Source organism: Ligilactobacillus equi DSM 15833 = JCM 10991, assembly GCF_001435735.1.
GTDB classification, from domain to species: domain Bacteria; phylum Bacillota; class Bacilli; order Lactobacillales; family Lactobacillaceae; genus Ligilactobacillus; species Ligilactobacillus equi.
Map to the genome: position 1 here is coordinate 1 of NZ_AZFH01000139.1, position 52312 is coordinate 52312.

Genomic DNA, 52312 nt, shown 5'->3' on the forward strand with positions numbered 1-52312 from the left:
CCCTGTTCGGACCCTCAAAGCCAAAGATAAAACGGTAATTGTGGATCAGATCAGGGTGGATCAAAAGGGCTTGCCTAAAAATAAACGGTATGGGATTGGTGAGCTTCTGAGAATGATTGGCTTAAAGCGCGCAACTTACTACGATGAACGTAAGCGCATTGCCAATAAAATTGATAAGTACGCAGATGTCAAGCTAATAATCAAGGAAATAGCGGAAAAAGGTAAGTGGATGGGAAATTACACATACGGCTACCGCCGTATACTGCCACTCCTTCAAGAGGCGGGTTACCATATGGCTGAAGCGACTTTACGTCGCTTAATGAGCGAATTAGGCGTCCAACCGGCAATGTATAATCGACGTAAGAATGACCACTATTCTTCTTACAAAGGTACAATTGGTAAGGTGGCTCAAAACCTACTGAATCAAACATTTGATGCCACTAATCCCTACACCGTCCTTCATACTGACGTTTCACAGATACGTTTAGGTAATTCTACTTGGGCCTATATGTCAATCATCTTGGACCAGGCTACTAAAGAGGTTTTAGCTGCTTCTATCAGCCAAAGTCCAAATAAATTGCTGATTACGGACACGTTAAAACAACTTGAAAATAAGCTTCCTGAAGGCGTTAATCCTATTATTCACTCTGACCAAGGTTGGCACTATCAATTGGACTACTATCGTGAAAAGATTGATTCATTGGGGTTAATCCAAAGTATGTCCCGCAAGGGAAATTGTCTAGATAATGCTCCAATGGAGAGTTTCTTCCACCTTTTCAAAATCGAATCGCTACCTGAAATCAAGAGCTGTAAGGACATAGCTGAGTTCACATGGTTCTTCAGAAAGTATATCAAGTGGTATAATAACGACCGAATTTCGAACAAAACAAAAAACATGAGTCCGGTTGATTACCGGACCCATGTCTTAGCTGCTTAAAATATATTTTGTTTTTGTCTAACTTTTTTGTTGCACTTCATTGCCTCTAAACATTTTGTATCTTTTTTTAATTTCCCTATTCACAATAATTTATCCTCCATATGTAAATATATCATTAACTTTAACAAAGTATATAGATGCTATCAAGAAAAAACGGGAGAAAATCTTTCTGAGATAAAATGAAAAAGCACTAGGAATCAACGTTCTAATATGTGACGTGATTTTTAGTGCTTTTTCCTTTATATTTTTCTCAAAATTAGCTAATTTATTAACGATTATTTTCAGGTTCTGGCTTACTTGCTAAGGTAATAACACCCACGGCATTAAGACCGGTGTGTGTCATAATAATTGGACTAGTAAGTTCGGCTAAATAGTTTTCATCTGCTACATCAGGATAGATAGTATCCTTAATCTTTTGTAAAAATTCAGGGTCAGTTCCCACATTTGAGAGGCTTAAAGCTTCGAGTGGGTTATCTTGATGTAGTTCGGCAACTTCTTTAGCGTGTTTTAAGAAAGTTTTCTTACTGCGTCCTTTCATATAGACGTCTAGGCTTTCATCTCGTAAACGAACAATGACCTTTAGGTTGATTAACTTAGTTAAAAGTCCGGCCATTTTACTTACACGACCCCCGGCGACTAGACAATCTAAATTATCAATGTAGACATCAATTGTGGTTCGAGAGTAGATGTCTAGGCAGTGTGCCTTGATTTCATCAACACTTTTACCAGCCTGTAAATCTTTAGCGGCGGCAAGAACCTGGAAAGCAAGTCCACGGTCGGTTGATTTACTGTTAATGACAGTGACGTTAGTGTCAACCATTTCCGCTGCTGAACAAGCTGATTGATAAGTTCCAGATAAGACGTCAGACATCATGATTGCTAAAACGTCATAGCCTTCATCCCCGAGTTTTTGGAAGGTATCAACGAACCGTCCCATAGCAGGTTGACTGGTCTTGGGAATATTACCTTTACGTAATTCATCAACTAATTCTTGACGCGTAATAGTTTCGCCATCCACGTGATTTTCTCCGTTAATTTCTACGGAAAGAGGGATGACGGTGATATCATAATTTTCAATTTCTTCCTGGGTAAGTTGCACCGAGGAATCTGTCACAATTTTCAATTTATTTGTCATATCGAACCTCGCATAATTTTTTCTCACCTTAAGTATAATACATTAATAGTTTACAAGTCCAAAGTAAATAGAATTAAATTTTAGATGGTAGGGCTTGCATTAGGTAAAAAGCTAGCGTATTCTGTAAGAAAAAGAATGTAAGGGGTTTTAGCATGTATAAATTAATCACTTGTGACATGGATGAAACATTATTAAATGAAAAACGGCAAATCGGTGCTAAGACAGTAGCTGCAATCAAGGCAGCGGTCGCTAAAGGAGTTTATTTTGTGCCTAATACGGGGCGGAGTTTTCACTCTATTCAAGATAATTTAGAGACACTAGGTTTACTTCAGAAAGCTGATAGCTACGTGATTTCCTATAATGGTGGGGTTGTGGTCGAAAATCAGGGGTTGAAGATTAAGTTGACTGCAGGAATGGATTTTTCAGTGGCTAAGGCGCTCTTGGAGCTAGGGTTAAGTCAAGGCTACTGTGTCCACGTGTATACCGTTAATGACCTCTATATTTGGAATCAGACACAAACAGATATTGACTATCTGACGGGTAGGGTAGATGACTGGACACAAATGTTAGCAGATGATAAAATGGATTTCCTAACTTCAGAAACGATTACCAAAGTGATTGTAGAAATTTTAACGGAAGAAGAAAGAATCGCTTTTCGTGACTTAGCGAAGGGTAAGTTTACAGATTTAAATATTACCTTTTCTTCTGACCGTTATGTAGAATTCAATTCCACGACAGCTGACAAAGGCCAAGCGACGTTAAAATTAGCGCAGAGTTTGGGTATTAAACCAGAAGAAATTATTGCAATAGGTGATAATGGTAATGATTTGTCGATGATTCGCATAGCTGGCTTAGGAGTCTGTATGGCGAATGGACGTGATTTTGTGAAGGCTGAGGCGCAGTATGTAACAATCAATGATTACAATCATAATGGGGTCGCCGAAGTAATTGAAAAATTTGTTTTGAATGATGAGAGAGGGGATTAAGATGGCAAAAGTCGCGAACCAAGATAATATTGCTGAAGTTACTAAGGAAGGTTTAACCTTGGTAGATTTTTGGGCGGATTGGTGTGGTCCATGTAAAATGATGGATCCAGTTTTAGAAGAGTTGGAAAAGAAGTATCAAGGTAAGATTAGTTTTGCTAAAGTTAACGTTGAAGAAAATCAAGAATTAGCCAAGCAATATAAAATTATGAGTATTCCGGCCCAAGTACTTTTTGTCGATGGGGTAGCTAAGGAAAAAGTTACTGGTTTTAAACCACAGGCGGCGATGGAAAAATACTTGGATGAAAAATTGGCATAGATAAAAGGCAAGTAATCCATAAAAGTAGGGTTACTTGCCTTTTCTGTTTTATAGTTTAAAGATTCTTGACCAGTAATCTGTCCGTGAACCCTCACCGTTTTTCTGGTTAGAATAACGAGCAACAACTTGAAGATTATGACCAGCTAAAGATTTAAGATTCAAATTCTTAAAAGTAAGGTCAAATCCACTATTAGCTGCATTGTAAATGTTAGGGTAAACACGGGCAACGTCAGTTCTTTTCGATGGTGTATAAGTTTGACGCGAGATTTCATGTCCCGTAGTAGCGTCATATAAAATAATGAAGGCGTTTTTCTGATTTATGCTAGCATCGGCTGCATGCCAACCAGTAACTGTTAAACTGTTCTTTTGATGGTTAGCTTTTACAGTATCTAAATGACCTGCATTAGCAGTAAATTTGTAGACATCTGACCATACATCTGTTCGATGACCTTCTCCATTGGTAGCATCAGAATAACGTGACACAATCTGATATTCATGACCAGCTACAAAGTTTAACTTAGTTAAGTCAAATTCAACATCAAATCCAGATTTGTCAGCATTATAGTAGTTCTTAAGTCTCTGCACATCAGAACGCATTACTAGTTTAGATGTAGCAACATTGTTCCTATCACCAACTTTAATTCGTGCAATTTCTCGGCCAGCAGTTTTATCGTAAAGAATAATGTACGGATTAGCTTGATTTCTAGAAGCATCGGCTGCATGCCAACCAGCCAAGTGTAACTTGGTTCCTTCAATTTTTGCAGTATCAATGATGGCTTCATTACCGTTGAAATTATAGATTCCAGACCAAACATCGGTTCTGTTTCCTTCTCCATTGGTAGCATCAGAGAAGCGAGAAACGATTTGATATTGGTGTCCAGCTACAAAATTAAGTTTACTAAAATCGAAATAAGCATCGAAGCCTGATAGTCCATCATTGTAGTAATTCTTAGCTTTAGCAACATCAGGACGATTGACAGCTTTGGCGCTAGCAACGGCATTGGAAGTCCCGATTTTGACACGGGCAACTTCGTGATTGGCAGTTTTATCAAATAAGATTAGGAAAGCATTTGGTTGGTTTCTAGAAGCATCAGCTGCATGCCAACCTGTGACGTGAAGTTTAGTTCCTTTAAACTTAGCGGTATCAATAACGGCCTCATTACCATTAAAGTTATATTTACCAGACCAAACATCAATCCTATCGCCTTCACCATCACTATTTGCGGCATAACGCATCACTACCTGTAAATTATGACCAGCTACAAAGTTAAGTTTACTTAGGTCAAAACTTACTGAAAACCCACTATTAACTGCATTGTACAGGTTAGGATAAGCTCGTTCTACATCAGGTCTACGAGTAGCAGTAACTTTCTTCCGACTAAGTTCTGTACCATCAGTAGCATCGTATAAGATAATGTAGTTATATGGATGTTTAACAGCGTCCGTGGCTGCATGCCAACCAGAAACTTTCAGCTCCGTACCATCAATATATGCAGAGTCAATATTGCCAAGACTTTGCTTGAAGATATAACCATCTGACCATAAATCAGTTACTGCACCTTCACCATTTGATTGGTTAGAAAAACGGGAAATAACTTTAATTTCTTTGTTAGTAAGATCGTAGTTTCCAAGGTTGATAGTAACGTTAAAGCCACTGTTACCGGAGTTGTAGACTCTAGGGTAGACTTTGTATACATCTCCACGGCTAGTAGGGCTGTAAGCTTGACGTGTAATCTCGTGGTTAGAAGTTACATCATAAACAATGATGTAACCGTGGTTTTGGGCTTTAGAGTTATCAGCTGCGTGCCAACCACTAACTTTTAAGGTATTACCAACTAAACTGATACTATCAATATGACCTACATTTTGATTGACATAGTCATATTGTTTTAGATTATAAGTATTGATTAAACCCATAATTTTTGACGCATAGCTAGGATCAGTAGCGTATGCTCCATAACGTCCATGATAGAGATTGTTAACAGCAGCTTCGACTGAGCCAGCAGCACGCGTGGAGTTAGGGTAATTTTGAGTGATTAATCGCGCATACCCTGCTAAAGAGTCATATAGTGAGTCATATCTTTGAAATCTTGCACTGACAGTATGGTATTGGCCACCATAAAACTCTAAAGTGTTCATAGTAACATAATTGCCAGTTCCACGGTACTTAATTCCAAAATAGTTATGAGCTTGGGTAGAGAGAGTACTTTGGCCATAAGCACTTTCAAGGCCTGCCTGGGCAAGTAACATAGATGCATAAATATTGTAATCGTTAGCGACTTGACGTGCTGTCTCACCTAAGTAATTGAAAAAGTTAGTAGCAGTATTAGAGGTAGCAGCTACTTTAGTTTGCGTTGTGGTTGTAGTATTAGTTGTAGTTGCGGGAACCGTAATAACAGGCTTTGTTTCTTGTGAAACATTTTGATTTTGTGCATTAGTTTTGGCAACTTCATCTTCATTATGTACTTTAGTAATTGATGGAACACTAGGGGTAGTATCTTGTGTTTCATCAATTACAGTTGACGGTACAGGAGCAGTTGCTGTTTTAGCTGTAGCCATGTCAGTTGTATCTGTTACTGTATTTACAGTTTTCGGGGTATTTACAGTAGCCGTTTGTACAGGGGCTTCAGCTGTTTTCGGTGTCTCGATTTGTGTCGTAGTAGTAGCTGTAGTTGTTTGTGTATTGGCTTGTGTAATGTTACCAGTCAAACTATTATCTTCTTGTTCAGAAGTAACCGTGACGGTTTCATCAGCCAGAACTTGACCGCTAAATAGTCCTATTCCCATCGAAAGAGCAATAGCACTAGAAGCTACTAATTTCTTATGTTTAAATTTTTTAAGAAGTCGTTGTTTCTTTTTTAATTTCATATATGTTTCCTTTTAATTATCTTCTAAAATCGTAATAGAACTATTATACACTGATATTAAAATATACATAAAAAATAGTCTTGTCAATGTATTTAACAAGACTGTAAATAAAATGTTGCTTTAGCGATTACTATAGGTGGAAACTTCAATAAGGTTACCATCATCATCGGTAATATTAACGGCTAAAATTTGTCCGTCAATACCTTGTTTAATTACAGGCTCACCTAGGATGTTTACAAAGTAACTTTTAAGGTGATTTAAAATATCTTCCATGTTATCACCCACCACTAAGCGTAAATCAGCGGATCCTGGAGTAGTTTTTTTGGCACGACTTGTTTCAGTTTGTCCTAGTGAGAGGATGAGTTCATTATGCCCACAGCGTAAGGTTATATTATCATCACTTTCGCTAATGGTTGGCATGTCGAAAACTTCGTGATAGAAACGTTGGGCAGCTTTTAAATCTGAAACAGTAATGGTAAGACGTTCGATACGTTTAACTTTCATGGTTTAATAATTCCTTTCGTTTAAAACTAATAAATAATTTCCGTAAGAGATAAAGTGCTACTAAGAGTGTCAGCAATTCAGTTAGTGGAGTAGACAACCATACGCCTGTAAGTCCGAAGTTGGAACCGATAAAAATCATCGGTAACAAGATGAGATAGCCTCGCAAAATTGAAAGACTAAAGGCTGCTTGCGCTTGATTGGTAGCTGCTAGTGAAGTAGAGATCAAGAGGTTAGGTCCCGTGAAGAAGTTCATGGTGAAATATAATGGCAGTCCGACCATTGCGTATTTAACGAGTTGGGGTAGTCCTTCCTCGTTAAAAACCGCGATAATTGGAGCACGGAAACTGAAGAGGAATAGGTAAATACCGAGACCAAGAAGACTGACTAGGAAAAGCCCATAGGTGATAGCCTGACGTGTGGCAAGGTAATTCTTTTTTCCGTATTCGCGACTAGCAATAGGCTGTACGCCGAGGGCCACACCGTTAAAGGCGGACAAGACGAGTACCGCAATATTAGCAATTACTCCATAAGCGGAAATTGCGTAGTTGCCTGCTAGTTTTAAGAGCACGACGTTGAATGCAAAGATCGAAACTCCCGTAGACATTTCATTAAGAAATGCTGGGAAACCTAATTTGGCTGCGTGCCAGAACTGACTGAATTGTGGTAAGCACCAGTGAAGTTGTAATTGTCGCTGGGCAAAGTTTTTATGTCGACTCAAGATTAACAAACTGACTGAAGGTGAGAAAAGAGTGGCTAAAGCAGCGCCCTCCATCTTGAGCCCTAAGCCAAAAATTAAAATCCAGTCAACTATGACCACAAAAACCGATTCAGATAAGGTAGCGATCATAGTTAGTTGAGGGTTACCATCATTACGTATAAAGTTGATAGTTAGGTAGTTTAACATAAATAATGGTGCTCCCAAAGATACGATACGTAAGTAAATTACCGCCATATCCATGGTCTGAGCAGTAGCTCCCATCACTTTTAAAATAGGCTGGGGGAATAGGTTACAGAGTAAAGCTACTAAAAGTCCCAAGCCTAAGCAAGTCCAAAAAAGTTGACTATAGAGATTTTGCACTTTTTTGGGATGGGTGATTTTATTCATCGAAAAAATAGCAGCGCCCCCCACACCCAAAAGTAACCCAAGTGCACCATAGAGGTTAAAGATGGGTAAGACGATATTTAGAGTGGCTAAGCCCAAAGCCCCAGCAGCCTTAGCGATAAAAATTGAATCAGCCAAGACATAAAACGACAAACCTAACGAAGCCATAATATTACGAATGACATAGTGATTAACTTCGTGGCGAATTGAAGTAGTAATATGCATAGGTTCCTCCGGAAGTTGTCTCTACCATTAAGGTCGCCTGGTCGACAACGTTACTGATTATAGTGGCAAAACCCGGCGATTTTGCGATTCTCTATTTAAGTTACTAGATAATGATAGCATATTAAAGAGCTTTGATGTGGTAAAAAGTAAAGTTTAGGGTAGTTGACTTTATTTAAGTTATAGATGAACTAATTATTAGTAATGGTGATGCAAATAACTTAGAAAAATTAAGTCATAGTTAGATAAAATATTAGTTATACTTAATCTTCACAAGTCGCAAAAAGATTTAAAATAAAATTGTAGAAATTTTATTTTTTAAGGGGATGGGTATAATGGACACACAAGAAAAAACAGCCAAAAAGATGGCCTGGTGGACTTTAGCCTTGATGGCCTTCTCTACAGTCTGGGGCTTTGGTAATGTCGTTAATGGTTACATTTATTTTGGTGGAGTTAAGGTGATTTTCTCCTGGGTCCTGATGTTTATTTTATACTTTGTTCCTTATGCTTTAATGGTAGGGGAACTAGGTTCAGTTTTTAAAGAATCAGAAGGTGGGGTATCTTCATGGGTTAATGCCACAATGGGACCCCAAATTGCTTATTATGCTGGCTGGACTTATTGGGCTTGTCACGTGGCCTATATTTCGAGTAAAGGTACTGGTGGACTTCGGGCTTTAGCTTGGGCAATTTTTCAAGATATTACGGAATTTGACCATGCTAACACGATGATGATTCAATTAATTACGTTTGTGATTTTTGTTTTTTTCTGTTGGTTGGCTAGTCGCGGTTTAAGTGTTCTAAAAACTTTAGCAACTATTGCAGGCTCAACGATGTTTATTATGTCACTTTTATACATTTTGATGATGATAGCAGCACCTGCGATTAATCCACATGGAATGTTACCTTTAGATTTAAGTTTCAAAAAGTTAATCCCAACTTTTAATATCAACTACTTTACTTCTCTGTCTATTTTGGTCTTTGCAGTGGGGGGATGTGAAAAAATTTCGCCCTATGTTAATAAGATGCAAAATTCATCCAAGGACTTTCCTAAAGGAATGTTTGCATTAGCGATTATGGTAATGGTTTGTGCTATTTTAGGCACCGTTGCTATGGGAATGATGTTCGATGTCCGAGATGTCAATGCACATTTCAATGATTATGTTTCTAATGGTGCTTACTGGGCCTTCCAAAAACTAGGAGCTTATTACCATATAGGAAACACTTTGATGGTGATTTATGCTTGGACGAATGTTATCGGACAATTCTCAACATTAGTCTTAAGTATTGATGCACCTTTGCGGATGCTTTTGGGAAGTAGGGAAGCCAAAAACTATATTCCAAGTAAGTTATTGAAACAAAATAAGTATGGTGCTTATACTAACGGAATTTGGATGGTGGGTATTCTTTCTGGAGCCATCATTTTAATTCAATCTGTTGTGCCAGGAGCTACGACAGTTATGGCTCAATTGGTGAAGTTAAATGCTACTACGATGCCACTACGTTACCTGTGGGTCTTTGCTGCCTATATTGCTTTACGCGGAGGTGAAAAGCATTTCAAATCCGTTTACGTTTTTATCAAAAATAAAACGCTTGCCGTTATCGTTGGTGGTTGGTGCTTTGCGATCACAGCGGCTTGTTGCTTATTAGGTATTTATTCACCGGACCCATTCACTCTGGCACTCAACATTTTGACACCCATTATTTTAACTGGTTTGGGTTTGATTTTACCTTGGATTAAGAAGCGTGAACAAGCTTGAAAAGTTTTCTTATCTTTAGATAATGAATAATAAGAAGAAAAACCTATAAAGTTAGGCTGATTACCTGACAAAGCAGGGGACTAACGTGAAAGTTAGTCTTTTTTGCATCATCTAAATGATGCTACCAGATGTGAGGGTAAGGAGCTCATTTTTTCTGTCAATCGTTTAACAGAAATTTCAGAAAGGGCTTTTATTGAAAACGATTTTAAGCTAAAATAAGGGTAATGATAAAATGACAGAAGGGAAATTTAATTATGACAAAATTATACGGTGCAATTGAAGCTGGGGGAACTAAGTTTGTTTGTGCGGTGAGTGATGCCGACTTAAACATTGTAGAAAGAGTCCAAATTCCAACCACAGTTCCCGCTGAAACCATGGCGCAGGTCTTTGAATTCTTCGACAAGTATACAGTGGAAGCCATTGCCATTGGGTCTTTTGGTCCCATTGACGTTAACAAAAACTCCGCAACTTATGGCTATGTAACAACCACTCCTAAGAAGGGCTGGGCTAACTATAACTTCTTAGACGATATGAAGGCGCACTATGATGTACCTTATGTTTGGACAACTGATGTGAACGTAGCGGCTTACGGTGAATTAAAGCGCGGTGCTGCTAAGGGTTGCCAATCATGTCTCTACTTAACAGTCGGAACTGGTATGGGGGGCGGTGCCGTGGTTAACGGTAAAGTACTTGAAGGTTTCGGTCACCCTGAAATGGGTCACATCACAATGCGTCGTCACCCAGAAGACAAGTACGAAGGCTACTGCATTTACCACAAGGACTGTCTCGAGGGATTAACCTGTGGACCAGCTGTGGAAGAACGTGCGGGTGGAGTGAAAGCTTATGATATTCCTAAAGACGCTAAGGACTGGGAAATTGAAGCCTACTACTTAGCGCAAGCATGTATGGATTACACTTTAATCTTGTCACCTGAAAAAATTGTTTTCGGTGGTGGGGTTTCTAAGCAAGAACAACTTTTCCCAATGATTCGTGAATCATTCAAGGAACAAATGAAAGATTATGTAGCGACACCAGACTTGGATGACTACATTGTGCACGTAGAATTAGGTGATGATGCAGGCATCACTGGTTGTCTCTTACTCGCAATGGAAGAAGCTGCTAAATAATTATGAAAGGCGACGCTGTTATGTGTCGCCTTTTTCTACTAAGGGGATAATGATGAAAAAAGGTGAGTAAGCACCCTGTAACACCCCCGTATTAACTATCAGGCAATCTCTCTGTATACTGGAAGAAAATCAGTATTACGGAGGGATTTTTTAATGGAAAAGATAACAGAAATTGTACCAGTCAACTTTAAGTTACCGGAGGTGGATCAAGCAAAGGCTCTGCTTTCCGGTAAGGGACGTCCACAGCGAAAACAGTAGAAAAAAGATAATAGCAGATTGGGGTTAGGAAGTCCACTACTGAAATTGGAATAGTTTTGCTTGTGCAAAATCTGCAAAAATTTTTCAATTCAACCACAATAGACAATTTAAATGAAAGAAAAATAAAAAGCTGCTATTTTTTCCCAGCCTCTAGTTGACTTACTCAAAAAAATACTACGACATTACTCAGATTGACGGTATTATGGTAGTTAATGTTGTTGATTGGTTGCTTGGCAAATAAGAGCCTAGCAGAGAGTTAGATTTTCTGATAAAAATAGTTGCAATAAAAACCGCCAGAAATTACGACATCAAAGCGTTAATTTCTGACGGTTTACTAGTGTTAATTATGCTTTAAAAATTGAAGTTGACAGTCCTCAAGTTGAAGTGTGTAGGTAAGGTCTTGATTCCCGCGGACGGTCATTTCCATGTCGGTAGCATAGATAATTAGCCCTAATTTCCGGCCTGCTGGGATGGTGTAGAAGCTGGGCTGTAAGTCAAAGTTTACCTGATAGAAGGTATCAGCTTCGAGTTCATCATTTTGCCAGAGGCTAGTACGATTTTGGAGATTACGGTGTCCTTTAGAGATTAGCTTGAAGTCACTTTCTTGAGCAAGGGTGAATTCGACTAAATCTTCGGTGTGCCAGTGATAACCAAGGCCGAGACTTTGACGATCTAGGACGGTTGGAACCTCACCGAGACGCTTGGCCTTGCCCAGGTCAACTAACATGGCAGAAACCATTCCTACGTTTTGGTTAGACTTAATTTTAAGTTTTAAGCGTGGTGCCCCTTGAAGGGTGAGGTCTTCTTTAAGTATGTCTGTAGCGAAGAGCAAGCGGTTATGAGTTAGGGGACTTTCTTCTTTAACCAAATCAGTCTTCCAAGCTGTCCAATCTTGTTTGTAGTGGTCAAAGTCGGCTGGTGGCAATTGGTCTTTGAAACTAACTTGTCCCCCCTGAGATTTAGCATTAGTTAGGTGTTTGGGGTTGAAATTAAAGACTTCTAGATTGCTATCCGCCTCCCAAGCCTCTAAAGCGTGCCATTTTTCAGCTTGGACATTATCTTGGACCACAACATTAGGTAAGGTAGCGACTGCATCGTTTTGGCAGTCGTAAAGGTGATTAGAAAGCCAGAGGTTGACCATTTGGTTAAAGTCAAGCGAGCGGAAGTTATTGATATAGATATGTTGTCCTTGGTGTAAGACAAGTTTGGTGGCGATGGGCAATTTACTTAAAGCCTTGTAGAAATTGTAGACGTTACGAGGTTTAACATTCCAGTCATTGAGACCATGAACTAACATGACGTCACACTTAACTTGGGCACTGTCATTGAGGTAGTTACGGGCGTCCCAGAATTGATTGTAGTTTCCACTTTGGCGGTCTTGCTGAACTTTGATGGTAGCTAAGGTTTGTTCAGCTTGACTTTGAACATTAAGGAAATCACCGGCATCTTTCATCCGCGAAAGACATTCACCGGCTAAAACATCGGCATCTTCACCGGGAAAACCACCTGGAGCGACAACTAAGCCCCCATCGCGGTAGTAGTCATACCAAGAAGAAATGGCGGCTTCGGCGATGATAGTCTTCAGGCCCTCAACTCCGGTGGTAGCTGCTGCGTTAGCCAAGGTTCCGAGGTAAGATTTACCCGTCATAGCAACGGCACCATTACACCACCAGGCATTAATGGCGCGATTGGAGGTTCGGTCGGTAAAGGCTGGACGTTTGCCATTGAGCCATTCAATAATGGCAGTTGTGGAGGCGGTTTCCGCGACAGAACCGCAAGTCCGTAACCCTTCCGAGCCACGAGTCCCAATTCCCGCAGCATATACCACTGCAAAGCCTCGAGCAAGTAGGTAGTTATTAAGACTATAAGTAAAGGAATGGTCAAAACTTTCAATAGCTTCCTTACTATGACCGTTTAAAAGCCGTCCTTCTGGAGCAGGGGGTAACTGGTGGGGAGCGTGAATATCTTGATAGCTAACTTGGTTAGGTTCCTTTCTTATTAAAGGTACATCAACATTATGGGTGAGTTTTTGGCCCAATTCAGGGTTAGTCCCACGATTGTAGGGGCTGGCGGTGAAGACTGCTGGCACCCTCAAGCCAGCTTCGGTGTCTTTGGGGCGGATAATTTGGACTTGAAGTAAGTCGCGACGACCATCGTAATCAGTGTCGAGGTCGCTTTCCACGTAGACAACTTCATAGATTAGCTGACTTGTATCAAAAATCGGTAAGGATTTACCATTGTAAAATTGTGGCTTTTCCTTGGCGGGCAGGTTATACATTGGTAAAAAGAATCCCTGGGTAGCCAAGTAATCCAAGAAACTTTGGCCATTTTTGCGTGGTAATTCAAGCAAGTCATACCAAGCTAGAAGTAACTCTTCCACAGTTTGTACCTGGTTGTGACTTTTGAGGCCAACTGTTTCCATGAACTTTAAACTTTCGGCAACCTCAAAGTCAACACCAACTTCGAAGCCGAGTAATTGTAAGGCCACTGCATAAAAGGCCTCTGTCTCGAGGGTATTGTTAGCCGCAAACTCTAGAAGAGTTTGGTTGGGGCGCGCTAAGAGGTTAGCCAGGTAGGCTTGCTTGGCAAGGGGTGTTTTAGCTTGACAAAAAGTCATTGCGACTAGGTTAAGCCAAAGGCTGTTGGGCGTCGTATTTTCTAAATCAATCTCCGTCAAAAATCCTAGAGTTTGCAGTTCTTTAACTGCTTGGGGATATGAGACTTGGCTATGTGCGAATTGATGATAATGCATGTAATTTCCCACCTTCAAAAAGTATTTACCTTTAGTATAGCGGAAAAAATTAGATTTTGGAGTGAAAATAGGTGCATTTTTAGAGAAAATAACTTACAATAAAGAAGTAAATGTAAAAAGAAAGGGACGTAGTCATGAAAAAGAAATATCTCGCGTTACCACTTCTTGCGACGGCAGTGCTATTAGCTGCTTGTGGCAAAACGAATCAAGCAACAAGCCAAGCAAAAAACGAAACACTTACTACGGCAGTTACGGCTGAAATGGCGACTTTGGATCCAAGTCGCTATTCCGATACAACTAGTTTGGAAGCCTTGCAAAATGCCTATGAAGGACTTTACCGTTTTGATAAAAATAACAAGCCTGTCTTAGCGGGGGCTAAAAAGGTTACAATTTCAAAAGATAAGTTAACATACACTTTTTATTTACGCAAAGATGCTAAATGGTCTAATGGTGATCCTGTTATAGCCAATGACTATGTTTACGCTTGGCGTAAAACAGTTGACCAAAAGACCGCTTCGCCTAATTCCCAACGGTTTGAACCTATCAAAAATGGGAAGCAAATTGCTAAAGAAGGAGCCGACGTCAATAGTTTAGGAGTTAAAGCTTTAGGCAAGTACAAATTGGAAGTTACTTTAGAATCGCCAATTTCTTACTTACCAGAACTTTTAGCGGGGGCCCCATTTGCGCCTCAAGACCAAAAAGTAGCCGAAAAATATGGTAAGGAATATGGGACTTCAGCTAAGAAAGCAGTCTATAACGGTCCGTTTGTAATTGATGGTTGGACTGGGACAAACCTTAAGTGGTCTTATGTCAAGAACAAGAATTACTATGCTAAAAAAGACGTGGCTTTAAAGAAGGTTAACGTTCAAGTAGTTAAAGATACTTCAACGGCAGCTAAGCTTTTCCAAACAAATAAGTTGGACTACACGGCGCTTTCTAATGAATATATCCACCAATACAAGTCTACTAAGGGTTACCACACGCGTGCAATTCCTTTGATTGGTTATATGAGTTTTAACACTCAAAGAGAAACTACTGGTAATGTCCACGTTCGTAAAGCCTTAGCCCAAGCCTTTAATAAGGAATTATTAGTGAAAAAAGTGCTTTACGCAGGGCAACCATTAAACGGGATTGTACCGCAAGATTTTGCTTTTAATGCAAGTACAGGTCACGACTACCGCAAAGATGCTGGGGATATGTTGACTTATAACCTTAAGAATGCGAAGAAGGAATGGGCCGAAGCCAAGAAAGAATTGGGTAAGGATCAAATCACTATCGAAATCTTGACTTCCGATACGAGTGAATCTAAGCGAGTTGGTGAGTACCTCCAAAGTCAATTGGAAGAAAACTTAGCTGGTTTGACAGTGAAGGTTCGTTCCATTCCATTGAAGTCACGTTTGAACTCAACTACTAACTATGATTTTGATGTCGTTTATGGAACTTGGCAACCAGACTTTGCTGACCCTATTAACTTCTTATCTGATGGGGGACAATACCACTTCGATGACGACTACAAGAACCAAGAATTCTGGGATTTGTTGAATCAAGCCTCTACGACTTACGCTACGGATAACAATAAGCGTTGGGATGCTTTAATCAAGTCTGAAAAGCTCTTATTAAAAGACGATGCCTTTACTGCCCCTGTTTATCAAGGAGCGATGGCCTACCTCTTAAATGATAGGGTAAAAGACTTCCAAATCTCTCCATATGGGACGGTGGTCTTCTACCGTAATACCAAATTAGCTGAATAAAAAAAGTGACCTGTCGATTTTGATTATCGGCAGGTCTTTTTGAGTAAAAACTCGAAAATGCGACACTAATCTCATTTTATAGCTTACTTTTTTTGATGATAAGGATTAAAATTTTTAATTGAACAAAGAAAGTAGAATTGAAAGGGGGACTTACTTTGAGAGCGATTCGTAAGGAGTTTAGCGTCATTAAAAACCACAAACTTTTGTTGGCAACCGTGACCGCTATTATGATTATTCCATTTTTATACTCCTTCTTCTTCTTAAAGTCAGTTTGGGATCCATACGCCTCTACGGGTTCCTTACCAGTTGCAGTTGTTAATCAGGACCAAGCCGTTACCTATCGAGGTAAAGAGTTTGCTGTTGGTCAACAGCTAGTTAAGAAATTGAAGAAAAATGATCAAATGGGGTGGCACTTTGTGACCAAAGAAAAGGCTGACTATGGCTTAAGTCACAAAAAGTATTACATGGTAATTACCATTCCCAAGAACTTTTCTAAGAATGCTACCACCGTTTTAAATACCCATCCTAAAAAGATGGATTTGACTTATACGACCAATGATTCCTTGAACTACATTGGGGCAGTAATGTCAGAAGCAGCGGCTAAGCAACTTAACACGCAAATTCGTCAAACGGTATCAACGGCTTATGCGGATACCATGTTTGATGCGGTTAAAGGCATGAAGAAAGGTTTCAAAACTGCAGCCAGTGGCTCGGCTAAGCTAGCTGATGGCTCCAAGGTTTTAACTGATGGAATCAACACATACACAGCTGGGGTCAGCCAGGTCAATGATGGGGTCATGACCCTCCAAGCCGGTGTCTTACCATTGGCTTCAGGGGTTAATGCCTTGGCAACCGGAGCTAACACCTTAGCTTCTGGAATTGGTACTTACACTAACGGTGTCAACCAAGTCAATGCCGGGGTGGGACAATTAGCCCAAAAGACGCCCGCTTTAGCTGCTGGTGTGGGTCAATTAGCTAATGGTTCTCAAAGTTTAACAAGTGGTCTTAACACTTATACCAGCGGGGTTAACCAGGTTAATGAAGGTGTTGGTACTTTAAGATCAGGAATTGGCAATTATACTAATGGTGTCAAGCAAGTTAATGCTGGCTTGGCAAAATTAGATGATAATTCAGCGCAATTAAATACCGGTTCTCAAGAATTGGTGGCGGGTTTGAGTCAAGTTAATAGTGGAGTTCAAAGTTTTTCCGGACTTGCAGCTAATTTGCCTAAATTAAAACAAGGTTTAACGGCAGCGGCCAGTCAAGTTTCTGCATTAAAAGCAGGTTTACAGACTAGTCAGAATTTACAAGGAAGTTTAGCACAACTAAAAGCGCAAGCTAACAATGCTAGCCAATTAAATGGTGATGCTCAGAGTAAAATTCAAGCAGTAATGGGGAACAGTAGTTTATCAGATGCTGATAAACAAAACCTACAAGCTGCCTTAGGAGATGTTCAAAAGTCCCAAGGTATAACTAGTGCCTTGGCGAATATGAGTGTACCAACAAGTACAGATGCGAGTGGTATAAGTGGGAAATTAGATGCGCTTTCTCAACAACTTACTGCAGCTGCTAATCAATTAGATAGTGTAAATCCGGCTCAATTACAAAACCTACAAGCAGGGATTGCTAAGTTATTAGCCGGTGCAACTACTCTTCAAAATGGTGTAAAGAGTTATACTGATGGGGTTGCTATGGCTTATGCGGGGACAGGGACCTTAACCCAAAATAATTCGAAGTTAACTTCGGGAGCTGATGCATTAGCTCAAGGAACTAGCCAATTAGCCGCTAATAGTGGGGCTTTAACAAGTGGAGCTAGTCAACTCTCTAACGGTCTTTGGGTCTTAAATGGTCAAATTCCAACGTTAACCGCAGGGGTTAACCAGTTAGCTAATGGAACCGGACAACTTGCGGCTAATAGTGGGGCCTTGAATGCAGGGGCCGGTCAATTGGCTTCTGGTTTAGGTACCTTAAATAGTAAAGTTCCAACCTTATCTAGCGGTATTGGTCAATTAGCTAACGGGACAAACCAATTAGTAGCTAATAGTCCGGCCTTAACTGCTGGTGCTGGTAAAATTGGTGCCGGTAATCTTCAACTATCTACAGCCTTAGCTGGTGGGGTTAAAAAGATTGACCAAATCAATATGAATGATGAAAATGCATCTATGTTTGCCGCACCTTCTAATTTGAAACATAAAAATTACAGTTATGTTCCAAACTATGGTCACGCTTTGGCACCTTACATGTTATCCGTCGCCTTGTATGTCGGAGCTTTGGTCTTTAATTTAGTTTACCCATTGAAACGGATTGACTTTGAAGATGAAACTCCGGGTGAATGGTTCTTAGCCAAAACGTCAATTGGAGCACTTGTAGCGACCGGAAATGCCGTTGTTGAAATTGGACTTATGTACTTAGCTGGCTTAAAGCCTGACTACTTCTGGGCTACTTTCTTTAACGCTTGGCTCTTCTCTTTGGCGATGATGTACTTGATTATGTTCTTGTCGGTGGCCTTGGACAATCCAGGTCGTTTCTTGGGGATGATTATCTTAGTCCTACAATTAGGTGGGGCCGGTGGTTCCTTCCCAATCCAAGTAACGAAAGGTTTAAATGGTTTCTTCCAAGCGATTAATCCGTACTTACCAATGACTTACTCAATTTATGGCTTCCGTGAATCCTTGACCGGTGGCTTGGGTGCTAACCAAATGTTGATTAGTTATGGTGTACAGATTTTTGTGATTATCCTCTGTTTGGTTTTAACTTATCTAGCAATGATGGTTATGCGACCAAAAGTTGGCTATGTTCGTGGAGTTGAAAAAACAGAATAATACTGCTAAAAGAAAACTCAAGTTCTATGAAACTTGAGTTTTTTTGTAGAATTTAGTTTGAAATTATTTAACTATTTTTCAAGAAAAAGGCTAAATACTTGAGAAAAGGGAAATTTTTTCGGTATAATTAAAATTGAGCTGATTAGATTAAATTAGATTTAAGAAAGGATGGAGATATGGAGTACTTAGGAACTTTATGTTTAATTTTAATTTCTACGGCCTTAGCAGGGCATTTTTTTAGAAGGTTTAACCTCCCTGCTGTGGTAGGCCAGTTATTATGTGGGATTATCTTGGGACCAGCTGTTTTGGGTTGGGTTAAAGGTGATGAATTTATCGAGATTTTTGCCAATATTGGGGTAATTATCTTAATGTTCATGGCAGGCTTGGAAAGTGATTTAGCGTTACTAAAGAAATACCTTAAACCAGCAACGTCAGTGGCGGTAATGGGGGTCTTAATGCCAATTATTTTGGTTTATCTCTTTGGTTTGATTTTTAACTTCAATAATGAAGAAGCGATTTTCTTAGGGGTGACTTTTGCAGCCACTTCCGTTTCCATTTCGGTTGAAGTTTTGAAGGAATTGCACTTTTTAGATTCCAAAGAAGGAACGACGATTTTAGGGGCCGCTGTCATTGATGATATTTTAGCTGTTTTAATTTTAAGTGTTTTGGTAAGTATTTTTAGTGATGTTGCAGCTAGTGGCGGGGGCCATACTTCGTCAAACATTGGCTTGAGTTTGATTCTACAAGTTATTTACTTTGTTGGCATTTACCTGCTCTTTAAGTGGATTGCTCCTTGGCTCATTAAATTTGCGTCACGTCTAACAATTCCCGCTTCTGTAATTTTGATGTCGGTCTTTATCTGCTTAGGGATGGCCTGGTTAGCGGAAGAAGTAGGTTTGTCTGGTGTGGTAGGCTCTTTTTTTGCGGGGGTAGCCGTAGCACAAACCTCAGCCAAGCGGGAAGTTGATGAAAATATCGAACCAATTGGTTATGCAGTTTTCATTCCAGTCTTCTTTGTAAGTATTGGTTTAAATATGACCTTTGATGGTTTCTTAGGCGACTTAGTCTTTATTATTCCGTTGACTATTTTAGCCTTACTAACCAAATGGATTGGTTGTGGTTTTGGGGCTAAGATTTTAGGAATGGATTTCAAATCAGCTGATATTATCGGGGCGGGGATGGTTTCCCGAGGAGAAATGGCCTTGATTATTGCCCAAATCGGTTACAATGCCCACTTATTATCAGAAAAATATTACTCAGGTGTAATTGTGGTGATTATCTTAACAACGGTGATTGCTCCCTTTATGCTGAAGAGTGCCATTCGTCGCAAACGCAAAGCGGACTTGATGGCATAGGAAAAAGGACTTTCGTTTGAAAGTCCTTTTTTGGTCTGATTATTTTTGTGAGAGTCGGCTGTGATGAATCCCGTAGGTGAAGTAAATGGTAATCCCTAAGGCAAACCAGATAACTGCAGCAATCCAAGTTTCAACAGAAAGTTGGGATAACATGAAGCAGCATAAGAGGAAGGAAATTACGGGTAAGACCGGATAAAATGGAACCCGGTAGCCATCGTGTTGCTTAAGTTCAGGATGTTTTCGCAAAGGAATTACACCTAAGGAAACACAAGCAAAAGCGAAGAGTGTCCCGATATTAACCAAGGAGGCTAACTGTGTCATAGAGAAGGTACCTCCCATAATAGCAATGATAATAATTACCAACCACATACTACGATCAGGGTTGTGGGTCGTTTGATTAACTTTGCTGAAGTAGTGAGGTAAAAGACCATCGCGACTAATGGAGTAAATTAACCGTGATGAAGAGTAAGTCATGGTAATCATCATGGTGAACATCCCAGCTAAAGCTCCAATAGAAAGAATACCAGCCATCCAGTTTTGGTTAACCATGCGGAGGGCAAAAGCCACAGGGTCATCAACGTTTAACTTGGTGTAAGATACCATTCCGGTTAGGACTAGAGCTACCAAAATATATAGGGCGGTACAAATAACTAAAGTACCAATAATTCCTTTCGGCATGTTTTTACCAGGGTCTTTAACTTCGGCAGCTGCGGCCGATACCACGTCAAAACCTAGGAATGCAAAGAAGACTAAGGAAGCTCCAGTAAAAACACCACTATAACCAAATGGTAAGAAAGGTGTCCAGTTGGCTGGCTTAACGTAAAAGGCACCTACTAATAAGAATAAAACGATAATAGCAATTTTTACGACCACCATAACATTGTTGAATGCCATGGAAGTGTGGGCTCCGCGGTGGAGTAAAATTCCCAAGGAGAGGATAATTAAAACCGCGACAATATTAATGTAGGTACCGTGGCTAGGATCAAAATGTCCGGCAAGAGCTGTGGGTATCTTGAAGCCAAACCCTTCAATAAAAGAATTGAAGTAAGCGGCCCAAGAAGTAGAAACCGTGGCAACGGCTAGCATATATTCGGCAATTAGTGACCAGCCTAAAAACCAGCCAATTCCTTCTCCAAAGACAATGTTACCAAAAGAATAAGCAGAACCAGCCACAGGAAGAGCGGAGGAAAATTCCGCATAACACATGGCTGCAAAGGAACAAACAAGAGCTGCGACCACAAAAGAAAGAATAATAGCAGGACCACTATGCATGGCGGCGACGGTTCCTGGTAAGATGAAAATCCCTGAGCCGATAACGGAACCTATTCCCATTCCGATTAAGTCTTTGGCAGTCAAAATTTTAAGTAATTTCTTATCTTGGCCAATATAGGAGGCCACACTTTCTTTACGAAAGATTTTTTCTTTAATCCCCATAAATTTCTCCTAACTAAAATAATAGATTAATTATACATTGAATTTTCATGAAGTAAAACAAAAAAGTGAACCTGATAACAGATTCACTGGAATGTTAGTCGCAAAATTTAGTATTTAAATTTATTTTCCCATTTGGAGCGCTTCAATAGCATCTTGGATGGTAATACCGCGGCCGATTTGTTCAGGAGTATCATTTTCCCAAACGAGAAACTCTTGTGCCTGGGTATCTAGCGCAACATGGTATGGTAAGTTGTTATTAAGCATCATAATCAGCCTTCTTTCTTAATTATATCTGTAAATGTTTTCAGATAACGTTTACATAGCATATTGTAACGCTTACTTTGTGAAAAATCAAGCAAATTATATTTAAGTTTTGGGAAATAATGACAAGTTAGAGGAAAAATGCTAAAATTTAGTAAAGATAAAACGTAACGATTATTATTTGGAGGGAACTATGCTAGATGAAGCGTTATATTTATTGAAGTCACATAAACTCAAAGTTACCAAGCAAAGAAAAAGTTTATTGGAATATCTTTACACCCACTGTCGTCATCGCTATGTGGAAATTACGGCAGTTGATGATTGGATGCGTCAGCAGTATCCGGGGTTGAGTCATAATACTATTTATCGTAATATCAAAGAATTTGAGGAAATTGGTATTGTTGAGACGCAAGCACAAAAAAATGGTCAAGGCGTTAAGTATCAATGCGATTTTGGTAATATTCACCATCATCACTTTATTTGTCAGCAATGTGGTCAGGTGCAAGAAATTGACTTTTGTCCTAGTAAAGAATTTTTAGAGCAATTACCAGGTTGTGAAATTCAAAGTCACCGGTTTGAAATGCTGGGTTTGTGTGCCCAATGTGCGGCTCAAAAAAGGTTAATGAATTCTTAACATAAAGGAACCCAAAAATTCGCAATTAATCAGGTCAAAATAGTGTAAAATGGAGAGCAGAGATTGAATTGAGAGAAAGAAGGAAGGAAAATGGTAAAAAGAACCGCACCTTTTGTCACACCGTTTGCGATTATGTCAGCAGTTTTAGCCCTTGGCGCAACTAACGTAGCGGTTAACAAAGTAACCCACACTTCAGAAGGGGCTAAGGTGGAAAGTGAGGTTAGCTCATCTGTTGAAAGTGTATCCAGTATCTCCTCATCTTTGAAAGATAGTTCTAGCGTGGACGCGAAGGATCGCTCTAGCAAAAGTAGTTCCAGTGATGAGACAAATTCAAGTTCAAGTTCAACTCGGGACGATGATACTTCAACTACCACCAAAACTACGACAGGTGGTACGACAAATGATGCTACAACTACAGGTAATAATGCTGGAGCAGCAAGTAGTAGTGTAGCTACACCTGATACGGGCTCAAGTGCGACGGATACTACAACTAATACGCCAACAAACGGAACAACTACGACAGGTGGTACAGATGCAGGTACCACGACGGATGCTACAGCAGAATAGAGGTGAATTAAATGGTTAGTCTTTTAAGTATGATAAATAGTTACTTATCCTATATTAATCTAAACGTTAAAATAAAAAACCGTATTTACACGGCCATGGCAAGTGTGGGAGATTTCTATCTTTTGTATGTATCCTACCGTTTCTTTGTTAATGGTTACTGGGGGCGAGGGTTATTATTTATCTTGGCCTTCTTAGTAATTGCTTACTTTGCATACCTTAACATCTTATATTACTTTACAGAAGACAAAAAATCCCAGTTTGACGTGTCGCCATGGATTGAAAAGACTTTCCACTTGGAAGCTAAGGATCCTTTGACTGATGCACCGAAGCCAAATAATGCTCAGGCTGGTTTTGTGCAGACCAATGGCATTTTTCAAGATACTGACTTTTTGCCAGCAGAAATTACCTTTTCTGAGACTCAAAAAAGTAACTTAGCTCATGTGGTTGAAGATTTATTGGCGGTTGACTATCTCCAATTAGATTATGGTGGCTTAGGGGAACGACAACTATTTACGCAAGCTAAAAATGGTGATAAGCCCTTGGCGATGGGTGCTCCGTTAGCTTTACCGTATTTTGAACTGGCTCAAGATAATCAAGGCCAGTTAAAAATTTGGGGTGGGCTTAACCAAATGCAAAGAAGAGATTTGGGGACGGTCGAAACTGTTGGCCTAATGCCCGCCAGTGAAGCCATGGAACGTTACCATCTTTACCTGGCGACAGTGCTCTTAACGGGAGGACCATACCGTGTTGCGGGACGGACTTCGAGTGTTGAAAAAGAGGCACCCTTTGCTTTGGAAAGTCGAGTGGCATACCGACAAAGAGGTGTACACGGGGTAGTTAAAGAAGCTGAAACCCAGGTGGCTGCAGAGTTTAAATCAGAAGAAAGCCGTGTGGAAAAAGTTCTTCAAAGAGCAGACCGTGAATTACGTCGGCGGCGATAAAAATAATATAGGAGTCTTGTTGCGTTCACAGCAAGACTTTTTCATTGCAACTAAAAAGCCCGCTATGTTGAAGCGGACTTTTTTTAGTTAAGCTTGAACGAGGAAGTTTTGGAGTTTGCCGGCCAAATCTTGAGCTAGATTGGCGGTGATTTGGGTACCTTCTGGTAAGTACTCGGTAGCGAGAATTTCAGCATTTTGATTGAGAGCTTCTACATAGCGTCCTTGGTCAAAAGGAATTAGGTAGGTATGGGTTTCGTAGTCGGCAAAAACTTCCTTTTTAATGAGGTCAATTAAAGCCTCTAAGCTGGCTTGGTCACGCGCGCTATAAGTGAAACTATCTCCGGCTAAAAGTGGATAAGATTGTCCTGCTAAATCAGCCTTATTATAGGCGTAAATCATGGGAATCTCTGTAACGCCAATTTCTTTTAGCGTTTCTTCAGTGGTCGCAATCATATCACGTGCATTTTCGTCACTACCGTCGATGACTTGGATTAAGAGATCAGCTTGAGCAGCTTCGGCTAAGGTGGAACGGAAGGACTTGACTAGTTGGTGGGGAAGTTTAGAAACGAAACCTACTGTGTCAGATAAAAGAATTTCTTTATTGTCCTTGAAGTGGATTTTACGTACTGAAGTATCTAAAGTTGCGAAAAGCATATCTTTTTCGAAAACTTGCTTATCATCTTCCTGTCCCGTTAGGCGTAATAAACCATTCATAGTAGTTGATTTACCAGCATTGGTGTAGCCAACTAAGGCGACGGTCTTGATACCAGAAGAATCTCTTTGTTTTCTTTGGATTTGGTGGTCTTTGTCAATGTCTTTTAATTGAGCTTTGAGGTGACTGATACGTTTTTCAATTACCCGGCGGTTTAATTCTAATTTGGTTTCCCCAGCCCCCCGGTTACTGTAACCACCCCCGGCACTTTGTTGGTCCAACTTGGTAGCAGAACTGGTGTGCAAGCGAGGAAGTTGGTACTGAAGCTGAGCAATTTGGACTTGAAGTTTAGCTTCTTTGGTGCGGGCGCGAGAAGCAAAAATTTGCAAAATTAAGGCGGTTCGGTCAATGACCGTTAAGTCTGTTAATTTTTCTAAGTTGCGGATTTGAGTGGGGGTTAATTCGTCGTTCACAATGACGGTCTCCGCTTCGCTAGCCAGGGCCGCATTTTTAATCTCTTCGGCTTTTCCCGTTCCAAAGTAAGTTCCACTGACGGGCTTAGGAAGCTTTTGGGAGATTTCCATGACAACTTTCATATAGTTGGCTTGGGCTAAAGCTTTAAGTTCTTGCATGGTGTAGCTGAAATTTTCAATCTCATTATCAATTCCAGCAATGACGACGCGAGTTATATCTTGCGGCATAATGTTCCTTCTTTCTATTTAAGCTTTTCTTTTATTATAGCAGTATTTGCTTAAGGGGGCGAATTAGAACCTGTCTAGATAAGGAAAAAGTGATAGATATCTTAACATTTATAAAGAAAGAAATAGAGTTTTATGAAAATAAACTATGAATAAAATGGGTGTTTTTCTTAAAAAAACCTTGAATTATCAAAAAATTTAATGTAGAATTTATACAGCGAAAAGAAGTAAAAAGGGTGTAATCATCCAATTTACGAATAAAAATTAAGGGAGTTGTATATATGAAGATTTCAAAACTTGCTAAAGTTGGGGTTGTATCAACTGCAGCTGCATTATTATTAGCTGCTTGTGGTTCTTCTAAGTCTGCTTCAAGTTCTAACCAAGTTTTAAACTGGGATGAAACGGCAGAACTACCAACCATGGACTTGTCAACCGCTACAGATGTTGTTTCATTTAACACTTTAAACAACACGATGGAAGGTCTTTACCGTATCGGTAAAGATAGCAAAATCACCCCAGGAATTGCTACTAAGACTAGCGTTTCTAAGGATGGTTTAACTTACACTTTTGATTTACGTAAAGATGCCAAGTGGTCTAACGGTGACAAGGTAACGGCTAAGGACTTTGTATACTCATGGCAAAGAACAGTTAACCCTAAGACGGGTTCACAATATGCTTTCTTGTTTGATGGCATTAAGAATGCTAACGATGTTTTAGAAGGTAAAAAACCAGTAACTGATTTAGGAATTAAGGCTGAAGGTGACTACAAGTTAGTGGTTACTTTAGATAAGCAAGTTCCTTACTTCAAGTTATTAATGGGCTTCCCTGTCTTCTTCCCACAAAATCAAAAAGTGGTTGAAAAGTATGGGGATAAGTACGGGACTGCCTCCAAGTACATGGTTTACAACGGACCATTTAAGTTAACTAAGTGGACTGGTTCTAACCTTTCATGGACGATGGCTAAAAACGATAACTACTGGGACAAGAAAGACGTTAAACTTTCCGCAATTAATGTCAAAGTTAACAAGTCAACTTCAACTTCCTTTAACCTTTACCAATCAGGTAAGTTAGATGCCACTCCATTGAGCGTTGAACAAGCTAAACAAGTTAAGAACCAAAAAGACTATGTTGTACGTAAAGACGCTTCAACTTTCTATTTCCAATACAATCAAGAAAAGGATATTGACGGTGTGAAGGCTTTCCAAAACCAAAAGATTCGTCAAGCAATTTCCTTGGTAATTAACCGGAAGCAATTCGTAAATAAAGTCTTAGGTTCAGGTACTGTTGCTACAGGTTTAGTTTCTGCTGGCTTAGCTTCAAACAACGGTAAGGACTTCTCAGCAGCTGCTAATAACGGCGACGGGGTAACTTATGATGTCAAGAAGGCTCAAAAACTTTGGGCTGAAGGTTTGAAAGAATTAGGGGTATCAAGCTTAAACTTCTCAATTCTTTCTGACGATACTGACGGAGCTAAGAAGTCAACGGAATTCTTACAATCAGCAATTGAAACAAACCTTAAAGGTGCAAAAGTAACGACTGCTAATGTGCCATTTAAGACACGGATTAACCGTACAAATAAGGGTGACTTTGATATCGTGCTTTCCGCTTGGGGAGCAGACTTCTCTGATCCAATTTCCTTCTTAGACTTATTTACTTCTGATAACGCTAATAACGCAGGTAAGTGGTCAAACCAACAATACGATGAATTGATTGCAAAATCTAAGAATGAAGATGCTAATGACCCTGACAAGCGTTGGAATGACTTAGTACAAGCTCAACAAATCTTGATGGGTGAAGAAGGTATTTCTCCAATCTACAACAAGAACACACCTTGGTTAGTTAAGACAAAGGTTAAAGGTATTATCTACAACACTGCTGGGGTTAACTACAACTTCAAGGATGCTTACATCCAAGAATAAGCTCTAGTGGCAAGTGAATACTGAATAAAAGGTAGAGAATTGGCCATGCAAGCGGTCAATTCTCTATTTTTTAAGCTAAGTTAGTAGAATTTTGTTCGGTTTTGTGATATAAATATTAAATAAACGTTGTAAATCGCTAAGCAATTATGGTGGATTTATTAAAATAATTATTAGTCAGGAGAGAGAGAAATGCGTAAATACCTACTAAAACGTGTTTTTTATATGGTGTTAACCCTGTTTTTAGTGGCGACAATCACCTTCTTCTTAATGAAGTTGATGCCGGGGACACCATATTCAAATCAAGAAAAATTAACGGCTGCTCAAATTCAAATCATGAATGAACAATATGGTTTGGACAAACCACTTTGGCAACAATACCTCCTTTACTTAGGAGGAATGTTGCATGGGGACATGGGAACAAGTTTCCAATTTAGTAACCAACCAGTTTCTTACTTGATTGCTAGCCGGATTGGCGCCTCAGCTCAATTAGGGTTGCAAGCCATGATTTTTGGGGTTTTCTTTGGGATTATTTTAGGTTCGATTGCTGCTATCAACCGTAATACTTGGGTAGATACTTTGGTGACAATTTTATCTATCATTGGTAAGTCTGTACCTAACTTCGTGTTAGCTGTCTTATTGCAATACTACATTGGTTTGAAGTTAGGTTGGTTCCCCATTGCTGACTGGGGGGGCTTTTCCTACACGGTTCTCCCAACGATTGCCCTGGGGGTAGGGCCATTGGCTGAAACAGCCCGGTTTATTCGGACAGGGATGGTTGATGTTTTGAACTCTGATTACATCGAATTAGCGCGGGCTAAAGGGTTGACAAAATTCCAAATCGTTTACCACCACGCTTTACGTAACAGTTTGATTCCGTTGGTAACTCTGATTGGGCCATACACCGTTTCCTTGATGACTGGTTCGATGGTTATCGAAAATATCTTCTCCATCCCTGGGATTGGGGAACAATTCGTTAAGTCCATCACCACTAACGACTACCCAACCATCATGGGGGTAACAATGTTATTTTCTGCTGGTTTGGTGGCAGTTATCTTAATAACGGACATCGTTTACGGTATTATTGACCCACGGATTCGACTTGCAGGAAAAGAGGCATAAGAGTATGGAAGAAAAGATTAAATTAGATCCAGCTAGTTTCAAACCCTTAGCCAAGGAAGAAAACCTGGATAATGAAAAAATTGCGGCTCCTTCATTAACTTTTACCCAAGATGCTTGGCGCCGTTTGAAGAAGAATAAAGGGGCCGTGGTTTCCTTATTTATCATCTTATTGATGGTGGTAGTGGCTTTTGGCTCAACACCATTTATTGATAATTCAACTTTGGTTAAGTCAGCACCACAATATGCTAACTTACCTGCTCGGGTACACGGTTTAGACTTCATTAATGGTTTAAACGGGAAGATGAAAGTTGGGGGCGAATGGGTTGATATTTACGCTCAAAACAACGCCACTAACAAGTACTTTGCTTTAGGGACTGACTACTTAGGTCGTTCTTTAGCTGAACGGATTATCTATGGTACTAAAATTTCCTTGATTGTTGCTTTGTTTGCTACTTTCTTTGACTTAGCCATCGGGGTGACTTACGGGATTGTCTCTGGTTGGAAAGGTGGTCGCGTTGATAATGTAATGCAACGGATTATCGAAGTTATTTCCTCAGTACCTAGTTTGGTTATCGTAGTTTTGATGTTATTGGTCTTGAAGCCAGGGATTGGTTCTATTGTGGCCGCTATTGCCATTTCATCTTGGACAACTATGGCGCGGATGATTCGGGCCGAAACCTTGCAATTGAAGTCCCAAGAATATGTTTTAGCAGCACGGACTTTAGGCCAATCAGCGCCTAAGATTGCTTGGAAGCACTTGGTACCTAACTTATCAAGTATCATCATTATCCAAACAATGTACACCATTCCTTCGGCTATCTTCTTCGAAGCCTTCTTGAGTTTCATTGGGATTGGGATTTCTGCTCCAGAAACTTCATTAGGGGTATTGATGAACGAAGGACAAAAGAACTTCCAATTCTTGCCATACCAAATGTGGTATCCAGCTATTGTCTTATGTGTCTTGATGATTTCCTTCAACCTTTTAGGTGACGGTTTGCGGGATGCATTTGACCCTAAGACGAGAAGATAGATAGGTAGGTAGTAAAATGAGCGAAAGAATTTTAGATGTAAAAAACCTTAAAATCGACTTTCACACTTATGCTGGGGAAGTTAAAGCGATTCGCGATGTTAGCTTCCACCTAAATAAGGGGGAAACCCTAGCAATTGTGGGGGAATCTGGTTCCGGGAAATCAGTTACCACCAAGAGTTTAATGGGTTTACTTGCGAATAACGCCCGTGTGGTCGGAGGCGAAATTCTCTTCCACGGTAAAGATTTATTAAAAAATACCGAAAAAGAAATGCAAGATGTGCGTGGTAAAGATATTGCCATGATTTTCCAAGATCCAATGACTTCTTTGGATCCAACTATGAAAATTGGCCAACAAATTGCGGAGCCACTCATCAAACACCGCGGTATGGATAAGAAAAAAGCGTGGGCCCGTGCTTTAGAGGTATTAAAGCTAGTAGGGATTAAGGATGCGGAAGAAAGAATTAACAACTATCCACACCAATTTTCTGGAGGACAACGGCAAAGAATTGTGATTGCGATTGCCTTAGTATGTAATCCAGAAATTTTAATCGCCGACGAACCAACGACGGCCTTGGACGTTACAATCCAAGCGCAAATCTTAGACTTGATGAAGGAATTACAAGAAAAAATTGAAACTTCCATCATCTTCATCACCCACGATTTAGGGGTGGTGGCCGGAATGGCGGATCGTGTAGCCGTAATGTATGCTGGTCAGATTGTGGAATATGGGTCGGTAGATGATATTTTCTTTAACCCTCAACACCCATACACATGGGGACTTTTGAACTCCATGCCAACCTTGGAATCTAAGAGCCTAGAAGCAATTCCAGGGACCCCGCCAGACTTATTGGATCCACCTAAAGGGGACCCATTTGCGGCGCGGAACCCATACGCGATGGCAATCGATGCGACCCAACAACCACCATTCTTCAAGGTATCTGAAGGTCACTATGCAGCAACGTGGTTATTGCATCCAGATGCACCTAAGGTTACTCCACCAGAAGAAATTTTACGTCGGCAAGCCCACTACCGGGACTTGTTAACGCAAAAAGAAAACTAGACCAGAAAGGAAGATAACCACATGGTTAATCAAAACAAAAAAATTCTCGAAGTAAAGCATTTAAAACAATACTTCGGTGTGGGCAAGCCTGACATGGTCAAAGCCGTCGATGATGTGTCGTTTGACATTTACGAAGGTGAAACTTTTGGTTTGGTTGGTGAATCTGGTTCTGGGAAGACCACGATTGGTCGTTCAGTGATTCACCTTTATGACCCCACTGATGGACAAATCATCTTTGATGGTAAAGATGTAAGTAGATTAAAGTCTAAAAAAGATAAGATGGACTTCACGCGCGACATGCAAATGATTTTCCAAGATCCCTATGCTTCTTTAAATCCTCGGATGACGGTTGAAGATATCATTGCTGAGGGGATTGATATTCACGGTTTGGTATCTTCTAAGGAAGAACGCCGGGCGCGAGTTGAAGAACTTTTGGAAACAGTTGGTTTGAACAAGGATCATGCGAGTCGTTACCCTCACGAATTTTCCGGTGGACAAAGACAAAGAATCGGGATTGCCCGTGCTTTAGCCGTGCAACCTAAGTTTATTATTGCCGATGAACCAATTTCCGCCTTGGACGTTTCTATTCAAGCTCAAGTTGTGAACTTATTGAAAGAATTGCAAGAAAAGCAAGGTTTAACTTACCTCTTTATTGCCCACGATTTGTCCATGGTGAAGTTTATTTCTGACCGTATTGGAGTGGTACACTACGGACGTTTACTCGAAGTAGGCCCAGCCGATGATGTTTACCTCAAACCATTACACGACTATACTAAGAGTTTAATTTCGGCGGTGCCGGTACCAGACCCAGAATTTGAACGGCAACGTAAACGTTTGGCTTACGATCCAGCTATCGAAAATGATCAAGAAGGTAAGCCACGTAAATTACACGAAATTACCCCAGGTCACTTTGTGCGTTGTTCCGAAGATGAAGTGGAAAGCTACCGTCAAAAGGCCGCAGCTTACGAAAATTAAAGTAAAACAAGTCAGCCTTAGGGCTGGCTTTTTTGGTAATTCTTAAGATTTTTCTGAAGAATTTGAAAATTTTTTGAATTAACTAGTTATTGCTTGAATTTGTTTAGGGGATTGGTTAGGATAAGCTTAAAGAAAGGCAAGGAAATAGGGATTTTGCGGTTCAAACTTGCTTGGATAAATTAGTTAAAGGAGTTAAAAAAATGAAGATTTTAGTTGTTGATGATGATAAAGATATTGTTGAATTACTAGGAATTTATATTACTAATGAAGGTTATGAGGTTGAAAAGGCTTATAACGGTAAGGAAGCTCTCACCAAGTTAAATACGAACCCTGACATCAAGTTAATGATTTTAGATGTGATGATGCCCCAAATGGACGGTTTAAATGTTGTCCGCGAAGTACGTAAAGATTCACAAATTCCCGTGCTAATGCTGTCAGCTAAAACTGATGACCTCGATAAAATTCAAGGTTTAATTCAGGGGGCTGATGATTATGTTACCAAGCCCTTTAATCCTTTAGAAGTTATGGCGCGGGTTAAGTCACTTTTACGCCGTTCCCAACACGATGTAAAAAATGAAGAACCTGATCAAATCGAAGTGGGACCACTAGTTATCAAAAAAGATTCCCACGAAGTTGAAACTTTAACGGGTAAGTCCATTCAATTAACAGCTTTGGAATTTGGAATTTTATACCTATTAGCGAGTCATCCTAACCGGGTCTTTTCAGCTGATGAAATTTTCGAACGTGTGTGGCAACAAGAATCAGTCGTTTCAGCGAAAACTGTGATGGTGCACGTGAGCCACTTACGTGATAAAATTGAAGAAGCTACTGATGGTGAGAAGGTAATCCAAACTGTTTGGGGTGTAGGTTACAAAATCGAGGTGCGCTAATTTTTAGTGGGGGAGTGGGCTTGTGAAGCTGCGATTAACCGGCCGGGAAAAAAGTGAATTAGTTGTCGAAGGCATTATTACCGTGATTTTATTACTGCTGATGGAAATGTCGTTGTATATCTTATTAAATCAACTGGTGACGCAAAATCCAGGCCTCAAAAACGGAATCTTTCAAATTAAAATGTCCCTGAGTTTTGGGCCAAGTAATATTCGAATTTGGTCTTGGGGCTGGCTTTTTATGGCTTTAGCAACGCTCGTGAATGTCGCAGTTGTCTATTGGCGTTTAATTCGGCGTTATGGCCAAATGCAACTCCACCATATCATTGATGAGTTGCACTATATTGCTGCCGGTCACCTGGAACATAAAATTCCGTTTGAATTGAAGGGGCCGATGCAAAAAGTGGTGGAAAGTGTCAATGCTTTGGTTGAATCAGCGGTTAATGCAATGGAAGAAGAAAGACGCATTGAGCGTTCTAAAGATGAATTGATTACCAATGTCAGCCATGATATTCGGACGCCTTTAACCTCAATTATCGGTTATTTAGGTTTAGTGGAAAATCAACAATATCAAAATGAAGCTGACCTTTTAAAGTACACGCACACGGCCTACCTTAAGGCTGGGCAGATGAAAGCTTTAGTCGACGATTTATTCGAATATACTAAAATTAATCAAACGGGGGCCAAGTTAAATCTTGGCCAGCTCGATTTGGGAGCCATGATCGAACAATTAGGAGCTTCTTTTGAGTTAGAAGCTCAAAAAAAGCAGATGAAAATTAAGATTGATGTGCCTGTTGAGCCTTTGATGATTGAAGCTGATGGCGAAAAATTAGCGCGGGTTTTCAATAACTTAATTACCAACGCGCTTAAGTATGGTCACGGAGGACATCAAATCGTTCTTAGTGCTCAGCAGCTTTCAGCTAAAGAGGTTAAAATCGTGGTTAAAAATGATGGAGAACCCATTCCCCAAGCATCTTTAAGTCAGGTTTTTGACCGTTTCTATCGGGTAGAAAGTTCTCGTTCTAAAGAAACTGGTGGGACGGGACTCGGACTTGCTATTACTCAAGGAATTGTCCAAATGCACCAAGGCTATATTTATGTAACTTCGGATGAAACTTGGACGAGTTTTATTATTCATTTGCCATTGACAAATCAGCACCAAGTTGAAATGCGAAACTAAGTTAAAAGATGGTAAAAATCTGAAACCAAGTCTTGAAGACTTGGTTTTTTTAGGCTATCCTTAAATAAGAAATTTAGTTTAAGAGGGAAAAGAAATGCGACTTTTCAAAGAGATTAAAAAGATGGTTGTCAGTTTACTGACAGTAACAGCGCTACTAACACCGGGTTTAACGGTTTTTACTACTAATCAAATTCAAGCTCAAGCAGCAACGTTAGCTGATAGTCAAGAATCGCTTAATCTTACGGCTCGAGCAGCCATTGCCGTTGATGCTAAGACGGGGCAGGTTTTATATGCCAAAAATGCAGAGACTACAATGCCAGTAGCTTCGATGAGTAAGTTGCTAACAGCGTACTTGGTTTTAGAGGCCATCCATGATCATAAATTAACCTGGAATCAAGAAATACCGGTAGATAAGGATTCGGCTGCGGTTAGTCAAGATACTTCGTTATCAAATGTTCCCCTTAAAACCGATCATCAATACACCGTTAAATCGCTATACCAAGCAATGCTAATTTATTCTGCTAATGGGGCTACTATGGCTTTAGGTTATGCTCTTGCAGGAAGTCATCCAGCCTTTATTGATTTGATGCGAAAACAGGCTCGGAAATTTGGCATTCAAGATGCACAGCTTTATACGGCTAATGGGTTGAGCAATGGTGAGGTTAAAGGCGCCGCTTATCCTGGTGTAGCTAAGAATGCGGAAAACGCTATGTCTGCCAAGGATATGGCTCTCATCGGCCAAAACTTATTACAAAAGTACCCTGAAATTTTGAAAACTACAGCGATGACGAAGGCAGAGTTTGATAATGGGACTAATAAAACACAAATGGAAAATTGGAATTGGATGTTGAAAGGGTTATCTAAAGCTTATACGAAATTACCAGTTGATGGATTAAAGACGGGAACTTCTGATAGCGCAGGGGCATGTTTCATTGGGACGGTAAATAAGGATGGTCACCGGATTATTACCGTGGTCATGGGGTCACGTCATGAAGGTGAAACTGATACGGCACGGTTCGAAGATAGTCAAAAGTTAATGTCCTATGTCTACAATAACTATACTTACACTAACTTAGCACAGGGGCAAAGTTATGCCCAAGCCAAGTCTTTGGCAACCTTTCATGGTAAGGAATTGACGGTGCCCGTTCAAACTGCTCAAGCAAGTCACCTATGGTTACAGAAAGGACTGACGAAAAAACAAATTCAAGCGAGCGTGATGGCCAATAAGAAGTTAACTGAAAAAAATGGCTTAGTAGCTCCAATTGCGCAAGGAAAAACGGTTGGAAACTATGCTTTAACGGTAAAGGGGCAAAAGCTAGCTTTCCTTAACGGTCAAACTAGCCTTCAAATTCCGGCTCAAACTAAGCAGGCGGTTCAAAAGGCTAATATTTTCGTCATTGGTTGGCGTACGTTAATGAGTAAATTATAATAATATAATTGGAAGAGATTTCTGTAGAAGTCTCTTTTTTTGTGGATTTTGAAAGCGTATAATAGAAAGTGAAACAAAGGAGGAATTTCTCATGACGACAAAGATAACGAAAAGTAGTAAAGACCTCACACAACCAACGATTGAAGTTAGCCATTTAGGGCAACCTTTTACGGTCGGGAGTCATGTTTCGTTTACTTTTGGCAAGGAACATTTTGATGGTATTGTGGAAAAACAATTAAGGAATTCTGCTATTATCACTTTTACCGGCGAGGGGGCAAGGTCTACTTTAGCCCAAGATTTAAAGCAAAAAATTGTGATTTCTTATCGTCAAATGGCGCTTGTGTAAAGCTATTGTAAATTTTTGCGGAAAACGTTAATATCGGTTGACGATAACCTAAATGAGTTGTTATGATGGAATTATAGTTTTAAAAAAATATTATTTATTGTTGTAATGAACAAACGTTACATTATTGTAACGTGACATGACTTTCAGTGCGAAGAAAGATAGATAAACGTTATAAAAGAGCCAAGCCAGCTGCCTTGCTGGTGTTTTTGTGGCGGTGTAGGCAGAAGAATGTCGAAAGAGAAACGACGTTACATCTGTCAAACGGGGGACTGAGGGTTTTATTGGAGGATTTTTCGTGAAAAAAGAAGAACCACGTTGGCTAGAGGTATTGCGCGTTTCTCTACCTTTATGTCTTTCATACATTCCAATTGGTTTAGCCTGTGGGATTTTGCTGAATAAAGCAGGTTTTAATGCAATTATGACCTTATTAGTCTCTTTACTGGTCTTTTCTGGTGGGGGACAATTCTTGATTGCTTCGATGCTAGTTTCTAATGCATCAATTCAATCAATTGTTTTAATGTTATTCTTCTTAGAATTACGTTATGCTTTATTAGGTTCAAGCCTATCTCAATACTTACGGGGTTCGAGTAAAGGATTTTTGATAGCTTTTGCATCCCACATGAACGATGAAAACTATGCGGTTAACTATTTAAAATTTGCGACCGACAAGCAATGGAGCGGTAAAGATAGTTTGATGGTTGAACACTACTCACTGGCTTCCTGGTCAATTTCTAACCTGGTTGGTGCTCTCATTGGTAGTGTTATTGCGATTAATTTGGAAATCGTCGACTTTGCCTTAACAGCTATGTTCTTATACATGATTGCTATGCAGTTGAAGAACTGGATGACGGTCTTAATCAGTGTGATAGCCGGAATCTTCGCAGTTATTTTCATGCTGATCTTCAAGAGTACTATGGGCTTAATCGTGGCAACTTTAGCTGCTTCTTTGGTTGGTTTTGCTTTAGAAGACTACTTAGTTAAGCACGGTAAGGCCAATGGTTTCTTGCTTTCGCGGATTAAGAAGCGTAAGAAAATTGCTTCAAATACGAAAGGCAATTAGGAGGAGAAATTAGATGAATTATTCACTTTTAGATCATGGTTTAATTGTTATTTTTTCAGCCATTGCTGCCTTTTTACCTCGTTACATTCCGCTCCGCATTTTTGCGACTCGTAAAATTCCAGAATGGTTTAACGAATGGATGAAATACGTACCCGTATCTTTGTTTACGGCTTTGATTGTCAAAGACATTTTCATGGATACCTCTGATTACTCCTTTATTGGAATCGAGCGGTTGGGAAAAATTGTGGCGGCCATTGTGGTGTTAGGAGTGGCTTCTAAGACCCGTTCCATGGGACTTTCTGTGATAATCGGTTTAGTCTTAGTTTTTGCTATTCACTTCTTTGGTTGGATGCCAGTTTAAAAAGATTTGCTCTTGGGGCAATCTTTTTTTTATTTTGTCTTAATTTTTGGTAATATTATAAATAAAGAATTAGTATAGAGGGGAGTTTAAGCAATGAGACGTTGGACCATTTGGCTAATTGCTGGTGTTGTGTTAGCACTCTTTTTTGGGGGATATGGAGTGAGTCGCGCCCACGAAGACAACCACCTATATCAGCTAGCAATGGAAAAAGCTAAACAAAATATTAAAAAAAGTAAATATAGAAAAGCTGAGTTGAATTATCAAGATGCCTTGAAAAAAAAGAAAAAATCGACTGAAGCGAAGATAAGTTTATATCAATTACGTGAGTATCGAAAAGCTTTAAAAAAGAGTCAAATGAAGGAATTTAAATCCGCGCGCAAAGAATTTATTAAAATTGCTAAAATTGATGGTGGTTCAAGTGAAATTGTTAAAATGGCCACTATCAAGCAGACAGAGCTGAAAGAAGTCATCAAAGAAAGAAAAGTTTTCCAAGCGGCTTACGTACGGGCGAAAACGTTTAGTCGTCACCACGAATATACAGCATCCAATCAAAAGCTAGCGGTCATCTTGGGCTATGGTTCGATTAAGGAAAGTTATTATGATGACATCTACAAGCAAGCTAAGAGTTTAGAAAAGAAAAACAATCAAACTCTAAAAATGTTGGGGTATACCACGACTTCTTCGAGTGATAGTGACGATGATCAGGCTATTACACCAGAAGATTTACTGGATGCGCGCGAAGATTTACAAAGAGCTGGCCTGCCAGTTAAGCCTGACAAGGAACTAAAAGAGTTAATAGTTAAGGCGCGCAAAGACCAAAAGACAGTTGTTGAAGTGCTTCAAGCAGAGGCTAAGGAAAAGGTAAGTGAATAAGTCGAAGAAAAAGAGACTATGACAGAAAATTTTCAAAAATAACCTTGTTGTGAGATTACAACAAGGTTATTTTATATATGATATTCACAACGCGCATTAACGTTTGAAGTAGCGATCTTTGATTAGACTAGCTAAGTTCCATAAAGAAACTGCCAAGAGCATGCTAGCAAGGGTATCACTAGGATAGTGGACGTGGAGGTAAGCACGTGTGAAAGCGGCAATTAGCACCCACAAGCAAGCTAAAATCCCCAAAAGCCAGCGTAAGCCGGAGCTTTTCAGCTTAGGTAAGATGAGTGTTAAAATAATCAAAGTAACTAAGGCGGCGCCAAAAGTGTGTCCGCTAGGGAAACTGTAACCAGCGGCAGAAACTAGGCGGTCACTAGGCCGAGGGCGTTGCATGGCAAATTTAACGAGGTAAGTAAAGGCTAGTGAAATGAAGACGGTACAGCCAGCCCAAATGGCTTCTTTTTTATTATAGCGGAAAAATAAAAAGGCAATGAGTAAAAGACAATAGAATGATTCCAAAGGTGAGCTAGCTAATTTTGTTAGTAGAGCCACAAAAGTTGTCATTGTTTTGGTTGTGAACGGTAAGAGAATAGCCTGGATCCTAGTGTCTAAACTGGTTACCCAGCCAAGATTGGTTTTGATACTGTAAGCGAAAAATAAAAAAATTAAAGCGCAACCGCCACCTAGAAGTAGGTGTGTTTTATAATTATTACTTTTTTGCACTGAAAAACTCCTTTTTATAAAGTGTTGTAGTCAAAAAATCTCGAAAGACTTAAGTAATAACTATTATCTCACTCTTTTAATAAAAAAATCCCGCATTTCTGCGGAACTTATTACTTAATTAAGAAAAAATAGGCTAATACTAAAATTCCGAGAATGATGCGGTACCAACCAAAGACCTTGAAGTCGTGTTTTTTAATGTATTGCATTAAGAATTTGATGGCAATGATAGACGTAACAAAGGCGGTCACTAAACCGACGATCATAATCCATATCTCCAGATTTGTAAAGACCAACCCAAATTTAACTAACTTTAAAATTCCAGCCCCAAACATGACAGGAATTGCTAAGAAGAAAGTAAACTCAGCAGCAGCTGTCCGAGATACACCTAAAAGTAAGGCACCTAAAATCGTTGCCCCTGACCGAGATGTTCCAGGGAAAATGGCTGCAAGCAACTGAAAAATCCCAATAATAAAGACTAAAACATAAGTCATTTGACTAATTGAAGTAATCTTAGGTGTGCTACCCTTATGCATGTTTTCAATTACAATAAAGCCAATCCCAAAGACAATCAGGGCTAAAGCTACACAAACTGGGTTGTAGAATAATTCTTCAAATTCGTCATTAAAAACCGCAGCAACGACCGCTGGTAAGCAAGCAATTACAACTTTAACCCACATAAAGAAAATGTCTTCATCCATAATTTTCCACAAACCTTTTTGATTAGTCTGGTAGTGGAAAGGCCAGATACGTTTCCAGTAAATTACAACAACGGCTAAAATAGCCCCTAACTGAATAACTACCTCAAACATACTATAGAAGTCTTTTGAAACGCCCAACTTGACAAATTGATCTAGCAAAATCATGTGTCCGGTTGAACTGATTGGTAACCATTCAGTAATCCCTTCGACAATCCCAAAAAGGAATGCTTTAAAAAGTTCAAACATTAGTCTAATCCTTCCTCATTTATATAAATCATCAGTAATTATAACAATTTTAAGTGTGTGGTGCTAGTTAAAAATACAGGACTGAAGGTACTTATAATGCAAATGAATGTAGTATAATAAAACTGCATAAAATAATCTATGGTGGTATAACGATGCAAGGTAAAGCTGACAAATTAATTATGGAAGAAGTGCAGTGTATTTTCCCTAATATCACCGGTGAGTTTGTCTAAAGTAGGCTATAATAAAGGACAATATATAAAAGCTAACGCTAGGAGGAAAATAATGACGGAAATGACCCGAACCCAAAAACGTGAATTGGAAAAAGGAAAGCGACTCCCTAAACGAGGTAAGGATCGCGTTTTGACGATTTTGTTAAGTTTAGTGAGCCTAGTTTTAGTACTCATACTAAGTTTGAAAATGACGCTTTTGAATCCGAAATTTTTAAAAGCAAAAGTGATTACGACTGAAAACGTGACCATCCTGACCCAAGAATTAAATCAACAAGTGGCAGCGGGCATGAATGGCAGTGGCCTACCGGCGAATCTTTTAACGAACTTGCTGACTGCTGACCAATTACGCAGTGATCTCCAAGCGGGGATTGAGGACCTGTTAAATGGTAGTGCAGATGGAGATGTTCTAGATAGTGAAAAGCTAGTTAACCAAATTGGGCAAAATCTTGACCATCAAGCTACGACGAGTGGATTTGCGACAAATAGTGTCGCTTACCAAACTTTACGGACAAATTTTTTAGATTTAGCGGATGATCAAGTGCAAGCCGCTTTAGAAAGTAATCAAATTCTGAAAAACCTAGTAAGCGGAGTGCAGAATTTTATTCACGGGGTGCAAATTATTTGGTGGGTGAGTTTAGGCTTATTGCTATTCTTATTAGTGCGATTATTTTTTAATCAATTATTTAATCCCTTTGGTTGGTGCTACTACCTTGGTTTAGCTTGGTTGGGGCCCGCTTTGATTTTCTTAGTTTTAACGACTTTTTTACTGGTTTTAAATTTGGAACAATTTTTACCACTACCTAGCCAAGTTCAAGGTGTGCTAGGTGCGTTATTGACAGGGATGCTGACAAGTTTACAAAAAATTGCCGGTATTCAATTGGCCATAGCAGTAGTGGGGTTAACTTTAGGTTTATTTCGGAGAAGAAATTAATGGAATTTAAAATTATCAAAAGGGATACGAAGCCGCAATCTTTGCGCAATTTTTTAACAGCTAAGAAAATGAGTGGTCGACTTCAAACTAAGATTCGTAGAGGTTTAGTTGAGGTATATTGGGGACAAGAAAAATTAACTTTAACTAGTAAATTAAAGGATGCAGGAGAATTACGCTTGATAACCTTAGAACCAGAAGCCAGTCAGGCTATTACAGCTTCAACGGGTGAGATTAAAGTAGTTTACGAAGATTCTAACTATCTCGTAGCAGATAAGCCGGCGGGCCTCGCCTCGGTGCCAGGGCCGAGTGAAACTAGCGATACTTTAGCCAACCGTATCAAAGGCTATTTATTGGCGCAAGGGTTAAACGACGTTGCCGTTCATGTTTTGACAAGGTTAGATTATAATACTAGTGGTTTGGTTTTGGTGGCGAAAAATAGTCTTGCGCAAGGGTGGATAAGCGCCTATCAAGACCAAATGATCAAGGAATATCGGGCCTTGGTAAGTGGCCACTTAGCGCAAGCTAGTGGACGATTAGATTTTCCTTTACAAAAGGATTCGGATTCTTTTCGGCAAATTGTAACTGCCGCAGGGAAAAAGGCATTAACCGACTATTGGCTGTTAGAAAGTTACCCTAAGTGTCAGTTGGTTAAAGTAATTTTACAAACCGGTCGGACTCACCAGATACGGGCCCACTTTGCTCATCTAGGCCATCCTCTAGTCGGTGATGAGCTTTATGGCGGTCCACGAGCCCAAGAATTAGGACGTCAATTACTACATGCACATAAACTAAGTTTCTATGATCCTTTTAGCGGACAATTAAGGAGTTTGACCAGTTCCTTACCCGAAATTTTTGCCCAAGCGTGTCAAAGTTAGGTAGGACGAAATGTTAAAAAATGCTATAATTAACATATCGCAGATTGATTGAGGGAAGGTGAGAAGAGTGACTCCGAAAAAAGAAGATTATTTAAAAATTATCTTTGAGCTAGGAGGTAAGACTAGCAAGATTTCAAATAAGCAAGTTGCAGTAAGCTTGAATGTGGCGGCCGGTTCCGTAACGGAAATGGTTAATAAATTGGCTAAGGATGGGCTCATTATTCACGCTCCTTATGCGGGCATTTCGCTGACGGAAGAAGGTGTCAAAGTTGCGGAAGCTTTGATTAGACGGCACCGAATTTGGGAGACCTTTTTGGTAGAAAAGTTAGGTTACAAATTAGCCGATGTACACAAGGATGCCGAAGTTTTAGAACACACAGTAAGTGAGGAATTGATTGATCGTTTGGAAGATTTTTTAGGTCATCCGCAAAAATGTCCCCACGGCAGTGTGATTCCAAGTAAGGATGGAGTTTATCCGGAAGATTCTCATGTAGTTTTAAATGATTTAAAACCTGGACAAAGCGCCGAAGTCGAGCATTTCATTGATAACCATGATTTATTAGAATACTTAGCTGATGTTAAGCTCAATATTGGGGATCAAGTGGAAATTTTAGAAAAACTTCCCTTTGAAGGGCCTTTAAATGTTAAAGTTTTAAATACCGGTGAAGAAATTTCCATTGGTTATAAGGCAGCTCACTACATTTTTGTCAAATAATTATATCTTTTTAAATTTTACTGTGCTATACTAAACGGAGTACTTTTGTATGGTATTTTGTAGGATTTCATATGACTTTCTCCATTGCACCACTTCGAAATTACAAGAAAACGTGCTAGAAATGGCGCACAAGGAGGATTCCCATATGGAACAAGGAACAGTAAAATGGTTTAACGCAGATAAAGGTTTTGGATTTATTAACCGTCAAGATGGTAGCGATGTATTCGTACACTTCTCTGCGATTCAAACAGAAGGCTTCAAGACTTTAGAAGAAGGTCAAGCCGTTTCCTTCGATGTTGAAGAAGGTCAACGTGGCTTACAAGCTGTTAACGTTGTGAAAGACTAAAATAGGTACCGCGGAGTTTCGGCTTCGCGGTTTTTTGTAGGGTGAATATGATGAGTAAACAAGAAAGTATGGCAGTGGAATGTGTCTTAATGGCGGGCAGAATTATGATTGAGGCTGGGGCAGATATGACGCGTGTTGACGACACTCTCCACCGGATAGCTTATAATGCAGAGATTAAAAATCCGAAAATTTTTGAAACGACTACCGCCATTACCATGTCCGTACCTCAAAGCCATCAAGCTCAAGTGGAACCAATTAAGCGACGGGCGATTAATTTGGAGAAGGTTGCTCAGGTTAATGATGCTTCACGGGCTTTTGCAGAGGGACGGGTAGATTTAGAGGCTTTTTGGTGTCGGCTTTTAGAAATTGATCAAGATCAAACCGATTTTAAGTTTGGAATTAAGTTATTAGCAGCAATGTTGGTTAGTGGGACGTTGTTGATTATGTATGGTAAAGCTTGGCAAGATTTTGTGCCCACCTTGGTAGTTTCTGGGGTCTCCTTTAGTATCTATACTGCTATTCGGCTTAATTCCAAATTGCACTTTGTCAGTGAGTTTTGTGCGGCGATGGCCATGGCCTTTTTGGCTAGTCTCTTTGTTAGAATTGGTTTTGGCAGCAATGTCGATAGTATTATCATTGGGGCAGTGATGCCTTTGGTACCTGGGGTGCCGATTACCAATTCATTCCGAGATTTATTGGCGGGACACATTTTGTCAGGCCTTGCTCGAGGTGCGGAAGCTTTTTTGACAGCTGGGGCGATTGGTTTGGGGATTGCTATGGTTCTACGATTTATGTGAGGTGAATTTAATGCACGTGATAATTTCTTTAGTCTTTGCTTATCTGACGACCATGGGTTTTGCGATTATTATTAACATCCCTCGACGTGCCTTACCAGCTTGTGGTTTGGTGGGCTTGTGTGGTTGGGCAGTTTTCATGGCGATTAAGGGTTTAGAATTAGGAGGAATGTTGGCTAATCTCTTGTCCGCCTTTATCATCGGTTTAGCCTCCATGTATTTGGCGCGTAAAATCAAGGTACCGACAATCTTACTGAATATTCCTAGTCTAGTTCCGCTAGTTCCTGGAGGTCAGGCCTATCAAGCCGTTCGTAATTTCGCTTTGCACAACAATCAAGTTGCTTTAACTTTTATGGTTGAAGTAGTTTTGATTGCTGGAGCGATTGCGATGGGATTGTTTTTAGCCGAATTTACGGGCGAAACATGGTTGAAATTTAGTCTAAAAACGCCAAGCTGAATAGAAGTTTTCAGCTTGGCATTTTGGCGTTATTCATTATTGGTAAGAGCTGTTGAATCAGCGTTCTCGGTTTCTAGCGCCTGATAAATGATGTGGGTCATTTCATCAAGGGTATTTTGCGGTACAACTTCAAAGGCTTGACCATCAATCATTTGTGATTTTCCTTGGAGGGTGTAAGTTTCCAAATTATGTGTGGCCACTCGGTAGGTAGTACCGAGATAAAGCATATCGTCAAAGGTTAAATCGGTACTCATTTTATTAGCGATTTTTTTGAGGAATCCATCGTTTAAAAGCGTTTAAGCATAGCATTATGTCTGATATATGAAAAATACTATTTTTTTCCTTTTGTCATTAAAATTTGGTATAATACTTAAGAGGTACTGAAATGAATTTAAAACAATTACGTTACTTTTTAGAAGTAGCACAAGAAAAACAAATTACTGCTGCTGCACGAAACTTGCACATTGCGCAACCGCCTTTAAGTTACCAATTAAAAGAATTAGAAAAAGATTTGGATGCGCAACTGTTCGTTCGTAATTCGAAGGGAATTACCCTCACGGAAGCGGGAGAAGCCTTAGCTGGTTACGCCCAAGAAATTTTAGAGCTATCAGATTATGCTAAAGATAAAGTAAAGCAAATTGATCAGGGACGCCAAGGAACCATTTCTTTGGGAATTATTTCTTCATCTGGTAACCAGGTCCCAGGTCCACGCTTACAGGAATTTCAGGAGTTTTATCCGGAAGTTAATTTTGAAATTTATGAAAGCAATACTTTTGGAGTTTTAGATTATTTAAAACGGCGAAAAATCGACTTAGGCATTGTTCGGACACCTTTTAATTTTCAAGGGGTGGCTAGTAAATATTTTGCTAGAGAAAAGATGGTTGCAGTCTTGCCACCAAAAATAAAAGAAAGCAAGAAGCACTATCAAATTGAAGATGTTGCCCAAAAGCCACTCTTGATTTATCGCCGTTTTGCCAAAATTTTTGCTGATTCCTTTAGTGCTTACGGACTTAAGCCATTTATTGCCATGACTTGTGATGATGCTCGGACCACTATTCGCTGGGCTGAAATGGGGATGGGGGTTGCCTTAGTACCGGCATCAATTGCGGCTTTGGAAACTAAATGTCAGATAATCGAGATTGATTATGAACCCTGGCAGACGCAGATGGCCTTGATTTGGCTAGAAGAAGTGGAATTAACTCCCTTATTAAAGAACTTTATTGAAAAATTAGAAGGGTGATGAAGATGGAAAAATATTGTCAACGTTGTGGTAAAAAGATTATGGCTACGGCAGAAAGTTGCCCTTTTTGTGGGGTACATCAAGATCGTTTAGATTTGGGCTTTGAAAGTAAGAAATGTAAAGTTTGTCATGAAATCATTCCGGTGAATGCTAATTATTGTACGGAATGTGGTCAAGATCAAGCAATTTACGTTTATCGAGCTACAGAAACTTCTGAAAGTGAAAAGCAGGTTTCACCAGAACCTGAAACGATATCAATGTTGCCGAATGGTCAAGACTTACAAGTTGAATTAGAAAAAATACGCCAAGAAGTCTTACGGATGGAACGAATTGGGAAAAATGAGAATCCTCAGCCGGGATTGGTAGTTTCAACTAAATTAATGCTTAAAGAGTGGTTTACCACTAATAAACGCATGGGACGAGCTGATTTTTGGTGGGGAATGTTAGGCATGGTACTTTTGAGCTTTGTGATAGTGCTGGTAGCGATGCTATTTTTGCAGTCCATGCCCACTCAAACTGGATGGCAGATTTTTTGGTTTATATTACGGTGTTGGTCACTGTACTATTTAATGGTGACAGCCGCTGGAGTCATACGGCGCTTGCATGATTTAGAGTTACCCGGTCTATTAGTTTTCATCTATTTGGTTCCGGTTATTGGTGAGATTATGATTTTACTTCTTTTAACTCGGCCACAGGTTTTAACTAAGAATAATCGTTACGGCTTTGTTGATCCGGCGCGAAAATTACGCGATGAGATACGTAAAAAATGGCGTAAATAATACGGCTGAAGTCTCCTTGGAGGAGGCTTTTTTATTTGGAAAATTCAAGTGTAATTTTGCACAAATTCACAAAGTTTTAGTAGAAGTTAAGCCTTTATTTACTTGGATTAAAGACTAAGCGAAAATATGTGAATTCACAAACTTATAAAAGTGTTTTCATTTGAAATAAATCGTGCTATGATACCAGTGATTAATATCTGGAGGAAAATTCATGACTAAAGATAAAAAACGTTATGGGGCAGATGCGATTGTCCAAAGTTTAATTAACCACGATGTAAAATACGTCTTCGGGATTCCTGGGGCTAAGATTGACCGGGTTTTTGAAGTGTTGGAACACTCTAACGACCCTAAAATGCCACAAATGATAGTGACTCGTCACGAACAAAATGCGGCTTTTATGGCTGCTGGGATTGGTCGGATTACTGGTAAGCCAGGGGTTGTGATTACGACTTCCGGTCCGGGGGTTTCAAATTTAGCGACAGGTTTAGTGACTGCGACTGCGGAAGGGGACCCGGTTTTGGCGATCTCTGGGCAAGTACAAAGAACGGACTTGTTACGCTTAACGCACCAAAGTATGGATAATGCGGCTTTATTAGCACCCGTTACCAAGTACAGTGCTGAAGTGCAAGATCCTGATAATGTTTCTGAAGTAATTGCTAATGCTTATGCGGAGGCTGAATCCGCCAAGCAAGGAGCAAGTTTCGTCTCAGTTCCTCAAGATGTGACTGATGGCGAATTAAAGACGGATGTAATTGCACCTTTAATGCCAGCTAAGTTAGGCCCTGCCAGTCCGGTTGAATCCACTCTTTTGGCTCAAAGAATTAAGGCGGCTAAATTACCGGTCTTGCTCTTAGGGATGCGAGCTTCAGATCCTGAGACAACAGCTTCGATTCGTAATCTGATTGCGACGACGCATTTACCAGTAGTTGAAACCTTCCAAGGAGCTGGGATTATTCCACGAGAATTAGAAAGTGACTTTTTCGGCCGGGTTGGATTATTCCGGAATCAACCAGGGGACAAATTGTTGAAACAAGCTGATTTGGTAATTGCTATTGGTTATGACCCAATCGAATATGAACCACGTAACTGGAACTCTGATCGGAGTGCTAACATTGTGGTCATTGATTCTATGCGTTCTGAAATTGACAAACATTTTCAACCAGAAAAAGAATTAGTGGGTGACATTTCTCAAACTTTGGACTTCTTGTTACCGTACATGAAGGGCTATCAATTGCCAGATGAAGCAGTAGCTTACTTGGATGAATTGCGTAAAGAAGTTATTTTACGTGATGAACCACCGGCCTTAGTTGAAGGACAAAAGGTTAGCCACCCTTTGAGTATTATCAAAGCGCTTCAAGAACGGGTTAGTGATGATATGACAGTAACCGTAGATGTGGGGTCATTTTACATTTGGATGGCGCGCCACTTCAGAAGTTACCAACCTCGTCACTTACTCTTCTCGAATGGGATGCAAACCTTAGGTGTAGCCTTACCATGGGCGATTTCTGCGGCCTTAGTGCGACCTAATACCAAGGTAGTTTCAGTTTCTGGGGATGGAGGTTTCTTATTCTCCGCCCAAGATTTGGAAACTGCCGTACGTTTGAAGTTACCGATTGTACATGTAATCTGGAATGACGGGGCGTACGATATGGTTAAGTTCCAAGAAGAAGTTAAGTATGGTAAGGCGGCGGCGACTGATTTTGGCCCAGTGGACTTTGTTAAGTATGCCGAAAGTTTCGGGGCTAAGGGTTTACGGGTTGATAAGGCGGAAGACTTAGAAAAAGTTTTAGACCAAGCCTTTAAGGAAGAAGGTCCGGTAATCGTCGATATCCCGGTTGATTACAGCTACAATAAAGAATTAAGTAAGCAACTCTTAGATGACCAATTACACTAAGTTGAAAGAAGATGACTTAAATGACAAAAGATTTGCATACATTATATCAACATGGTACTTTAGGCTTACTGGTTCCGGGACTTTTTGAAGGTACTCAAACGGTGGGGGAACTTTTACAACACGGTGATACCGGGATTGGAACTGCAACAGGATTAGATGGTGAAATGGTGATTGTCGATGGCCAACCATATTTGGTACGTAGTGATGGTAGTGTCAATCTTTTGACTCACGATGTTAAGGTGCCCTTTGCGACAGTCCACTTTAATGATGATCAAGCGGAAAGTTTTATGGTGGAAAATCTAACCATGGAAGCTTTAGGACAAAAGATTTTAGCTGAACATGCGTATGAAAATGTCTTCTTTGCGGTGAAGGTGAAAGGGCAATTTGCGCAGATGCACACTCGGGCGGTAGAAGGTCAGAAACGACCTTACCCGACTTTAGTGGAAGTGGCGGAAAAGCAAGCCTTATTTGATGCTGAAAACAGTCGGGGGACGGTGGTTGGTTATTTTGCCCCGGAAATGTTTGCTGGGATGGCTGCACCAGGTTATCACCTCCACTACTTGGATGATACCAGGCAAATGGGGGGGCACATTTTAGATTTTAAAATTGCCCAAGCACAAGTGAGTTTGCAAGTCTTTGAAAATGTAATTCAACACTTTCCAGTGAATAATCAAGAATTTATGAATCATAAGGCTGACGTGGGTGGGGTTAATGACCAAATCCAAAAGGCCGAGAAATAAATCCTTGCTATTTAACTTCAAACTTGTATAATTAGAAATATCGAAAAGAGGTCGCAACTGACAAGAGTAAGTTCACTGAGCTAATAAAGTAGCGGAGAAGTGGGGTGAAAGGGGAGGTTGCCGAAGGGAGCTTAGACTTTATGCTAAGTTTGCTGGGCCTAACCTTAAGAGGGGTAGGACTGTCGCGACAGAGGTTGCGGAGCGCTAAGAGATATTGATTATTTTTGAGATTAAAGATGATTGAAGGCGTATTTCGATGGAGAAATACGCCTTTTTATTGCGCCGAACCTATCTTTGTCCGCTTTTTGTGAAAAAGAGGAGGTATTTTTTCTGATGGCAGAAAAAAATAATGTGAAGCGTTCTTTAAAGACGCGGCACGTTTCGATGATCGCCTTAGGAGGTAGTATCGGAACCGGTTTATTTGTAGCAAGTGGATCCGCAATTTCGCAGGCGGGTCCTGGGGGAGCCTTGGTAGCTTATATTGGTATTGGTCTGATGGTTTACTTCTTGATGACTTCTTTAGGTGAAATGGCAACTTACTTACCTGTGACAGGGTCCTTTGCAACGTACTCGCGAAAATTTGTGGATCCAGCTTTAGGTTTTGCCATGGGATGGAATTACTGGTTTAATTGGGCGATTACCTTGGCAGTAGATGTTTCTACGGCAGCCTTGGTTTTGAAGTTTTGGTTTCCAGAGGTTCCTTCTTGGGTCTTTTCTTTAGGAGCTTTGCTCTTGATTTTCTTAATTAATATTTTATCTGTAAAATCTTTTGGGGAAACTGAATACTGGATGGCCTTAATCAAGGTAGTTACTGTTATTATTTTCTTGGCGATTGGTTTGTTGACAATTGTCGGAATTATCGGTGGTCATGCCACTTATTTGGAAAACTTTACTTACAAACAGGCACCTTTTGTGGGTGGGGTACCGATGATTTTAAGTGTCTTCGTCGTGGCTGGTTTCTCTTTTCAGGGGACGGAATTAATTGGTATAACCGCTGGTGAATCCGCCCACCCAGAAAAAAGTATTCCTAAGGCCATTAAGCAAGTCTTTTGGCGAATTATTATTTTCTATGTGTTAGCAATTTTTGTAATTGCTTGCCTGATTCCTTATGATAGTCCTAATTTATTAGGCTCAAGTGCCAGTGATGTTTCCATCAGTCCCTTTACTTTGGTTTTCCAAAGAGCTGGTTTAGCTGGGGCGGCTTCCGTGATGAATGCTGTAATTTTGACGTCAGTAATTTCGGCGGCCAACTCAGGAATGTATGCTTCCACGCGGATGCTATTTGCTTTGGGGGTTGAAGGGGATGCGCCGAAAATTTTTGGTCGCGTTAACGGGCGCGGGATTCCTGTGCCCGCCTTATTAGGAACGACTTTTGTGGGATTGTTAACTTTCCTTTCCAGTATCTTTGGTGAACAAATTTACACTTTCTTGGTGAATGCCTCTGGTTTAACTGGGTTTATCGCTTGGGTGGGGATTGCTTTATCTCACTATCGCTTCCGCCGTGCTTTTAAGGCGCAGGGCAAGGATTTATCAGTCTTACGCTACAAAGCTAAGTGGTTCCCAGTGGGTCCCTTATTGGCTTTGATTGTCTGTATTTTGGTAATTGTTGGTCAAGATTTGGAATCCTTTAAAACTTTGAACTGGCAAAAGGTCGGGGTGACCTATATGTCCGTGCCGTTATTTGTGATTTTGTACTTGTACTACAAGATTCGTTACAAAACCAAGTTGATTCCTTTAGAAGAAATTGACTTAACCCCTCATGATGTCAAAAAAGAAAATTAAGACGTTGAATTTTCCGGTCGGATGCCTTATAATGAGTTCATAAATGATGTAAACGTATAGCTCATCTTTTAAGTAGGGGTAAAGAGACGTAGTGGTTGGTGCGAGCTACGCGAACGAAAATTCCAATGAGCTGTAAGCGGGTGGGTAATGCCGCACGGTCATGACCGTTATCATGTTGAGTGCACTTATTTATAGGTGAAGCTGGGTGGTACCGCGAAAAAGAGTCTTTCGTCCCATTAGTGGGATGCGAGGCTCTTTTTTTGTTTACACAATCAAGAATTTAGGAGGAATTTTCATGTTAGATATGAAAATGATTCGTCAAAACCCTGACGAAATTAAGGCGCGTTTGGCAACTCGGGGGGTCCAAGCCGAAACAATTGATGAATTATTGGCCCAAGACAAGAAACGCCGTGAATTAGTGGGACAATCAGAAAGTCTAAAGCAAGAAAGAAATACGGTTTCTGAAGCCATTGCGCAAGCTAAGCGCAACAAGGAAGATGCTAGTGAACAAATCGCAGCCATGCGTGAAGTTGGGAGTAAGATTAAAGCCTTAGATGAAGAATTGGCCACAGTGGAAGCCAAGGTCAAAGATATGGCTGCTCGTTTACCAAACTTACCTAATCCAACTATTCCAGTTGGGGCGGATGAAGAAGCCAATGTCGAATTGCGTAAGGTGGGGACACCACGGCAGTTTGACTTTGAACCAAAGGCGCACTGGGATATTGCGGAAGACTTGGATATCTTGGACTTCGGTCGGGCGGCCAAGGTTTCTGGTGCTCGCTTTGTTTTCTACAAAGGTTGGGGAGCGCGTTTGGAACGGGCGATTTATAACTTTATGTTAGACCAACACGCAGAAGAAGGTTACACGGAAGTAATTCCACCATACATTGTGAACCATGATTCTATGTACGGTACCGGCCAATTCCCTAAGTTTAAGGAAGACGTTTACTCTATCGAAGGCCAAGACATGACCTTAATTCCAACCGCAGAAGTGCCTTTAACGAACTATTACCGCGATGAAGTCATTCCGGATGAAAAATTACCAGTTTACTTTACGGCAATGTCACCATCTTTCCGTTCTGAAGCTGGTTCTGCTGGACGTGACACACGGGGATTGATTCGGATGCACCAATTCCATAAAGTTGAAATGGTGAAATACACGAAGCCAGAAGATTCTTACAATGAATTAGAAAAGATGACCGCTAACGCTGGTAACATCATGGAAAAACTTGGTTTGCCATACCACGTGATCACTTTGTCAACTGGGGATATGGGCTTCTCAGCCGCCATGACTCATGATTTGGAAGTCTGGATGCCAGCTCAAGATACTTACCGAGAAATTTCTTCATGTTCAAATTGTGAAGACTTCCAAGCTCGTCGTGCGCACATCCAATACCGCGATGAGAAAGGTAAGTTACAATTTGTCCACACTTTGAATGGTTCAGGTTTAGCTGTTGGACGGACTATGGCAGCAATTTTAGAAAACTACCAAAACGAAGATGGTTCCGTAACTATTCCAGAAGCTTTACGGCCATACATGGGTGGTTTAGAAAAAATTACCAAAGAAAATTAATGAAGAAAATTAAAAGGGGCAAGCAATTGCTTCTTTTTTCTATATTTATAGAAAGGGTGTGCAAAATGACGGAATTTTATTTTGTGAGACATGGAAAAACGCGATTTAATTTGGAAAGGCGTTTCCAGGGGGGACAGTGTGATTCGCCTTTGTTGTCGGAAAGTTTGCGTGATGCCAAAAAGGTGGGGGATTACTTTAAAGCTCAAGGGCAAAATTTTGATGCTTGGTATACCAGTCCGCAAAAACGGGCTTGGCAAACTGGGCAAGTGATTGTTGATCAACTTACGCAAGATTTAGTTGCCCAACCACTGGATGGTTTGCGCGAAATAGAGTTTGGAACCTGGGATGGGCAAAAGTTAGCTGATTTTGCAGGAACCGCAGACTTAAAGAACTATTTAGAAAAACCTAGCCAGTATGATCCAGCAGTGAATGGTGGCGAAAGTTATCCAGAATTTTTAGCCCGGGCTAACGCAGCCCTCGCAGAAATTTACCAGCAACACCCACAGGGCAAAGTTTTAATTAGCGCCCACGCCGTCTTAATTTCCTTTTTGACTAAAAGTAAAATTGGGATTAATCTCGATGCGGTGCGTCCAGCGGGGCTGGTAGCTAATACTAGTGTGACGGTATTAGAAACTGATAACTTTGAAAATTTCACCATGCCAGTTTGGAATTTGACCGATTTTTTAAAATAATTGCAAAAAGTTCTTGACCAGACAAGAGGTCTTTGATAAGATTATATTCGTTGCTTAACAAGACACATTTAAATTTCTTGATAAAAAATCTTGACAAGAAAGTGTGAACTTGTTATGATATAAAAGTTGTTGCGAAGCAGTCTCAAGGTTAAAAAAACTTCTTGACAGTGAGGGTTGCTAAGCGATATAATATAAGAGCTTTTATAAAAAGCATCGGGTAGATCTTTGAAAACTAAACAAAGTTTCGACAAACCAAATGTGTAGGGCCACATT

At 40.1% G+C, this 52312-nt stretch carries 47 protein-coding genes and 1 riboswitch; of the genes, 36 read left to right on the forward strand and 11 right to left on the reverse strand.

The features are described from left to right. Positions 1–937 (forward strand): IS3 family transposase (locus FC36_RS07830; RefSeq protein WP_235805818.1); only part of this gene is annotated, 937 nt, incomplete at its 5' end. A gap of 268 nt (positions 938–1205) precedes the next feature. Here FC36_RS07830 and FC36_RS07835 read toward each other — a convergent pair. Beyond that, on the reverse strand, positions 1206–2072 hold the full coding sequence (locus FC36_RS07835; protein ID WP_025020592.1) for a DegV family protein: 867 nt from the start codon (positions 2070–2072) through the stop codon (positions 1206–1208). Between the two features lie 152 nt (positions 2073–2224). Here FC36_RS07835 and FC36_RS07840 point away from each other — a divergent pair, with 152 nt between their 5' ends. Both FC36_RS07840 and trxA read left to right on the forward strand, forming a co-directional pair. Next, complete coding sequence (locus FC36_RS07840) at positions 2225–3058, forward strand: Cof-type HAD-IIB family hydrolase (protein ID WP_025020593.1); 834 nt, start codon at positions 2225–2227, stop codon at positions 3056–3058. A gap of 1 nt (position 3059) precedes the next feature. Continuing rightward, complete coding sequence (gene trxA / locus FC36_RS07845; protein ID WP_035187961.1) at positions 3060–3374, forward strand: thioredoxin; 315 nt, start codon at positions 3060–3062, stop codon at positions 3372–3374. 48 nt (positions 3375–3422) lie between these two features. Here the strand turns inward: trxA and FC36_RS07850 are convergent, their stop codons facing one another. From FC36_RS07850 to FC36_RS07860, 3 genes are all read right to left on the reverse strand, one after another. Then, positions 3423–6242 carry a glycoside hydrolase family 73 protein gene (locus FC36_RS07850; protein ID WP_025020594.1) on the reverse strand — a complete coding sequence of 940 codons (2820 nt, stop codon included), beginning with the start codon at positions 6240–6242 and terminating at the stop codon, positions 3423–3425. Positions 6243–6362: 120 nt separating this feature from the next. Beyond that, positions 6363–6746 carry a VOC family protein gene (locus FC36_RS07855; RefSeq protein WP_023860089.1) on the reverse strand — a complete coding sequence of 128 codons (384 nt, stop codon included), beginning with the start codon at positions 6744–6746 and terminating at the stop codon, positions 6363–6365. Continuing rightward, a complete protein-coding gene (locus tag FC36_RS07860) occupies positions 6736–8073 on the reverse strand; it encodes an MATE family efflux transporter (RefSeq protein ID WP_025020595.1) in 1338 nt (445 codons plus the stop codon). The genes FC36_RS07855 and FC36_RS07860 overlap by 11 nt, the downstream gene beginning before the upstream one ends. Before the next feature lie 332 nt (positions 8074–8405). On the opposite strand from FC36_RS07860, the gene FC36_RS07865 reads away from it, so the two are divergent. Together FC36_RS07865 and FC36_RS07870 are read left to right on the forward strand one after the other, a co-directional pair. Then, a complete protein-coding gene (locus FC36_RS07865; protein ID WP_056986823.1) occupies positions 8406–9827 on the forward strand; it encodes an APC family permease in 1422 nt (473 codons plus the stop codon). 254 nt (positions 9828–10081) lie between these two features. Continuing rightward, the gene (locus tag FC36_RS07870) at positions 10082–10954 is read left to right on the forward strand and encodes an ROK family protein (protein ID WP_025020596.1); all 873 of its coding nucleotides are present in this window, start codon (positions 10082–10084) and stop codon (positions 10952–10954) included. Positions 10955–11552: 598 nt separating this feature from the next. Here the strand turns inward: FC36_RS07870 and FC36_RS07875 are convergent. Next, positions 11553–13964, reverse strand: a complete 2412-nt coding sequence (locus tag FC36_RS07875; RefSeq protein WP_025020597.1) for a Xaa-Pro dipeptidyl-peptidase — start codon at positions 13962–13964, stop codon at positions 11553–11555. Between the two features lie 134 nt (positions 13965–14098). Here FC36_RS07875 and FC36_RS07880 point away from each other — a divergent pair, with 134 nt between their 5' ends. The 3 genes from FC36_RS07880 to FC36_RS07890 all read left to right on the forward strand — a co-directional run bounded on the left by FC36_RS07880 (position 14099) and on the right by FC36_RS07890 (position 19892). Next, the gene (locus FC36_RS07880) at positions 14099–15715 is read left to right on the forward strand and encodes a peptide ABC transporter substrate-binding protein (protein ID WP_056986824.1); all 1617 of its coding nucleotides are present in this window, start codon (positions 14099–14101) and stop codon (positions 15713–15715) included. 155 nt (positions 15716–15870) lie between these two features. Then, positions 15871–18537, forward strand: coding sequence for a YhgE/Pip domain-containing protein (locus tag FC36_RS07885; RefSeq protein WP_025020598.1), 2667 nt, complete (start codon positions 15871–15873; stop codon positions 18535–18537). 176 nt (positions 18538–18713) lie between these two features. Further along, positions 18714–19892, forward strand: a complete 1179-nt coding sequence (locus FC36_RS07890) for a cation:proton antiporter (protein WP_025020599.1) — start codon at positions 18714–18716, stop codon at positions 19890–19892. A 39-nt stretch (positions 19893–19931) separates the two neighbouring features. On the opposite strand, the gene FC36_RS07895 is transcribed toward FC36_RS07890, so the two are convergent. Together FC36_RS07895 and FC36_RS11925 are read right to left on the reverse strand one after the other, a co-directional pair. Beyond that, positions 19932–21326, reverse strand: coding sequence for an APC family permease (locus tag FC36_RS07895; protein ID WP_025020600.1), 1395 nt, complete (start codon positions 21324–21326; stop codon positions 19932–19934). 120 nt (positions 21327–21446) lie between these two features. Beyond that, positions 21447–21593 (reverse strand): hypothetical protein, encoded by a 147-nt coding sequence (locus FC36_RS11925; protein WP_155889565.1) that lies wholly within the window; start codon positions 21591–21593, stop codon positions 21447–21449. 187 nt (positions 21594–21780) lie between these two features. On the opposite strand from FC36_RS11925, the gene FC36_RS07900 reads away from it, so the two are divergent. The 3 genes from FC36_RS07900 (at position 21781) to FC36_RS07910 (ending at position 23729) form a co-directional block, all read left to right on the forward strand. Continuing rightward, complete coding sequence (locus tag FC36_RS07900; protein ID WP_025020601.1) at positions 21781–22221, forward strand: Fur family transcriptional regulator; 441 nt, start codon at positions 21781–21783, stop codon at positions 22219–22221. A gap of 90 nt (positions 22222–22311) precedes the next feature. Next, the gene (locus tag FC36_RS07905; RefSeq protein WP_025020602.1) at positions 22312–22788 is read left to right on the forward strand and encodes a hypothetical protein; all 477 of its coding nucleotides are present in this window, start codon (positions 22312–22314) and stop codon (positions 22786–22788) included. Between the two features lie 11 nt (positions 22789–22799). Then, positions 22800–23729 carry a DUF6681 family protein gene (locus tag FC36_RS07910; RefSeq protein WP_025020603.1) on the forward strand — a complete coding sequence of 310 codons (930 nt, stop codon included), beginning with the start codon at positions 22800–22802 and terminating at the stop codon, positions 23727–23729. A gap of 87 nt (positions 23730–23816) precedes the next feature. On the opposite strand, the gene hflX is transcribed toward FC36_RS07910, so the two are convergent. Continuing rightward, positions 23817–25070, reverse strand: coding sequence for a GTPase HflX (gene hflX, locus FC36_RS07915; protein WP_025020604.1), 1254 nt, complete (start codon positions 25068–25070; stop codon positions 23817–23819). 290 nt (positions 25071–25360) lie between these two features. On the opposite strand from hflX, the gene FC36_RS07920 reads away from it, so the two are divergent. The 12 genes from FC36_RS07920 (at position 25361) to FC36_RS07975 (ending at position 37318) form a co-directional block, all read left to right on the forward strand. Then, positions 25361–26998 (forward strand): peptide ABC transporter substrate-binding protein, encoded by a 1638-nt coding sequence (locus tag FC36_RS07920; protein WP_025020605.1) that lies wholly within the window; start codon positions 25361–25363, stop codon positions 26996–26998. Between the two features lie 189 nt (positions 26999–27187). Next, complete coding sequence (gene opp3b, locus FC36_RS07925) at positions 27188–28117, forward strand: oligopeptide ABC transporter permease (RefSeq protein WP_023860103.1); 930 nt, start codon at positions 27188–27190, stop codon at positions 28115–28117. 4 nt (positions 28118–28121) lie between these two features. Next, positions 28122–29147: an ABC transporter permease gene (locus FC36_RS07930; protein ID WP_023860104.1), complete on the forward strand. Its 1026-nt coding sequence runs from the start codon at positions 28122–28124 to the stop codon at positions 29145–29147. Positions 29148–29163: 16 nt separating this feature from the next. Next, positions 29164–30207, forward strand: a complete 1044-nt coding sequence (locus tag FC36_RS07935) for an ABC transporter ATP-binding protein (protein WP_023860105.1) — start codon at positions 29164–29166, stop codon at positions 30205–30207. A 21-nt stretch (positions 30208–30228) separates the two neighbouring features. Further along, positions 30229–31182, forward strand: a complete 954-nt coding sequence (locus tag FC36_RS07940) for an ABC transporter ATP-binding protein (RefSeq protein ID WP_023860106.1) — start codon at positions 30229–30231, stop codon at positions 31180–31182. A gap of 200 nt (positions 31183–31382) precedes the next feature. Then, positions 31383–32072 carry a response regulator transcription factor CroR gene (gene croR, locus FC36_RS07945; protein WP_023860107.1) on the forward strand — a complete coding sequence of 230 codons (690 nt, stop codon included), beginning with the start codon at positions 31383–31385 and terminating at the stop codon, positions 32070–32072. A 22-nt stretch (positions 32073–32094) separates the two neighbouring features. Next, positions 32095–33249, forward strand: coding sequence for a sensor histidine kinase (locus FC36_RS07950; protein ID WP_025020606.1), 1155 nt, complete (start codon positions 32095–32097; stop codon positions 33247–33249). Between the two features lie 94 nt (positions 33250–33343). Then, a complete protein-coding gene (locus FC36_RS07955; RefSeq protein WP_023860109.1) occupies positions 33344–34678 on the forward strand; it encodes a D-alanyl-D-alanine carboxypeptidase family protein in 1335 nt (444 codons plus the stop codon). A 91-nt stretch (positions 34679–34769) separates the two neighbouring features. Beyond that, the gene (locus FC36_RS07960; RefSeq protein ID WP_023860110.1) at positions 34770–35024 is read left to right on the forward strand and encodes a hypothetical protein; all 255 of its coding nucleotides are present in this window, start codon (positions 34770–34772) and stop codon (positions 35022–35024) included. 295 nt (positions 35025–35319) lie between these two features. Continuing rightward, the gene (locus FC36_RS07965; protein ID WP_025020607.1) at positions 35320–36084 is read left to right on the forward strand and encodes an AzlC family ABC transporter permease; all 765 of its coding nucleotides are present in this window, start codon (positions 35320–35322) and stop codon (positions 36082–36084) included. A 13-nt stretch (positions 36085–36097) separates the two neighbouring features. Continuing rightward, a complete protein-coding gene (locus tag FC36_RS07970; protein WP_023860112.1) occupies positions 36098–36445 on the forward strand; it encodes an AzlD domain-containing protein in 348 nt (115 codons plus the stop codon). Positions 36446–36538: 93 nt separating this feature from the next. Beyond that, complete coding sequence (locus FC36_RS07975) at positions 36539–37318, forward strand: hypothetical protein (RefSeq protein ID WP_023860113.1); 780 nt, start codon at positions 36539–36541, stop codon at positions 37316–37318. Positions 37319–37414: 96 nt separating this feature from the next. Here the strand turns inward: FC36_RS07975 and FC36_RS07980 are convergent, their stop codons facing one another. Together FC36_RS07980 and FC36_RS07985 are read right to left on the reverse strand one after the other, a co-directional pair. Then, complete coding sequence (locus FC36_RS07980) at positions 37415–38047, reverse strand: phosphatase PAP2 family protein (protein WP_025020608.1); 633 nt, start codon at positions 38045–38047, stop codon at positions 37415–37417. Positions 38048–38157: 110 nt separating this feature from the next. Further along, positions 38158–38991, reverse strand: coding sequence for an undecaprenyl-diphosphate phosphatase (locus FC36_RS07985; protein ID WP_023860115.1), 834 nt, complete (start codon positions 38989–38991; stop codon positions 38158–38160). A 282-nt stretch (positions 38992–39273) separates the two neighbouring features. Between FC36_RS07985 and FC36_RS07990 the strand changes: the two genes are divergently transcribed. The 6 genes from FC36_RS07990 (at position 39274) to FC36_RS08015 (ending at position 43339) form a co-directional block, all read left to right on the forward strand. Continuing rightward, positions 39274–40152, forward strand: a complete 879-nt coding sequence (locus tag FC36_RS07990) for a hypothetical protein (RefSeq protein WP_056986825.1) — start codon at positions 39274–39276, stop codon at positions 40150–40152. Then, positions 40152–41027 (forward strand): RluA family pseudouridine synthase, encoded by an 876-nt coding sequence (locus tag FC36_RS07995; protein ID WP_025020611.1) that lies wholly within the window; start codon positions 40152–40154, stop codon positions 41025–41027. The genes FC36_RS07990 and FC36_RS07995 overlap by 1 nt, the downstream gene beginning before the upstream one ends. Before the next feature lie 67 nt (positions 41028–41094). After that, positions 41095–41742, forward strand: a complete 648-nt coding sequence (locus FC36_RS08000; RefSeq protein ID WP_025020612.1) for a metal-dependent transcriptional regulator — start codon at positions 41095–41097, stop codon at positions 41740–41742. A 145-nt stretch (positions 41743–41887) separates the two neighbouring features. Beyond that, on the forward strand, positions 41888–42088 hold the full coding sequence (locus FC36_RS08005) for a cold-shock protein (protein ID WP_023860119.1): 201 nt from the start codon (positions 41888–41890) through the stop codon (positions 42086–42088). Between the two features lie 47 nt (positions 42089–42135). Then, the gene (locus FC36_RS08010) at positions 42136–42885 is read left to right on the forward strand and encodes a threonine/serine exporter family protein (protein ID WP_023860120.1); all 750 of its coding nucleotides are present in this window, start codon (positions 42136–42138) and stop codon (positions 42883–42885) included. Positions 42886–42895: 10 nt separating this feature from the next. Beyond that, complete coding sequence (locus FC36_RS08015) at positions 42896–43339, forward strand: threonine/serine exporter family protein (RefSeq protein ID WP_023860121.1); 444 nt, start codon at positions 42896–42898, stop codon at positions 43337–43339. Positions 43340–43368: 29 nt separating this feature from the next. Here FC36_RS08015 and FC36_RS08020 read toward each other — a convergent pair whose 3' ends face one another. After that, a complete protein-coding gene (locus FC36_RS08020) occupies positions 43369–43605 on the reverse strand; it encodes a hypothetical protein (RefSeq protein WP_494515718.1) in 237 nt (78 codons plus the stop codon). A 119-nt stretch (positions 43606–43724) separates the two neighbouring features. Between FC36_RS08020 and FC36_RS08025 the strand changes: the two genes are divergently transcribed. The 7 genes from FC36_RS08025 to FC36_RS08055 all read left to right on the forward strand — a co-directional run bounded on the left by FC36_RS08025 (position 43725) and on the right by FC36_RS08055 (position 52039). Beyond that, positions 43725–44579 (forward strand): LysR family transcriptional regulator, encoded by an 855-nt coding sequence (locus tag FC36_RS08025; RefSeq protein ID WP_025020614.1) that lies wholly within the window; start codon positions 43725–43727, stop codon positions 44577–44579. Positions 44580–44584: 5 nt separating this feature from the next. Continuing rightward, positions 44585–45358, forward strand: coding sequence for a zinc-ribbon domain-containing protein (locus FC36_RS08030; protein WP_025020615.1), 774 nt, complete (start codon positions 44585–44587; stop codon positions 45356–45358). 211 nt (positions 45359–45569) lie between these two features. Then, positions 45570–47252, forward strand: a complete 1683-nt coding sequence (gene alsS, locus FC36_RS08035) for an acetolactate synthase AlsS (RefSeq protein WP_056986826.1) — start codon at positions 45570–45572, stop codon at positions 47250–47252. A 20-nt stretch (positions 47253–47272) separates the two neighbouring features. Further along, on the forward strand, positions 47273–47992 hold the full coding sequence (gene budA, locus FC36_RS08040; RefSeq protein ID WP_023860126.1) for an acetolactate decarboxylase: 720 nt from the start codon (positions 47273–47275) through the stop codon (positions 47990–47992). Positions 47993–48029: 37 nt separating this feature from the next. Continuing rightward, positions 48030–48207, forward strand: a riboswitch (Lysine riboswitch). A gap of 118 nt (positions 48208–48325) precedes the next feature. Beyond that, entirely contained in the window at positions 48326–49774 is a 1449-nt protein-coding gene (locus FC36_RS08045) for an amino acid permease (RefSeq protein ID WP_035191213.1), read from the forward strand. Positions 49775–50069: 295 nt separating this feature from the next. Then, a complete protein-coding gene (gene serS / locus FC36_RS08050) occupies positions 50070–51347 on the forward strand; it encodes a serine--tRNA ligase (RefSeq protein WP_023860128.1) in 1278 nt (425 codons plus the stop codon). 65 nt (positions 51348–51412) lie between these two features. Next, entirely contained in the window at positions 51413–52039 is a 627-nt protein-coding gene (locus FC36_RS08055; protein ID WP_025020616.1) for a histidine phosphatase family protein, read from the forward strand. Positions 52040–52312: the final 273 nt, after the last annotated feature.

Bases quoted from the DNA above. Each gene is read 5' to 3' on its own strand.
- FC36_RS07835 (WP_025020592.1), bottom strand. From the start codon at position 2,072: ATGACAAATAAATTGAAAATTGTGACAGATTCCTCGGTGCAACTTACC.
- FC36_RS07840 (WP_025020593.1), top strand. From the start codon at position 2,225: ATGTATAAATTAATCACTTGTGACATGGATGAAACATTATTAAATGAA.
- trxA (WP_035187961.1), top strand. From the start codon at position 3,060: ATGGCAAAAGTCGCGAACCAAGATAATATTGCTGAAGTTACTAAGGAA.
- FC36_RS07850 (WP_025020594.1), bottom strand. From the start codon at position 6,242: ATGAAATTAAAAAAGAAACAACGACTTCTTAAAAAATTTAAACATAAG.
- FC36_RS07855 (WP_023860089.1), bottom strand. From the start codon at position 6,746: ATGAAAGTTAAACGTATCGAACGTCTTACCATTACTGTTTCAGATTTA.
- FC36_RS07860 (WP_025020595.1), bottom strand. From the start codon at position 8,073: ATGCATATTACTACTTCAATTCGCCACGAAGTTAATCACTATGTCATT.
- FC36_RS07865 (WP_056986823.1), top strand. From the start codon at position 8,406: ATGGACACACAAGAAAAAACAGCCAAAAAGATGGCCTGGTGGACTTTA.
- FC36_RS07870 (WP_025020596.1), top strand. From the start codon at position 10,082: ATGACAAAATTATACGGTGCAATTGAAGCTGGGGGAACTAAGTTTGTT.
- FC36_RS07875 (WP_025020597.1), bottom strand. From the start codon at position 13,964: ATGCATTATCATCAATTCGCACATAGCCAAGTCTCATATCCCCAAGCA.
- FC36_RS07880 (WP_056986824.1), top strand. From the start codon at position 14,099: ATGAAAAAGAAATATCTCGCGTTACCACTTCTTGCGACGGCAGTGCTA.
- FC36_RS07890 (WP_025020599.1), top strand. From the start codon at position 18,714: ATGGAGTACTTAGGAACTTTATGTTTAATTTTAATTTCTACGGCCTTA.
- FC36_RS07895 (WP_025020600.1), bottom strand. From the start codon at position 21,326: ATGGGGATTAAAGAAAAAATCTTTCGTAAAGAAAGTGTGGCCTCCTAT.
- FC36_RS11925 (WP_155889565.1), bottom strand. From the start codon at position 21,593: ATGATGCTTAATAACAACTTACCATACCATGTTGCGCTAGATACCCAG.
- FC36_RS07900 (WP_025020601.1), top strand. From the start codon at position 21,781: ATGCTAGATGAAGCGTTATATTTATTGAAGTCACATAAACTCAAAGTT.
- FC36_RS07905 (WP_025020602.1), top strand. From the start codon at position 22,312: ATGGTAAAAAGAACCGCACCTTTTGTCACACCGTTTGCGATTATGTCA.
- FC36_RS07910 (WP_025020603.1), top strand. From the start codon at position 22,800: ATGGTTAGTCTTTTAAGTATGATAAATAGTTACTTATCCTATATTAAT.
- FC36_RS07920 (WP_025020605.1), top strand. From the start codon at position 25,361: ATGAAGATTTCAAAACTTGCTAAAGTTGGGGTTGTATCAACTGCAGCT.
- opp3b (WP_023860103.1), top strand. From the start codon at position 27,188: ATGCGTAAATACCTACTAAAACGTGTTTTTTATATGGTGTTAACCCTG.
- FC36_RS07930 (WP_023860104.1), top strand. From the start codon at position 28,122: ATGGAAGAAAAGATTAAATTAGATCCAGCTAGTTTCAAACCCTTAGCC.
- FC36_RS07935 (WP_023860105.1), top strand. From the start codon at position 29,164: ATGAGCGAAAGAATTTTAGATGTAAAAAACCTTAAAATCGACTTTCAC.
- FC36_RS07940 (WP_023860106.1), top strand. From the start codon at position 30,229: ATGGTTAATCAAAACAAAAAAATTCTCGAAGTAAAGCATTTAAAACAA.
- croR (WP_023860107.1), top strand. From the start codon at position 31,383: ATGAAGATTTTAGTTGTTGATGATGATAAAGATATTGTTGAATTACTA.
- FC36_RS07955 (WP_023860109.1), top strand. From the start codon at position 33,344: ATGCGACTTTTCAAAGAGATTAAAAAGATGGTTGTCAGTTTACTGACA.
- FC36_RS07960 (WP_023860110.1), top strand. From the start codon at position 34,770: ATGACGACAAAGATAACGAAAAGTAGTAAAGACCTCACACAACCAACG.
- FC36_RS07970 (WP_023860112.1), top strand. From the start codon at position 36,098: ATGAATTATTCACTTTTAGATCATGGTTTAATTGTTATTTTTTCAGCC.
- FC36_RS07975 (WP_023860113.1), top strand. From the start codon at position 36,539: ATGAGACGTTGGACCATTTGGCTAATTGCTGGTGTTGTGTTAGCACTC.
- FC36_RS07985 (WP_023860115.1), bottom strand. From the start codon at position 38,991: ATGTTTGAACTTTTTAAAGCATTCCTTTTTGGGATTGTCGAAGGGATT.
- FC36_RS07990 (WP_056986825.1), top strand. From the start codon at position 39,274: ATGACGGAAATGACCCGAACCCAAAAACGTGAATTGGAAAAAGGAAAG.
- FC36_RS07995 (WP_025020611.1), top strand. From the start codon at position 40,152: ATGGAATTTAAAATTATCAAAAGGGATACGAAGCCGCAATCTTTGCGC.
- FC36_RS08005 (WP_023860119.1), top strand. From the start codon at position 41,888: ATGGAACAAGGAACAGTAAAATGGTTTAACGCAGATAAAGGTTTTGGA.
- FC36_RS08010 (WP_023860120.1), top strand. From the start codon at position 42,136: ATGATGAGTAAACAAGAAAGTATGGCAGTGGAATGTGTCTTAATGGCG.
- FC36_RS08015 (WP_023860121.1), top strand. From the start codon at position 42,896: ATGCACGTGATAATTTCTTTAGTCTTTGCTTATCTGACGACCATGGGT.
- FC36_RS08025 (WP_025020614.1), top strand. From the start codon at position 43,725: ATGAATTTAAAACAATTACGTTACTTTTTAGAAGTAGCACAAGAAAAA.
- FC36_RS08030 (WP_025020615.1), top strand. From the start codon at position 44,585: ATGGAAAAATATTGTCAACGTTGTGGTAAAAAGATTATGGCTACGGCA.
- alsS (WP_056986826.1), top strand. From the start codon at position 45,570: ATGACTAAAGATAAAAAACGTTATGGGGCAGATGCGATTGTCCAAAGT.
- budA (WP_023860126.1), top strand. From the start codon at position 47,273: ATGACAAAAGATTTGCATACATTATATCAACATGGTACTTTAGGCTTA.
- FC36_RS08045 (WP_035191213.1), top strand. From the start codon at position 48,326: ATGGCAGAAAAAAATAATGTGAAGCGTTCTTTAAAGACGCGGCACGTT.
- serS (WP_023860128.1), top strand. From the start codon at position 50,070: ATGTTAGATATGAAAATGATTCGTCAAAACCCTGACGAAATTAAGGCG.
- FC36_RS08055 (WP_025020616.1), top strand. From the start codon at position 51,413: ATGACGGAATTTTATTTTGTGAGACATGGAAAAACGCGATTTAATTTG.